Below are 55038 nucleotides of genomic sequence, written 5' to 3'. Positions count from 1 at the left end.
GGCCGAGAACATCGGCGAGCAGCGCCGTTTCTTCAACGAGGAGCTGGCGCCCGTTTTCGACAAGAAGCTGTTGCGCTGGGCGACCTCGCGGAAAGCCTCGCTGTTCGGCCTCGGCATCCCGCCGGCCCAGTACGATTCGCTGATCACCTCCGGCGACGGCTCGATGGCGAGCGTGCTCAAGGCGCGCCTGGAAAAGCTCGCCTGCGACTTTCCGCTCAAGAACAATTACTTCGCCTGGCAGGCCTTTGCCCGCCGCTATCCGCAACCCGGTGAGGCGGCGCTGCCCGCCTATCTGGAACAGAACAACTACAAGACGATCCGCGACAACATCGACCGCGTCGCCATCCACCACGCCAACCTGATCAAGTTCCTGGCCGCCAAGGACGCCGGCACCGTCGACCGCTTCGTCCTGCTCGACGCGCAGGACTGGATGACCGACGACCTGCTCAACGCGCTGTGGACCGAGATCACCCGCACGGCTTCGGCCGGCGCCCGCGTCATCTTCCGCACCGCGGCCGAGCCCAGCCTGCTGCCCGGCCGCGTCTCCAGTTCGCTGCTCGACCAGTGGACGTACGAGGCCGACGCCTCGCTCGAATTCTCGGCGAAGGACCGCTCGGCGATCTACGGCGGCTTCCACCTTTATGTGAAGCGCGCCGCATGAGCACGACGGAGCTGCCTGCCGGCCATGCCGAACTGATGGACGGCGTCTATCGCTGGCAGCGCCACATCTATGATCTGACCCGCAAATACTACCTGCTCGGCCGCGACCGCCTGATCGACGGGCTGGACGTGCCGCAAGGCGGCACCGTGCTGGAGCTCGGCTGCGGCACCGGCCGCAACATCGTGCTTGCGGCCCGCCGCTATCCGGACGCCCGCTTCTTCGGTCTCGATATCTCGGCCGAGATGCTGGAAACGGCAAACGCCTCGATGGGCCGTGAAGGCCTAGCAGCAAAGGTCAGCCTGGCGCGCGGCGATGCCACCGATTTCGACGCCAAGGCTCTCTTCGGCATCGAACGCTTCGACCGGGTCTTCGTCTCCTATTCGCTGTCGATGATCCCAGGCTGGGAAAAGACGGTTTCGGCTGCCCTCGCCGCGCTCGCCCCCGGCGGCTCGCTGCATCTCGTCGATTTCGGCCAGCAGGAGGGCCTGCCGCGCTGGTTCAGAACCTTGCTGCGCGGCTGGCTGCGGAAGTTCCATGTCGAGCCGCGCGCCTCTCTGCGCGACGTGCTTGAATCGGAATCCGAGCGCACCGGCGCAACCTTCCGTTTCCGCACGCTTTATCGCGGCTATGCCTGGCTCGGCGTGATCGGATCGCTACCTGATTTCGCAACTTAAAGCCCATCAGCCGGCAGCAGACACGGGCAATAGACCGCGCGATTGCAAAATGACCCAAGGAGTGGTACATTATCACTACCATGGAAGCATGCGATGATCGTCGGATTTAGAGATGGGTGGCTGCAGGCCTTCTTCGTTGACGATACCCACTCCCGCAACATTCCGTCTGATCTGGAAAGCCGCTTGTTCCGCAAGCTCCAGATGATCGATGACGCTGCTACCGACCAGGATTTGCGAGTGCCACCCAGCAACCACTTCGAAAAGTTACGCGGCAATCTCGAAGGCTTTCATTCCATACGGGTCACCATACGGGTCAACAAGCAATGGCGATTGGTTTTCCGCTGGGATGGCGGCCGGGGTGAGGCGTCGGACATCTATCTTGACGACCACAGCTATAGGTGAGGTGAGACATGTTGATGACCGCACGCAAGCCCGCAACGGTTGGCGAAATCCTCACGGAGGAGTTCATGCACCCGCTTGGCTTGACGCAAGCCGCTCTGGCCGAGGCAATGGGTGTCCAGCGCAAGCACGTGAACGAATTGTGCAACGACCGCCGCAGCGTGACGGCAGCGACCGCACTCATTTTGGCGCGGGTGTTCGGCAACAGCCCGGATTTCTGGCTGAACGTCCAACGCCGCAACGATCTTTGGCAGGTCATGAACTCGCCCGATGAGCGGGCGCGTGTGGACCGCGCCAAACCTTTGCCGACCGCCGCATAAGCACGCTTGCGGCGACTGTCGATCACATCCCTCTAGCTAGTGCAGCGCCTTCACCAGCGCTCCCACCATCGTCTGTGGACGATAGCCGAACTTGGCCGGGGTCAGGCCAAGCCGTACCACGACCAGTTGCTCCGAGGGGATGATCGCCACCGTCTGGCCATCATGGCCCTCCATCCAGTAGGTGTCCTTGGGCAGGCCTGCAGCGACGCCCGCGCCGGGATTTCCCTCGTCGCCCGGACCTTCGATCCACAATTGGCCCTTGCCGTAGACTTTCGAGGCCGGCGCCGGCTCGCGCATCCAGTCGACGAAACCGGCAGGCAGGATCTGGTTGCCGTTCCAGGTCCCGCCCTGCATCAGGAACTGGCCGAACCTCGCCCAGTCATGCGCCGTCGCGTAGAGATAGGACGAGCCGACGAAAGTGCCTTGCTCGTCGGTCTCGAGAACGGCGCTATGCATGCCGAGCGGCTCGAACAGCGCCGTGCGCGGCCATGCCAGCGCCTTCGTCTTGTCGCCGATCGCGTCCTGCCACAGCCGCGACAACATCACAGCCGTGCCGCTCGAATAGGAAAACACTTTTCCCACCTCGCCACTCAGCGGCTTGGCCTCGGCGAAGCCTGCCATGTCCGGCTCGAGATAGAGCATGCGCGTCACGTCGGCGACCTCGCCATAATCCTCGTTGAATTCGAGCCCGCTCGACATCGCCATCATGTCGGCAAGGCTGATGGCGGCGCGCCCATCGGCCTTCCACGGCTTGAACAGGCCCTTGTTGTCGATGGCCATCTTGCCGTCCTTGACCAGCGTGCCGACGATCGCGCCATTCACCGTCTTGGTCATCGACCAGCCGAGCAGCGGCGTCTTGGCGGAAAAGCCGTCGCCATAACGCTCGGCGACGACGCGCCCGTTTTTCACCACAACGATCGCTCGCATACCCGTGCCCGCCATGGCGGCATCGTCGACGATCTTCGCGATCTCGGGGTTCTGCGAAGCATCCACCCGTTCGCCGTCGGGCCAAAGCGCGTCCGGCTGCGCCGGCGTGGAGGCCGCCGCGCGCAGCGACGTCTGCCTTGCCTTGCCGGTGTCACCATCGGGAACCGAGGCGCAGCCGACACCGTCGCGCTCGACGGCGACGCTCTTGCCGAGAACCCAGAGCAGGCCCGCCGAAACCAGCCCCCTCTCCTTGTCGACGGAGACCTTCATCAGCCTGAGCAGCGGATGGCCCGGCGCCTGCACGTCGACAGCCAGCACCTCTTTGGCGTCGCGGCCGGCGATGAAGACGTTCGAGCAGACGATCTTGGCCGAATAGCCGGAACCGACGCGGATGAGTTCCGGCGGGGCGAAATAAAGCCAGGCGAAGAGCGCGACCACCGCCAGGATCACAAGGCCAAGCAGCCACTTGATGAACTTCGCGACAGCCCGCATCATTTCCGCCCTTTGGAGTCTCCGGCTCGATTTATGTCATCGATTTGCCGCCATTGCTTCCGCAAAATCATCGGTGCTGTCGAGCGCCGTCAATGGATTATCAACCATGTTCGGCGATCAACTGATTCCATGTCGCCCAAAAGTGCGCAGCGGTTTTGGGACAACGACTTGGAAGACGGAATGAACCGGGGCGGTCCTGTGGGGCGATCGTCCGGAGGGGGACCGCGTAAGCGACCACCATCAATGAAGGACCCATCAGCGGCCGGCTGATCCCGGCTCGGGGAATATCATGCGCCGTCTTGCGGCCATCCTGATGCTTACGCTGCTGGGCGCTTGCTCGACCGTGGAGGACCTCTCACCATTGTCGCCGTCCTCGCCGGCGGTTGCCGTTCGCGCGCCCAAATTCGATGATTCCAAGCCGCATGAGTGGGACAGCGGCGCGCCGTGGACCTACGCCATCCACGGCACGGATGTTTCCAAATACCAGACCTCGGTCGACTGGCCGATCGCCAGGGCCAGCGGCATCTCCTTCGCCTTCATCAAGGCGACGGAAGGCGGCGACCGCTTCGACGACTATTTCAACGAGCACTGGGCGCGCACAAGGGCCGCCGGCGTCCCGCGTGCAGCCTATCATTTCTTCTATTTCTGCACGCCGGCCGAAACCCAGGCGCGCTGGTTCATCGCCAATGTCCCGAGAGACCCGTCGGCAATGCCGCCGGTGCTCGACATGGAATGGAACCCGAAATCGCCGACCTGCAGGCTGCGCCCCGATCCGGCCACGGTGCGCAGCGAGATGACCGTCTTCCTGCAAATGGTCGAGCGCTATTACGGCAAGAAGCCGATCATCTACACCTCGCTCGACTTCTTCGACGACAACCAGCTGGCGACCTTCCGCGGCTATCCCTATTGGCTGCGCTCGGTCGCCGGGCATCCGCGCGACAAATACGGCGGCCACCCCTTCACCTTCTGGCAGTACACCGGCACCGGTATCGTGCCCGGCATGACCGGCAAATCGGACATCAACGTCTTCAACGGCTCGGAAGCCGCCTGGAAGAAGTGGCTGCGGCAGAACACCCGTTGACATCCGATCCCACGCCTGCTTTTCGACACGGCGGGCGGCGAAACATGCAACCGCTGGTAATCTGGAGCGGCGTGCTCGTGCGAGTGCCTGGCGAGGCTCCTGAATTTTGAAATCCTCGCATGCGCCCGTCCGATCCCGTCCGGGGTCACGATGGGGTCATGCGCCGGTCTCGAAAGGAAAGCGATGCGATTGCGCGTTGAAATCCTGGCGGCGCTCTTTGTCGGCGCGCTTGCGCTGCCCGCGGCGGCGCAGGAATGCGGCGGCGATTTTGAGGCCTGGAAACAGGGCGTCGCGGCAGAAGCCAAGGCAGCCGGCGTCGGCGCCGTCGGGCTCGACGCGCTGGAGGACGCCGCCATCGACCAGCGGGCATTGGCCCGCGACCGCGCCCAGGGCGTCTTCACCCAGACTTTCACCGAATTCTCCAACCGCATGATTTCGGCCTACCGCCTGAAGCAGGGTGCGGCCAATCTGAAGAAATATGCCGATGTCTTCGACCGTGCCGACAAGGAGTTCGGCGTCCAGCCAGCGATCATCGCGGCTTTCTGGGGACTGGAGACCGACTTCGGCGCCGTGCAGGGCGACTTCCATACCCTCGATGCTCTGGTGACGCTTTCGCATGATTGCCGTCGTCCCCAGCTGTTTCGGCAGCAATTGGTGCCGCTGCTCACCTTGATCGACCGCGGCGTGCTGCCGGCCGACGTCAAGGGCGCCTGGGCCGGCGAGATCGGCCAGACGCAGATCCTGCCGACCGACTATCTGGCGCGCGGCGTCGACGGCGACGGAGACGGCAAGGTCGATCTGAGGAGCAGCGTGCCGGACGTCATCATGACCACGGCCGACAAGATCATGTCGCGCGGCTGGAAGCGCGACCAGCCCTGGGTCCAGGAAGTGCGCGTCCCCGACGAGATGCCATGGGACCAGACCGGCCGCACCAACAAGCTGCCGCTGTCGCAATGGGCGCAATGGGGTGTCACCGAACCCAACGGCAACCCGCTCATCGACAATGGCCTCAAGGCTGGCCTGGCGCTGCCGATGGGCCGCAAGGGTCCCGCCTTCCTGACCTACGACAATTTCGACGTCTATCTGGAATGGAACCAGTCCTTCACCTACGCGCTGACGGCGGCGGTGCTTGCGACCCGCCTTGCCGGCGCGCCGCAATTCGATCCGCGCACGCCCGAGCAAGGCCTGAGCGGCGACCAGATGAAGGCGCTGCAGACCAAGCTCGAGGCCAAGGGTTACGACGTCGGCACCGTCGACGGCATCCTGGGCACCAACACACGCGAGGCGATCCGCAAGGAGCAGATGCGGCTTGGCCTGCCGGTGGACGGTTGGCCGACGCCCGAGCTGTTGGCGAAGCTGTAGGACCTAGGCAGTAGGCAGTAGGCAGTAGGCGAAAATCCATTTTGGGCCACAGGTTGTAAACCCCTATTGCCTACTGCCTAATCCCTACTGCCTAATCCGCCATCGTCTCCAGGCTGGCGAAGCCCTGCGGCGCATCGCCCTCGTCGAACGGCGTCGTCACCTCGACGAATGTATCGGGGTAGAAGCCGTTGAAGCGTGTCCTGAGCGACAGCGAGTAGGCGCCGATATGGCCGATCTCGATCCAGTCGCCGGTGTCGACCGTTTCCGGCAGCCAGAACGGCCGGGACAGGATATCGACGGAATCGCAGGTTGCGCCGCAGACCTTGAACGGCACGATGGTTTTCTCGTTGCCGTTGCGGGTACGGATTGCGGGATCGGGAATGAAGCGCGCCGGCAGCGTGATCTTGCCGGTCCATGAATCCGACAGCGACGCCCAGATGCCGTCATTGATGTAGAGCCGCTTGCCTTTGCGCAACAGCACACGCACGATCAGCGACAGGCACCGCGCCACGATCACGCGTCCGGGTTCGGCTACCAAGGGCATCTGGTCGAACTGATATTCTTTCAGGTCGCCGGCCAGCCGCGACATCAATTGGCCGAGCGACGGCATCTCGATGTGCCTGCGATTGGGATCATGGCCGTATTCGGCGGGAAAACCGCCGCCGACATCGAGCCCGGCAATGTCGAAGGTCAGGCGGTTGCGCACCCAGTCCGCCGAGGCGAGCGCGCGCTCATACGTATCCGGATCCTCGATCTGGCTGCCGACATGGAAGCACAGACCGACCTTGTAGCCGGTGCGATTCAGCCGTTCCGCAAGCTCGACCGCATTGGCCGGCCCGGCGCCGAACTTCTTCGACAATTCGTAGGCCGCGTGGCCCTTGGTCTGGATGCGCACGAAGACGGTGACGGCGCCGGGATCGATATCGAGCGCCCGCACCACACGCGTCAGCTTCGCGATCTCATCCTCATGGTCGAGCGAGATCACCCGGATGCCGTATTTTTCAAGCGCCAGCTTGATGTCCGACTGCGCTTTGACCGGATGCATGTAGAGCATCTCAGCGTCGGGCGAGACGGCGCGCACGGCGGCGAACTCGCCGGGCGAGGCGACATCGAAGGCGCTGACGCCGGTTTCCACCAGCGTCTTGAGAACGATCTGCTCGCCATTGGTCTTGACCGCATAAGCGGTCTTGCCGGGAAACATGCCCATGAACTGCAGGGCATCCTCCTTCAGCACCTGCGGGCGGAAACAGTAGACCGGGTCGTCGGGACGAAGCGCCAGTGCCGCCTCACGGGCATTTTCGAATCGCTGCATGGACGAATCCTCAGGTCTGGAGCCGCGCACAATTAATCCTAGCTAGCCGCCAAAGAAAACAGTTCTGTGTCTTGGCGATCCGGAGCGGCCTGTTGCACATTTTGGCGACGCTAAACCACCGGTCAGGTTTCGGGTGGCCCTTGCCTGCGGATGAGATATCGGTTGGTGAGGTGTGACGGCCGAGGTTGCGATCGGCCAAGGGGAGGAACCGGACATGTCGATTACGGCCGGCGCCGCGCCGACGCGCGGAGCAATGACGCTCAAGGATTGGGCGCAACTTCTCCTGCTCGGCGCGATCTGGGGCGGTTCGTTCTTCTTTGCCCGCATTGCCGTGTCCGAGATCCATCCGCTGGCGCTGGTGCTGCTCCGAGTCGCCATCGCCGCGGCGGCACTTCAGCTCTATCTGGCGGCCCGCGGTCTCTCGTTCCGGCTCGCCTTCCCGCATGCCGGCCTGTTCTTCCTGCTGGCGCTCACCAACAATGTCGTGCCCTTCTCGCTGATCTTCGCCGGCCAGACGCAACTCGGCGCCGGCGTCGCTTCGGTGCTCAATGCGACGACGCCGTTCTGGACGCTGATCCTGGCCAATGCGCTCACAACCGACGAGAAGCTATCCTGGAACAAGTTCGCCGGCATCGCGCTCGGTGTCGCCGGCACCGCGGTGATGATCGGACCTGGCCTGCTTGCCGGGCTTGGCGGACCGGTGTGGGCCAAGTTCGCATTGATCGGCGCTTCGATCTCCTACGCCGTCGCCCTGATGATCGCGCGCCGCTTCAAGGGTGTGCCGTCGCCCGTCATCGCCACCGGACAGTTGACCGCATCGACCATCATCATGATCCCGATCGTGCTGATTGCCTATGGCCCGGCGGGACTTTTCTCGGTCTCGCCGCCCGTCTGGGCCGCGGTTCTGGGCCTGGCGCTGCTATCCACCGCCTTCGCGTACATCCTCTATTTCAACCTCGTCGCCTCGGCCGGCGCCACCAATGCCTCGCTGGTCACCTTGATCGTGCCGGTTAGCGCAGTGCTGCTCGGCTTCCTGTTCCTCGGCGAGCGGCTGGCGCTGTTCGAGATCGGCGGCATGACGCTGATCGGGTTCGGCCTGGTCACCATAGACGGTCGCCTGCTGGGCCGATGGTAGCGGTGTCATGCCACGGCTCCGCCACAATTTATTCACAACGCTTGAGGCGGCTTTTGCCGAAGAGTTTCAACGGCTAACGGTATATCGGAAGTCGCAAATCCCACAATCATGTCGCATTGCAGCACGTTTTCCGCTTGCCTGTGACCCAAATGACTCTAGATTCCGGCCATAGCTCTGAAGAGGAGGCTATGGCATGGGACTGACGAGGCCGATCAACGCTTTGATGATTTGTGCCGCATTCGCTTTCATCGGTGCCCTTATCATAGGTGTTCTTCCCTGACCCGCCAAAGCCGGGAAGACCAGCACCGAGATAATCCAACAGTTCGAAAAGGCCGGGTTCTACCCGGCCTTTTCCGTTGCAGCCTGCCCTATGCGGCGGCCGAACCCGCCGCCTCCGCCTCATGCGAGCGGATGCCGATCATGTGGCAGACGGCAAAGACGAGGTCGGCTCGGTTCATGGTATAGAAATGGAAGTCGCCGACGCCGCGCTCGACAAGGTCGAGCACCTGCTCGGCCGCCACGGCCGAGGCCACCAGCGCATGCGTCTGCGGGTCGTTCTCCAGCCCCTCGAAGCGTTCGGCCAGCCAGGCCGGCACCAGCGCCCCGCAGCGCGACGAGAAATTGGCGACCTGGGTGAAATTATGCACCGGCAGGATGCCCGGTACGATCGGGATGTAGATGCCGGCGCGGCGCGCCCGTTCGACATAGCGCTCGTAAAGATCGTTGTCGAAGAAGAACTGGGTGATCGCCCGCGTCGCGCCATTGTCGGCCTTGCGCTTCAGCATGTCGATGTCGGTGGCGAAATCCGGACTTTCCGGATGCTTTTCCGGATAGGCGGAGACCGAGATATCGAAATCGCCGGCGCTCTTCAGCGCCCCGACCAGCTCGGCGCCGTTGGCGTAGCCGTCGGGATGCGGACGATAGCTTGTGCCGACGCCTGCCGCCGGATCGCCGCGCAGCGCCACGAAGCGTTTGACGCCCATATCCGCGAATTCGCGGATGACCGTGTCGACCTGATCGCGCGCGGCATCGACGCAGGTCATATGCGCCGCAGGCGTCAGCGATGTCTCGTTCAAGATGCGCTTGACCGTGCGGGCCGTGCGCTCGCGGGTCGAACCGCCGGCGCCGTAGGTCACCGAGACGAATTTCGGCTTGAGCGGCTCCAGCCGGGTGACCGTGTCCCATAGCCTTGCTTCCATCTCGTCGGTCTTCGGCGGGAAGAATTCGAACGAGACCCGGACCTTGTCGCCGATGTCGGGGCGGCGGGAAAAGCGGAACTGGTTCATCAGGCTGTTTCCCCCATTGGATATGTCTTGGCAGGCAGCGAGTCGTTGGATGGATCGGCGATCAGCAGCCGGCGGTCGCGGCCGAGCCAGAGCTTGACGGTGAGCCTTGCCTCGTTGCCGCCGCGCGGCTCGAATTCCTGGCTGTCCTCGAGGTCGAGGCCGGCCTCGGCGAACCAGTCGGACATCTGCCGGTCGGAAAAGCCTAGCCGCATATGCGCATGCTGGTCGCGCAGGAATTCGAGATTATGCGGCGCGAAGTCGACGACGATCAGCCGGCCCGATGGCCGCAGCAGCCGCGCCGCTTCGGCGATGGCGCGCGCGGGATCGTCGAGATAATGCAGCACCTGGTGGATGGTGACGAGATCGAAGGCGCTGCGCTCGACCGGCGGCGAGAAGATGTCGCCCTGGCGCACCTGCGCATTGGCGATGCCCGCCTTGTCGAGATTGGCGCGCGCCACGCTCAGCATCTCGCGCGACATGTCGATGCCGACGCCGCGCCGGTAGAGCGGCGCAAAGATTTCGAGCAGCCTGCCCGTGCCGGTGCCAAGGTCGAGCATCGACTGAAACGGCCGCTTGCCGACGAGCTTGATGAGTGCCGCTTCCACAGCCCGGTCCGGCACATGCAGCGAGCGGATATGATCCCAGCTCGCGGCATTCTCGGAAAAATATTCGGCCGCCCGATCCTGCCGCTTGCGCTTGACCGCCGCCAGCCGCTCGAGATCGCGCACCACCTGCGGATCGGCCTCGCTTATCGCCGAGACCAGACGCTGGACGAAGTCGCGCGAATTATCGATGTCGGTCAGCCTGAAGAAGGCCCAGGATCCTTCCTGGTAGCGGCCGATCAAACCGGCATCGAGCAGCAGCTTCAGATGGCGCGAGACGCGCGGTTGCGACTGGCCGAGGATCTCCGTGAGGTCGGAGACGGTCAAGTCGCCGCGCGAAAGCAGCACCAGGATGCGCAGCCGGCTGGATTCGGCCGCCGCCTTCAATGTATCTACCATTGTATCGAGCGAGACATGCATGCGCGAGTTTCTCGTTGAAAGATATAAAGATATGTTTATGTCGATTTTGAAACCGTGGCAAGGGCTATGTCGCTTCCGGACAAGAAAATGGCGCAGCCGTGATCCGCGCCGGGCAGCCGGTTTCTCCGCGGGATGAACAGGATGTTTGAGACACGCCAAGGTGAAATGCTTCTTGCGGCCGACCCGGCGCAGTTGCCGCCGGACGATCATGTTGTCTTCATCGGCCGCATCGTCTCACCGTGGACCAGTCGCGAGGATTGCCCCAAGAACATGCGCGCCGCCCGGGAAACCGGGCGACCCGCGACAATCCTGATCGACCAGCCCTATCGCCCGGGGTTGCAAAACCTGGAACGTGCCAGCCACGTCGTCATCCTGTCCTGGCTCCATCACGCGCCGCGGAATCTGATTGTGCAGAAACCGCGCCATGCGGCTGAACCGAAAGGCGTTTTCTCGCTGCGCTCCCCTGCCCGGCCCAACCCCGTCGGCCTGCACGTGGCGAAGCTCATCGCGCTCGACATCGACGCCGGCCGGATCGAGATCGACGCCGTCGACGTGCTCGACGGCACGCCGGTCATCGACATCAAGCCCTACTATGCCTCGACCGACGCCTTCCCCGAAGCGACCATCGCCGGGCGCGACGAGAAATGAGCGCCCCAACCGGTCGACGCCGCGCCATCGCCAAGGCGCTGACCGCGCTGTTGCCGCTTGCTCCCTATGCCGACATGGAAAAGATCCGCGCCGACGCCGGTTCCGTGCACATGAAGAGCTTGCCGCCGACGATCGCAGTGTGGCTGGCCACCATCGCCCATGTCCGCCACGTCCACACCGATTACGAGAAGTTGCTGGCCGAAGGCTATGATCGGGATTCGGCGCGCTTCTTCGTGATCGGGCGGACCAATGAGGTGCTCACCCGCTGGCGGGCGACACGGTTGCTCGACGAAGACGAGGAGGATCAGTGAGGCCAAGCAGCGCCTTCTGCCTGGCTCTACTGCATCCACAGCCGGACGCTAGCCTGCGTTGCCGAACGTCGAGGGAGGAACGAATGAGCCAGGTCGCGGCCACGACAGTGAAGTCGTTCCCCTTTGTCTCGGAACGCCATCTCGACCCGCATGCCTATCCCGACGGTATTGCCTTCCTGGACGGGCAATATCTGCCGATGTCGCAGGCCAAGATCTCGGTGCTGGATTGGGGCTTCCTGCATTCCGACGCCACTTATGACACGGTCCACGTCTGGGACGGCCGTTTCTTCCGCCTCGACCTGCATCTCGACCGGTTCTTCGGCGGGCTGGAAAAGCTGCGCATGGCGATCCCGTTCGATCGCGACGGCGTTGTCGAAATCCTCCACAATTGCGTCGCGCTCTCCGGCCACCGCGCGGCTTATGTCGAGATGCTGTGCACGCGTGGCGCCTCGCCGAGTTTCAGCCGCGACCCGCGCCAGGCGATCAATCGGTTCATGGCTTTCGCCGTCCCATTCGGCTCGGTCGCCAATGCCGAGCAGCTGCGAAGCGGCCTCCATGTCGCGATCAGCGACAAGGTCCGCATTCCGCCGGCCTCGATCGATCCCTCGATCAAGAACTACCATTGGCTCGATCTCGTACGCGGGCTTTACGATGCCTATGACCGCGGCGCCGACACCGCGCTGATCCTCGACTTCAACGGCAATGTCGCCGAAGGCCCGGGCTTCAATGTCTTCTGCGTCAAGGACGGCAAGCTGTCGACGCCGGCCGTCGGCGTGCTGCCGGGGATCACGCGCCGCACCGTGTTTGATCTCTGTGCGGAGGCCGGCCTTTCTGCGGTGGCGACGGATGTCAGCATGGCCGCGCTGAAGACGGCGGACGAGGTCTTCATCACCTCGACCGCCGGCGGCATCATGCCGGTCACTAGGATCGACGGCGCCCCTGTCGCCGACGGCAAGGTCGGCGCAGTCACCGACCGACTGATGGCGCTTTATTGGAAGAGGCATGCCGATCCGGCCTGGACGAGCGCGGTGCGCTATCCCTGACCTGCCCGCCAAATAAATCCGGCGGCGCCTCTGGAAAAACGTCGAAAGCGCCGTACATGCAGCAAGCGGAGCATCCTCCGCTTATATCCGGAATACATCGTCCCCCAGAGCAATTCCAGGAACAGCACGCAGCGGCTTCCATTCGGAATTGCGCAAAAACAAGGACTTGGAGCGTCAGGCGGTTCCGTGAAACGCTGAAAGCGCTCGAAGGGCAAGGATCAAGATCATGACTGATAAGGTTTGGTTCATCACCGGATCGTCGAAAGGCTTTGGCCGCGTCTGGGCCGAGGCCGCGCTCGCCCGCGGCGATCGCGTCGCCGCAACCGCCCGCGATGCCGGCACGCTTGCCGATCTCGTCGAGAAATATGGCGACAAAGTCGCTGCCATGCAGCTCGATGTCACCGACAAACAGGCGGTCGACGCCGCGATCGCCGAAGCGCAGAAGCGCTTCGGCCGGCTCGATGTCGTCATCAACAATGCCGGCTACGGCCATTTCGGCGCCATCGAGGAAGTAACCGAGCAAGAAGCGCGCGACCAGATCGAGACCAATGTGTTTGGCGCGCTTTGGGTCACCCAGGCGGCACTGCCCATCATGCGGGCGCAACGCTCCGGCCACATCATCCAGATCTCCTCGATCGGCGGCGTCAACGCCTTCGCTTCGATCGGCCTTTACCACGCCTCGAAATGGGCGCTGGAGGCCTTCAGCCAGTCGCTCAGCCTCGAGGTTGCCGGGTTCGGCATTCATGTAACCCTGGTCGAGCCGGGTGGCTTCTCCACGGATTGGGCCGGGCCGTCGGCCAAGGTCTCCAAGCCGTTGGACGCCTATGAGCCGGTCCGCGCGGCGATGGCCGAGCGCCGCAGCCGCGCGGTCGCCGGCGATCCGCAAGCGACCGGACCGGCGATGCTGGCGATCGTCGACGCGGCCGAGCCGCCGCTCAGGGTCTTTTTCGGCGATGGCGGCTTGCCGATGATCAGGCAGGAATATGCCAACCGCATCGCCACCTGGGAAAAGTGGGACCATGTTTCGGTGATGGCCCAGGGCGCCAACAAGAACCGCAAGGCGGCCTGACCGCGAACGCCGCGCCGCGAAAGCGGCGCGGCCTCTTTGTTCAGGCCCGATAAATCCACTGCTCCGGGACGCGGATGGAAATCTCTTCGCCAGCCCGGACGATGCCTGGCTTCTCGACCCAGGCGACAAGGCCGCGCAGCCGTTTCGCCTCCTTTGGAAAGAGCAGCGCGGTGGCCTCCTGATCCGCTGCGCCGACATGCTCGGCGATCGACTGTCCGGCGAACCGGCACGGCTTGTTCTGGCCGTCGATCTTGAGCGTCACGCCGCCCTTGAAGAACATCAGCGAGCCGGCCGGCAGCATCGAAAGATGCGGCACGCCTTCGACCACGAGATTGGCGCCGATCCACTCCGGTTTGATTTCCTCGAGGCCCATGCGCTGGGCGACGATGGCGAGCTCGTCCGCGGCCACAAGCGACAATTGCCGCTCGTTGCGCATCTCGGTGCCGCGCGGATACCACGGCTCGCGCCCGCCCGAACGCCGCGTCGCGCCGGCATGGAAGTCGCCTTCGATGCCATCGAAGCCAAGCTGCAGCTCCTCGACCGCCCCTGTCTCGAAATGATCGTGCCGGGCGGCGTAGAGCGCCGCTGCCTTTGCCGTCAGCTTGCGGCCCGGCACGATGTCGGCGGCAGGTTCAGTCGTGGACAACAAGTCCGCCATCGGCTTCATCCTTTTCAGTCGGCCGCTTTTTGCACCTCGACCGTCCAGCCGGCAAGGGCTGTCTCCGCCGATGCTTCAAGGTCTTCGACCGAAGCGCCGTCGCGTGCCTGGATCGACATCCCATGCATGACGCCTGCAAGGTATCTGGCCGATCGCTCGACGGACAGGCCTGCCGGCAATTCGCCGGCGTCGCGCCCCTTGGCCAGGCGGGCCGCGATCGCCGCCTCGGTCGCCTTGCGATAGATCTTGAGTTCGTCCGCGATGCCCTGCGCCTGCGGCGACACTGCCAGCGCGCCGCTGATGAACAGGCAGCCGCCCGGTTTGCCGGGCCGCGTGTAGGATCGCGCCGCCCCCCTCAGCAGCAGACGGACCGCTTCCACGGTGGACACCGGTGCGCCGAGCGCGTCCAGCGCAAATCCTACCTCCCTCTCATGGTAGCGGGCCAGCGCGCGGCGAAACAGCGTCTCCTTGTCGGTGAAGGCGTTGTAGATCTGCGGCGGCGTCAAGCCCATCGCCTCGCGCAGCATGGCAAGCGAGGTCGCCTCATAGCCATGCTCCCAGAACAGGAGCATGGCCGCGTCGAGCGCGGCCTCCGGGTCGAACGCCCGCGGCCTGCCGCCGCGCGGCTTCTCAGAATTTTCCATAGTGATCGATACGAAACCTATTGACTTGCCTCTTTTGGATAACGTAACAATCAATACGTAACCTGACAAGCGGAACCATCCGCAGCAAGAAGGAGAACCAATATGCCGATCACCGTGACCGCGCCCGAAGGCGTGCTGACCAAAGCTGGAGAGCGCGAAATCCTGCCTCGCCTCAGCGCCGCGCTCATTGAAGCCTCCGGGGCCACCGGGAATTCATTCTTCACCGCAATCGTCGGCGGAACGGTTCATGTCCTGCCGGTCGATCGCATCTATGCCGGCGGCGCCAATCGCCCTGTCGTCATGGTGGAATTGAAGCTGCCGAATATCGGCCTTGCCACCAACGAGGCACGCGAGGCCTTCATCGCCGCAGCCGCCAAGATCGTCGACGAATATTGCGTGCCGGGCCACAAGCCCGAGAACACCTGGATCAACATCCTCAACGCTCCCGACGGGGGTTGGGGCATCGGCGACCGGCAATATTCGGACGAGGCGCTTGTCGCGGCGGCGATGGCCGCGGCGTAACGGCGCCGGTTTGATCACGACATTCTTACCAAAGTCGACTTTCTTTCGCCTGCCGCGCGGATTTAAACGCGTGGCAGACGAGAGGCTCGATCATGCAGGTTGGACACGCTGTAGCGGCGCTTTGGCTGTTCTGGGTGGTATCCTGGGCTTTGGCCTCCTTCTGGACTGACCCCGCGCAAAAGCGCGCCGATCTCAAGTCGGAGGCGCGCTATCGGGTCCTTTGGCTGGCCGGCACCGTGTTGATGTTCGTGCCAGCGCACGGCTATGCCGGTCGGCTGCGCCTCTGGACGCCGACGCTCACCGAAGCCTGGATCTGCGTCGCCCTGATCGCCATCGGCATCGCGTTCGCCTGGTGGGCGCGCCTGCATCTTGGGCGCCTGTGGTCGGCCAACGTCACCGCCAAGGCTGATCATCGCGTCGTCGATACCGGCCCCTATGGCTTGGTCCGCCATCCGATCTACACCGGGCTGTTGCTGTCCGTCCTCGCCACCATGGCCATCAAGGGCACGGTCTGGGGCATCGCCAGCGCCGCCCTGCTGCTCGTCGGCGTCGTCGTCAAGGCGCGGCTGGAAGAAAGCTTCCTGCGCGGCGAGCTTGGCCCGGCCTATGACGACTACGCCCGGCGCGTGCCGATGCTGGTGCCCTTCGCGCCGGCTTAATGCATGTCTCCCGAAAGTGGGAACCGGTTTCGGGACAAAGACATGCATAAAATCAAGAACTAAAGCGCCTGGAGCGAATCCGAAGGATCGCGACGCGCTTTAGAGCATCCTGAGCAACGCGCCGCCGATCGAATAGCCCGCGCCGAAGGCGCAGATCAGCCCGAAATCGCCGGCCTTCATGTCAGCATGGTTTTCCGACAGCGCTACGATCGCGCCGGCACCGGCGGTGTTGCCGAGCCGCTCCAGCACCATCGGCGCGCGGTCATGGTCGACATCGTGGCCGAAGGACAGTTTCAGGATCATCGCATTCATGCGCGCATTGGCCTGGTGCAGCCAGAAGCGCCTGATGCCCTCCGGCGTCAGCCCGTGCTCGGCCAGGAATTCGACGATGAATTTCTGGCCGGCGACGGTGACTTCCTTGAAAACCTTGTTGCCGACCTGCTTGATGAGGTTGCCTTCCAGGTTGATCATGTAGGGATCGTCCTGGGCCGTGCGCGTGTGGTAGCCGAGATTGGTGCGGATGTTGTTCGACATCTGCGTCCAGGTGCGCGTGTCGAGCACCTCGAAACGCCCCGGCCGCTTTTCGCCCTGCGCCAGTCCCTCAACGACCATGGCGACCGAGGCGTCGCCGAAGATGAAATGTGTCTGCCGGTCGCGGAAGTTGAGGTGGCCGGTGATGATTTCGGGCGTCGACACCAGGATGCGCTTGTGCGCCCCCGCTCTAACCAGATTGACGGCGACATGCAGCGCCGCAGCGGCGGAAGAGCAGCCAAGCCCCATGTCGAAGCCGGCTCCTTTGGTGCCAAGCGCCTCCTGCATCTCGATGGCGATGGCCGGATAGGGCCGCTGGTGATGCGAGGCCGAGCAGATCACCAGATCGATGTCCGATCCGCCGACCCCGGCATGAGCAAGCGCCTTCCTGGCCGAGGCGATGCCGAACTCCGCCTCCAATGACAGCGCGTCGTCCGGCCGTGCCGGAATGCGCGGCGACATGCGGGTCGGGTCGAGGATGCCCTCGCGCTCGACGACATGGCGGCTCCTCACGCCCGAGGCGTGCACGATGAAGTCGCTGTCCGATTTCTGCAGCGGCGCTTCACCGGTACTCGCGCGGCGCGCATTCTCGGTGTCGACCCAGCTGTTGAAGCTTTCGACCAGCTCTTCATTGGTGATGACGGGTTCAGGGATTTCGGCGCCGATGCCGCTGATGATGACGCGATGCATGTCCAATCCATCCGAGGCCCGGGCGTAACGGGCTTTGATGTGGGCGCGGAAATGGCCCGGCGCAACCCTTGTCGCATTTGGCCGGTTTATGCCAGCTTAAATCACGGGCTTCCCGGTAGACGATCACCAGGCGCAAAGCTTGGTGTTGGTCTGCGGATTGTTCCAGCAGGCGCCGTCGTCGCGGCTGCGCACGAACTGCCCCGGCAGCGATCGGTTGCGGCTGCCGAACCTGGCATAGCCGAAGGCGAAGCCCGGCTGGTCGATTTCAAGCGTGATCGTAGGATAGCCCGGCGCCGAGACGCGGAAGCTGCCTTCGCCGTCCAAGGCCTTGTAGTTGCACGGATAATAGCCGTCATCCGTGGTGAAGCAGCGTGCCGGCTTGGCCTCGGCGGCGATGGAAAAAGAAACCAGCGCGGTCATGCACAGACCGCATGCGACACCTGTCTTGCCTAATGTCATCGCTCACCCCTGCCCCCGTGGCCCTTCCCTGTGGGATAGCCATCGTCCAGGTGGATGAAATGCGCATGACGGCGCGAACCGGTCAAGAAGCGGGGCGAGTGACCTAGGCGCGTTTGGCGACGATGAAGATGCGCGGGAAGCGCAGCAGCACATTGCCGTTCGCCGTCTTCGGATAGGCCTTGGCGATCTTGGCGGTGTAGCTGTCGAGGAACAGCTTCTTCTCATCCGCGTCGAGCGGATCGAGGAACGGCTTAAGGCCGGTCGCCTTGACCCATTCGACGATCGCTTCGGCATCGGCCAGCGGATGGTTGTAGATGGTGTGCCAGATGTCGAGCCGGTCGGCGAGCGGCGACAGAAGGTCGTAGTAGAAGGAAACCGGCGGCAGCGGGAAGCGCGCGGCGCCCTTCAGCTTGGCCGCAAACGGCACTTCCGCAGCCGTATCGCGCATCAGCTGATGCGAGGCTTCGCCGAGATTGTCCGGCATCTGGACGGCCAGCGCGCCGCCCGGCGCGAGCAGGCCCATCAGCCGCTGGAACACCGCCGGATGTTCCGGCAGCCACTGGAAGACGGCATTGGCGAAGATGACGTCGACAGGATGCTCGGGCTGCCATCCGGCGGCATCCGCCAGCTCGAAATTGACATTCGGCAGCCGCGCCCGCGCCTTCTCGATCATGTCGGGCGAGGTGTCGAAGCCGCTGACCTGGGCATCCGGCCAGCGCTCGACCAGAAGCTCGGTGGAATTGCCGGGACCGCAGCCGATATCGACGACGCGGCGCGGAAAATCGACCGGCACCTGCACCGCCAGATCCCGCGCCGGCCGCGTGCGCTCATCCTCGAACTTCAGATATTGGGCGGCGGACCAGTCAGGCCTCGGTGCTTCGGCGGCGTTTGTGTTCATCGATAGATCTCGCGACGATTGCCGACTTCCACGACCAAAACCACAAGCCGGCTATCCTGGAATTGAGTGATGATCCTGTAATCGCCAACGCGAAAGCGCCAAGCGTCTTCCTCTGTCGCAACGAGCCGCTTGGCAAGGGTTTTCGGATTGGGATGCGACGAAACTCTTTGATGCAGGAATTCGACGATACGTCGTTGGTCTTTTGTCGACAGCCGTTCGATGTCTTTCAAGGCACGTGGCGTGAACTCGACGCGCCAGTTCGTTCAGCGGCGGGCTTGGTGTGACGTTCCTCGGCTTCACGAAGCTCAAGCTTCCGCATCACCTCTTCCAGAGGGATGCGAACACCATCGTCCTCTTTCAGGCGCTCATCTGCGATCTTTGCGTCCTGCCAGTCCTCGATCGCCTCAAGGACGGCTTCAGTCACGACCTGATCGGTCGTGCGGCCGCTGGCCTTGGCCATGACGGCCAGCAGCTTCTCGGCTTTCCCGGGCAACTTCACGGTGATCATATGGAACGCTCCATCCGATCAATTTAGGCCAAACACGAGGCGCAGGCAACGGAACCCGGTCGTCCTACCGCGTCAGCCGCTTGTGCGTCATGCGGTGCGGGGCCGCCGCTTCGGCGCCTAGGCGCCGCAGCTTGTCCTTCTCATACTCCTCGAAATTGCCTTCGAACCATTCGACATGCGCGTCGCCCTCGAAGGCAAGCATGTGGGTCGCCATACGATCAAGGAACATGCGATCGTGGCTGATGATGACGGCGCAACCGGCATAGGCCTCCAGCGCGTCTTCCAGCGCACCCAGCGTTTCGGTGTCGAGGTCGTTGGTCGGCTCGTCGAGCAGCAGAACATTGCCGCCGCCTTTCAGCATCTTGGCCAGATGCACGCGGTTGCGCTGACCGCCCGACAGGTTGCCGACCTTCTGCTGCTGGTCGCCGCCCCGGAAGTTGAAGGACGAGCAATAGGCGCGGCTGTTGATCTCGTGCTTGCCGAGCTTGATGATTTCGGCGCCGCCGGAAATTTCTTCCCATACGGTTTTGCTGCCATCGAGCGCGTCGCGGCTCTGGTCGACATAGCCGAGCTTGACCGTCTCGCCGATGCGCACGGTGCCCGCATCCGGCTTTTCCTGGCCGGTGAAGGTCTTGAACAGCGTCGTCTTGCCGGCGCCGTTCGGGCCGATGACGCCGACGATGCCGCCCGGCGGCAGTCGGAACGACAGGTTCTCAATCAAAAGCTCGTCGCCAAAACCCTTGTTGAGGCCTTCGACCTCGATGACGACGTTGCCGAGACGCTCGCTCGACGGAATGACGATCTGCGTGTCGGTCGGCTTGCGGTTCTGCGACTGCTCGACCAGTTCCTCGTAGGCCTTGATACGCGCCTTCGACTTGGTCTGGCGCGCCTTGGGCGAGGACTGGATCCACTCGCGCTCGCGCCAGATCGACTTCTGGCGGGCGTCGTCCTCGCGGCCTTCCTGGATCAGGCGCTTGGCCTTGGCGTCGAGATATTTGGTGTAGTTGCCCTCGTAGGGAATGCCGCGTCCGCGATCGAGCTCGAGGATCCAGCCGGTGACGTTGTCCAGGAAGTAGCGGTCGTGGGTGATGATCAGCACCGAGCCCGGATAGTCGCGCAGGTGCTTTTCCAGCCACGCCGTGGTCTCGGCGTCGAGATGGTTGGTCGGTTCGTCGAGCAGCAGCAGATCCGGCTGGCGCAACAGAAGCTGGCAAAGCGCGACACGGCGGCGCTCGCCGCCTGAAAGGTTCGTCACCTCGGAATCGCCTGGCGGGCACTGCAGCGCGTCCATCGCCATCTCGACCTGCTGCTCGAGGTCCCACAGGTTCAGGCGATCCATCTCGTCCTGGAGCTTGGCCGACTCGTCCGCCGTCTCGTCGGAATAGTTCATCATCAGCTCGTTGTAGCGCTCGATGATGGCCGTCTTCCTGGCGACGCCTTCCATGACGTTTTCCATCACGGTCTTGTTTGGATCGAGTTGCGGCTCCTGAGGGAGATAGCCGACGGTTGCGCCCTCGGCCAGCCAGGCTTCGCCCTGGAACTCCTTGTCGAGCCCGGCCATGATGCGCAGGATCGTCGACTTGCCCGAGCCGTTGGGGCCGAGAATGCCGATCTTGGCGTCCGGATAGAAGGACAGGTGAACGTTATCGAGCACCTTCTTGGTGCCATAGGCCTTCGACAGGCCGGACATGTGATAGATGAACTGGCGAGCCACGCGCGCTTTCCCTGGATGGAGTGTCAAGGTGAATGGGGGTTGCGCGCTATGTAGGCGATGAAACGACGAACGGCAATCGCTTTCGGCGCGCCGGCGTCCAAACGGCGCGCATTCGCCGGTTTGCGCTCCCGACTCCGCCGCAGCTTTTCGCCGCCGCCGGCCATAGCGTGAAATCAGTGGTTAACTATTCGCCTTCAAAACACTAATAGGTTGGGAAATCGCGGCCATGCCGCGGTTTCGGGGAAAGATCGGATCGACGACGTGCTGAACGGTGTCCTGCTCCTTGCCGAAGCGGTTCTGTATTTCGGCGCCATGGTCACGCTCTTCCGCTTCCGGCGCCGCATCGGCCTTGGCGTGTTCATCTGCGCGCTCGGCGTCATGCATTTCCTCGAGACCTATCTCGCCAGCGTCTTCTATGTCGCGCTGCCCTTTGGCCTGGTCTCGCCAGGCTCAGCCGTGCTGTTTTCCGGCAAGCTGGTCATGCTGCTTCTGCTCTACATGAAGGAGGATGCCGCGACAGTCCGCCAGCCGATCTACGGCCTTTTGCTCGGCAACGCCTTGATGATCGGCCTGGTGCTGATCCTGCGCCTGCACGCCGTTTCGCCGCTTCCCGACGGCAGAATGCCCGACATCGGCTTCATCGACGAGATGGGCTGGCTGATGGTTTGGGGCACTTCGTTGCTGTTCGTCGACGCCATCCTGATCATCCTGCTCTACGAGAAGCTCGGCGCCTATCTGCGCGCGAGGCCGTTCATGCGCATCCTCGCATCGGTCGCCTGCGTGCTCACCTTCGATCAGGCCGGCTTCTTCACCGCGCTGCATTTCGTCGCCGGCGCGCCGATCGAGGTCTTCTTCGGCGGCTGGTTCGCCAAGATGGGCGCGGCGCTTGCCTATAGCGGCATGCTCGTCGCCTATCTCAAATGGGTCGAGGACAGCGACATCGCCGTGCCGCGCGGCCTCTCCGACATCTTCGACGCCCTCACCTATCGCGAGCGCTATGAAGCGCTGATCAAATATGTCGGCCGCGACGGCCTCACCGGCCTGCTGCATCGCGGCAGTTTCGATGCCGACGGCGAGTCCGCGGTCGCCGCCGCCATCCGCATGGGCAAGCCGCTCAGCCTGCTCATCGTCGATGTCGACCATTTCAAGTCGATCAACGACCGCTTCGGCCATGCCGAGGGCGACAAGGTGCTGAAATCCATGGCTGTGCTGCTGGCCGAGACCGTCGGCGGCAACGATCAGGTGTTCCGGATCGGGGGCGAGGAGTTCGCCGTGCTGACGCAACAGTCGCACGCGCCCGCCAGGCTGCTCGGCGAGACCATCAGGAACGCCACCAAGACCTCGGCGCGCACCAACCGCTTCAATATCACCGTGAGTGCCGGCGTCTCCACCGTCGGCGAGACGACGCACTGCCTCGGCGACATCTTCGCGCTGGCCGACCAGCGCCTCTACAAGGCCAAGCTGAGCGGCCGCGACCGTGTTGTCGGCGAGCCCGGCAGCGAGGCGATCATCCTGCAGACGGCCCCAAGGTCAGCCTAACCAAGATCGGCCTGGACCCGGGAATTGCCGCCTACTGGAATCCGATCGCGTCGACAGTGCCCTTCGGGCAACCGGCCTTGGCTGTCGGCGCGGAGGCCATCAAGAGATCGGCGAGCTTGCTGTCGGGACCCACCGGGCCGGACAGGCCGAGCGTGATCTCGCCGATCAGGCGCCGGCCGCTCGACGGGTCGACCAGGCAGGACACGCGCACGCGGTCGCCTGCGCCAGCGCCGAAGGCTTCGTTGAAGGCGCCGCGGATCTGGTCCGAGGTCAATTGCTTGCCGATATTCTTGTTGAAGAGGTCGCGCACCGCGGAGGTGTTCACCGCCCGCATCAGGTTGAGCGCGTCGGAGAAATACTCCTGCTGGCTCTTGCCGTAGCAGGTGCCATGCTTCATCCATTCGTGGCGCTCGAGCCTGGAAGCCGTGCCCGGCATCACCTGGTCGAGCTCGGCGCGCGTCTTTGCGTCGAGATCGACCGGCGGCAGGTCTGCCCAATGCGCCGGATTGTCATTGGCCTTGTCGCTCGCCGAGACCTGGCAATAGAAATTGCCGTTCGGCTGCGGCCACAGCCCATGCAGCGTAAAGTGCGAGGCATCGAACTCGCTCGGGTTCTGCGCCTTGCATTCGGGCTTGCTCGCCTTGGTCTCGCAGAAAGCCGGCTGCCAGCTCAGCGCAAAGACATATTCGGGTTTTCCGGAGGCTGACGGGGACGGTTTGGCCTGACCGGCAGGCGCCGGGGTCGTCTGCGCGCTGCCGCCGGTGACATGGCCGCAGCTGATCTTCACCCAGCGCCGCTCGGGGTCGGCGCCCGGCACCTGGATGAGATAGTGCGTGGGCTCGTCCTTGTTGCCGGCAAGCAGCTCATAGCTTTTGCCGGCTTCGGTCGAGACATTGCCGGGATTCTTGCCGCTCTTGATCGCCTGCGTCGCCGGGCATGCGGCATCGGCCACGAACGAGCCGCTCATCCTGACATCGGCGCGCGCCATCCCGACGCCGGCCAGCGCCAACAATACCGCACCCCATATCGCAGCTATCCGCATTCCAGCACACTCCTGGTGTTTCATGCCGCCAGCTAAAAACGTGCGACATGTCAGAATTACGATTTCTTTCGCCGGGTGCAAAAAACAATTGTCATTGCCCGTCCCGATCCCAACTCACGACTACTTGATCAGCCCTGCTCCACCCGTGAGGTCAGCGTGCGTAGAAGATCGAGCGCGACCTGAAGCGTTCGCGCCTCGATGCCGTCGGAGACGCGGTTTGCCCAGACATGCTGGCGCGAGCCGATATCCCTGATTGCCGCCCAGCCGGCATCGGTGATTGCCAGCAGCTTGGCACGGCGATGCGCAGGGTTGTCGGCATAGGCAGCGAGCCCCTCGGTGGCCAGAATGTCGGCCAGCCGCTGCACGCTCTGGCGGGCAAGGCCCATGTCGCGGGCGATGTCGGCCACCGATTTCGGCTCCTTGAGCACCGCGCCCAGAACCTGCCAACGCGCCGCCGTCAGCCCGGCAGGCTCGGCCAGCCGGTCGGCCGCATCGAGAAACCCGCCATTCAGCCGGAACACGGCAAGCACCAGTTCGGTGAGCATGTCTGCGGCTTCGGTCCTTTCAGTCATTTCTGGCCGGCCTCGATGGTGGCAACGAAACTGTTGACGGCTTCCGCCACCGCTTCCGGCTTGTCAAGCATCACCCAATGGCCGGAGGCTGGAACGGTTCTGTGGCCAATTCCGCTGCGAAGCCGGAAGAGGGCAGCCGGATTGTCATTGGCTTCGGTGGCCAGAACAAACATCGGTCCGTGATAAGCGTCGAGCGTCGGCTCCGGATTCCATTCCGCCAGCGCCTTGCCGACGCCCGCCCGCGCCGCCGGATCGACCACCACCGCATCGGCAAGCACGGTTCGGCGAACCGCTTCATTGGAGCCGGCAATCGAGGTGTAGTAGGCATTGAGAACATCGCCGCCTTGCGGGCCAGACAGATCGCGAACGAAACCGTCGCGGATCTCCTTTGGCAAAGCACGCGGATCGGTCGCCGGATCGACCAGCAGAATGCCAGCGACCCGGTCGGCATGGCTCGCGGCGTAAGCAAGCGCGGCGCCATTGCCGCCGCTATGCGCGACAAGGACGAACCGTTTCAGGCCAAAGGTGTCAGCGACCGCGCCGATATCGGCGGCGCGGCCGTCATAGCTGTAATCGCCATCGTCCGCGGGCGCCGATGCGCCATGGCCGCGAAAATCGAAGGCGACCGCCTCGCGACCACCGGCGGTGAGCTGCATCACCCGGTTCCACTGCGAGGCACGGCTGCAATCGCCATGCGCAAACAGAATCGGCAGACCATCGCCTGATTTGAGGTCGTAGGCGACAAGCTGGCCCTGCGGGCCGGCAATCGTTGACGTCTTCATGATCATCTCCCTGGTTTGGCTGGATGCAGTGCCCGATGCGAGCATTGCTGCAGATGCGAGGCTCGCCTGCAGGACCCCGCGCCGCGAAAGGATCGAAATGGTTTTCATATCCGTGCTTCGATCTAATTTGACAGCATGCTGTCATATAGTCAGACCGACAGCATGCTGTCAATAGCCGCGTTGTCTGACTTCGACCTGCCCTTGACGTCGGTCGCGCCGTCGCCCAACAGTCGCCGAGGGAGCGAGACATGCCATTCGACAGCAAGACCAGGCTGGCCTCACCGACCGGGGCCGACATCAACCTCTATGTGAAACACGCGGAGGCGAAGCCACGCGCGGTGGTCCAGATCAATCATGGCCTGGCCGAGCATGCGGCGCGTTACGCGCGCTTTGCCGATTTCCTGAGCGAGCGCGGATTCCACGTCTATGCGCATGACCATCGTGGCCACGGCGCAACGAAGGCGCCCGACGCGCCGCTCGGCAAATTCGCCGATAGCGACGGCATCGCCAAGGTGATCGCCGATGTCAACGCCGTTCACGACCTGATCGCGGCCGAGCATCCGGGATTGCCGGTCATCGTCTTCGGTCACTCGCTGGGCGCCTCGGTGGCGCTGAACTTTGTCCTGCGCCATTCCAGGCGCGTCCATGCCGCCGCGATCTGGAACGGCAATTTCTCGCAAGGGCTTCTCGGTCAGCTTGCGCTCGCCATCCTAGCCTACGAGCGCTTCAGGCTTGGCTCCGACGTCCCCTCGCGCATCTTGCCCCGGCTGACGTTCCAGGCCTGGGGCAACGCCGTGCCCAACCATAAGACGCTGTTCGAATGGCTGTCGCGCGACGAGGCGGAAGTGGCGAAATACATTGCCGACCCACTCTGCGGCTGGGATGCCTCGATCTCGATGTGGCGCGATGTCGTCCAGATGGCCCAAAATGGCGGCAAGGATTCCGGCTTTGCCGGCATAAGACGCGACCTCCCCGTCTACATCGTTGGCGGCGAGAAAGACCCGGCTTCCGACTACGGCAAGGGCATCGATCATCTCGCCAAACGCATGCACGCGATGGGCTTTTCGAATCTGGTTTCAAAGATTTATCCGGAAACCCGCCATGAAAGCCTGAACGAGATCAACCGCGATGCCGTCATGAATGATTTCGCCGCCTGGGCCGACAGCGTGCTGAAATCCTGATCCGGCGTGGCCTATCGTATGGGTCGTGACACGGCCGGTGCGTGTTGCTAGAGCCTGCGTTTCGTTAGAACACGGTGATCCATGGCCGAACCTCCGCTGAAAGGCATCCGCGTTGTCGAACTTGCCCGCATCCTGGCTGGTCCCTGGGCCGGGCAATTGCTGGCCGATCTCGGCGCCGATGTCATCAAGGTCGAGAGCCCGGATGGCGGCGACGATACCCGCAAATGGGGTCCGCCCTTCGTCATGAGCCATGATGGCGAGAACCTGTCGGCCGCCTATTACCATGCCTGCAATCGCGGCAAGCGTTCCATCGCGGTCGATTTCTCCAAGCCCGACGGTGCCGAGACGCTGCGCAGGCTGGTCGCCACCGCCGACGTGCTGATCGAGAACTTCAAGCTCGGCGGCCTGAAGAAATACGGCCTCGACTACGAGAGCCTGAAGGCGATCAATCCGCGCCTCGTCTATTGCTCGATCACAGGCTTCGGCCAGGATGGACCCTATGCGCCCCGCGCCGGCTACGATTTCATCATCCAGGCCATGGCCGGCATGATGTCGATCACCGGCGAGCCCGGCCGCGAGCCGCAGAAAGCCGGCGTCGCCATCTCCGATCTCTTCACCGGCCTCTATTCCGTGGTCGCCATCCAGGCCGCACTTCGCCATGCCGAAAAGACCGGCGAGGGCCAGCACATCGACATGGCGCTCTACGACAGCCAGATCTCGGCGCTCGGCAACCAGAACCTCAACTACCTGGTTTCCGGCAAATCGCCGGTACAGATGGGCAATGCGCATATGAACATCGCCCCCTACGAAGTCCTGCCGGTGAGGGACGGCCACATCATCCTCGCGGTCGGCAATGACGGGCAGTTCAGCAAATTCTGCACTGCGGTCGGCCTCTCCGATCTGCCCGCCAATCCGGATTTCGCCACCAACCCTGCCCGCGTCGCCAACCGCGTGAAGCTGCGCGAGCGGATCGTCGAGACGCTGGCGGCGTTCGACCGCGATCCGTTGCTGGCGAAGCTGGAAGCCGCCGGCGTGCCGGCGAGCCCGATCAACACGATCGGCCAGATGTTCGCCGATCCGCAGACCATCGCGCGCGGCATGCGGCTCGACCTCGACGACGGCCACGGCAATCGCCTGCCCTCGGTGCGGGCGCCGATGGTGATGTCGGGCACGCCGCTCGTCTACGAGCGCCCTTCGCCGCGCCTTGGCGAGCACACGGACGAAATCCTTGCCGAACTGGAGAGAGCAAAATGAAGACCGGCGGACAACTGATCGTCGAGGCGCTCGAAGCGAACGGCACCGACCGCATCTTCTGCGTTCCGGGCGAATCCTATCTCGCGGTGCTGGACGCGCTGCATGACTCTTCGATCCGCACCATCGTCTGCCGCCAGGAAGGGGGTGCTGCGATGATGGCCGACTGCCAGGGTCGGCTGACCGGCAACCCCGGCATCTGTTTCGTCACCCGCGGCCCCGGCGCCACCAATGCCTCGGCCGGCATCCACATCGCCATGCAGGATTCGGTGCCGATGATTCTGTTCATCGGCCAGGTCGCCAGCCACGCCAAGGAGCGCGAGGCGTTCCAGGAGGTCGACTACAAGCGCTTCTTCGGCGACATCGCCAAATGGGTGGTCGAGATCGACGATGCCGCGCGCATCCCCGAATTCGTCACCCGCGCCTTCGCTGTCGCGACCTCCGGCCGCCCTGGCCCGGTGGTCATCTCGCTGCCGGAAGACATGCTGACCAGCGAGGTCGAGGCGCCGGAAGCGCTGCCGCACACGCCGGTCGAGACGCGTCCTGGTGAGGCCGAGCTCGACGCGCTGGAGATGTTGCTGAGCAATGCCAAGCGTCCGTTTGTCATTCTCGGCGGCACGCGCTGGAACGAGGAAGCGGTGGCGCATATGCGCACGATCGCCGAGACCTGGTCGCTACCGGTCGGCTGCTCCTTCCGGCGCCAGATGCTGTTCGACCATCTCCATCCGAACTACGCCGGCGATGTCGGCATCGGCATCAATCCGAAGCTGGCGGAGCGGATCAAGCAGGCCGATGTCGTGCTCTTGCTCGGCGGCCGCCTGGGCGAGATGCCGTCTTCCGACTATACGCTGCTGAAGAGCCCCTACCCCGACCAGGCGCTGGTTCATATCCATGCCGATGCCGGCGAGCTCGGCCGCGTCTACCGGCCGACGCTGGCCATCAATGCCTCGCCCGCCGCTTTCGTCGAGGCGTTCGCCAGGCGCAAACCCGCCGCCAAGCCTTCCTGGGCGGCCGAGACGGAAAAGGCGCACGCCGCCTATCTCGAATGGTCGACGCCGCCGCAGACCGGTCCGGGCGCTGTCCAGATGGGACCGATCATGGACTATCTCGGAAAGGTCCTGCCGGAGGATGCCATCCTCACCAACGGCGCCGGCAACTACGCCACCTGGGTGCATCGCTTCTACCGCTCCCGCCGCTTCGGCACGCAGGCGGCGCCCACATCCGGCTCGATGGGTTACGGCACGCCGGCCGCGGTCGCCGCCAAGTCGCTGTTTCCGGATCGCACCGTGGTTGCCTTCGCCGGCGACGGCTGCTTCCTGATGAACGGCCAGGAGTTCGCGACGGCTGTCCAGTATGACCTGCCGATCGTCGTGATCGTCGTCAACAACGGCATTTACGGCACGATCCGCATGCATCAGGAGCGCGAATATCCAAGCCGCGTCGTCGCCACCGACCTCAAGAACCCGGACTTTGCCGCGTTGGCCCGCGCCTATGGCGGCCATGGCGAGACAGTCGAAAAAACCGCCGACTTCGCGCCGGCCTTCGAGCGTGCGCGCGCCAGCGGCAAACCGGCGATCGTCGAGATCAAGCTCGATCCCGAAGCGATCACGCCGACCCGCACGCTGACGCAAATCCGAAATAAGAGCTGAGTGCCTACAAGAGGCTGAGTTCCTTCGCGCCCCCCTCTGTCCTGCCGACATCTCCCCCACTGGGGGGAGATTAGCAGTTCCATCGCCTCGCCGTTTTTGAAACGCCGGTGATTGGCGAAAGCCGGCGCGACATCTGATCTCCCCCTTTGTGGGGGAGATGTCCGGCAGGACAGAGGGGGGCGCTGTCCCGCCAGCCTTCAAAATTCAATTCGTCGTGCTTCAGCCTACATCGCCTTCTCGATCTGGCCGCGGATCTCGCCGTCCTTGTTCTTGGCGGTGTGGACGTTGACGTAGTATTTGCCGGCCTCGAGGTCGGTTGCCTGCGCGTCGGTCAGCGTCGCCGATCCCTTGATCGGGCTCTTCAGCTTCTTGAACGGGATCACGGGATCCGCGTTCGCGCCCATGTCCGCCGGCCCGTGGATGTGGGCGGCCACGGCAGGCCCGCTGAGGCCGGAATATTTGACGTTCCAGCTGAGCTTCTTGCTTGTGGTGTCGAAGGTGAGTGTGGCGGTTCCCTTGCCCTTGGTGGTGACGGGCGGGCTCTGCTGACTACCGTCGAGCGTCGCCTTGAACTTCATCGTCTCGGCCATGGCCGGCGATGCGAGGAGAAAGGCGGTCGAGACGGCTAAAGCCGAGAGCATCGGCACGGATAGGATGCGCATGAAGAACCTCCGTTGCTTGCAGCATCCTCCACGGCTCCCCGACGCGCGGATGCATCAATGCAACGGTTGGGTGCCCGGATGTATCCCGGCACACAATTATTTTACCGCGACCAAAGGAAAAGGGGCGGTCGCCCGCCCCTTTCCACCTTCCGCGTCGAGAGCGGAGCCTACTTGATCGCCTTGTCGGTGATCGCGGTCGTGTAGGCGCCGCTCGCCTCCTTGCTGATGATCTTCTGGTCGAGCAGCGCCTTGGCGGTTCGCTCGTAAGCGGCCGGGATCAGCTTGCCGTCGGCATTGTCGATCAGCTTGGCCACTTCCTTCATCATGAACTTCTGGTGGTTCTCGTCCTGGCCGCCGGCGTCGACGACGATGCCGGCCGCCTCGTCGGTGTTCTCCGTGGCGTATTTCCAACCCTTCATCGAGGCGCGCACGAAGCGCACCATCTTGTCCTCGAAGGCCGGATCCTTGAGCTTGCCCTCGAGCGTGTAGAGCCCGTCCTCCAACAGGTCGTTGCCCATGGCCGAGTAGTTGAAGACGGTGAGGTCTTCCGGCTTGTAGCCGGCGTCCAGCACCTGACCGTATTCGTTATAGGTCATGACCGAGATGCAGTCGGCCTGCTTCTGGATCAGCGGCTGCACGTCGAAGCTCTGTTTGAGCACGGTGACGCCGTCCGGGCCGCCATCGGTCTTGAGACCGATCTTGTTCATCCAGGCGTAGAACGGATATTCGTTGCCGAAGAACCAGACGCCGAGCGTATGGCCCTTGAAGTCGGCTTCCGTCTTGATCGGTCCATCCTTGGGGCAGACCAGTTCCATGCCCGCCTTCTTGAACGGCTGGGCGATGTTGACGAGCATCACGCCCTTGTCGCGGGCCGCGAGCGCCCCGCCCATCCAGTCGACGATGACGTCGGCGCCGCCGCCGGCAATCACCTGCTCGGGCGCGATGTCGGGACCGCCCGGCTTGATGTCGACGTCGAGACCTTCGGCGTCATAGAAGCCCTTGGCCTTGGCGACATAGTAGCCGGCGAACTGGGCCTGCGTGACCCATTTCAGCTGCAGTGTCACCTTGTCGGCGGCCATCGCCTGGAAGGCGGCCAGCGACATAGCGCCGGCCAAAGCAGAAATCAGCAGTCTTTTCATGTTATTACCCTCTGAAGTTAGCACCCAAACCCACCGCCCCTATCCACCTCGGACAGAGGGATGCCAAAACGTGACGGCTCTCTCGATGAGAGCGACCACGCCATAAAAGACCGAACCCGCAAGTGCTGCAACTGCGATTTCGGCCCACACCATGTCGATGTTCATCCGCCCGACTTCCGTCGAGATGCGGAATCCCATGCCGACCACTGGCGTACCGAAGAACTCCGCGACGATGGCGCCGATCAGCGCCAGCGTCGAGTTGATCTTCAGCGCATTGAAGATGAACGGCATTGCCGCCGGCAGCCTAAGCTTGAGCAAGGTCGGCCAATAGCCCGATGCATAAGTGCGCATCAGGTCGCGTTCCATATGCCCGGATGCGGCCAGCCCGGCGACCGTGTTCACCAGCATCGGGAAGAAGGTCATGATGATGACGACCGCGGCCTTGGACGGCCAGTCGAAGCCGAACCACATGACCATGATCGGCGCGACACCGATGATCGGCAGCGCCGAAACCATATTGCCGATCGGCAGCAGGCCGCGCCGCAGGAACGGCACGCGGTCGGCGAGGATGGCGACGACAAAGCCGGCGAGATTGCCGACGACATAGCCGATCAGCACTGCCTTGAAGATCGTCTGGCGCACGTCCGACCCCAGGATCGGCAGCGAGTTGGCGATGCGCGCGCCGATGGCGCTTGGCGGCGGCAACAGGATGAAAGGGATGCCGGCGCCGCGCGTCACCGCTTCCCAGACGATCAGGATCCAAGCGCCGAAGATCGCCGGGACGATCAAGCGCAGCACGGTCGACATCAGGCGTGAATTTGGGCGCTGTTCCGACAATACCGCGACACAGCGCCAGGCGAGCAACCATGCCGCCGCGAGCACAAGGTAGTAAGCGGGTCCAGCCGTACCTTCATGACCGCGAATGCTGCCCAGCAGCAGAAACGCAGCGCCATGGGCGCAGATAAAAAGCAACGCCGCCTCCCACAGCTTGGGGAGACGACCTGCGATCCAAACCGGAAGGGCAACCAAAGCGATCGCAAGTCCGCCCGAAAAGCTGCCGTAAGGCCAGGCGAGACCCGGTACGCCGATATTGAAGACGAACACTATGATCGGGAAGATCGCCAGCATAAACGCCAGGTTTGCCTGCCAACTGTGCTTGACAGCGCTCATGCCGGCCTCCCGCCCATGGCGCGGTCGACGAGGCGGCCGGCAATGCCGACGACCATCACCAGCAGCGCCGCGACGATCGAGCCTGCGACCAAAGCCGACCAGATATCGATGGTCTGGCTGTAATAGGCGCCGGCGAGCAGCTTCGCGCCGATGCCGGCGACCGCGCCGGTCGGCAGCTCGCCGACGATGGCGCCGACAAGGCTTGCCGCCACCGCCACCTTCATCGAGGTGAACAGGAACGGCACCGAGGCCGGCACGCGCAGTTTCCAGAAGGTCTGCGAAGCGCTGGCGTTATAGGTATGCATCAGGTCGAGATGCATGAACTCAGGCGAGCGCAGGCCCTTCACCATGCCGACGGCGACCGGGAAGAACGACAGATAGGTCGAGATCAGCGCCTTGGGGATCAGACCGGTGATGCCGATTGCCGCCAGCACCACGATGATCATCGGCGCCACCGCCAGGATCGGAATGGTCTGCGAGGCGATGATCCACGGCATCAGGCTGCGTTCGAGCGTCGCCACATGCACGATACCCACCGCAATCAGGATGCCGAGCGCCGTGCCGAAGGCAAAGCCGAGCAGCGTCGAGGACAGTGTCACCCAGGCGTTGTAGACCAGGCTGCGGTTCGAGGTGACGGACCGCAGGAAGGTGTTTTCGAAAAAGTTCACCGCCACCTGATGCGGCGCCGGCAGCGTCGGCTTCGGCTGCGACAGCGTCTTGCCGATGAACTCGACGGTGCCGGGCGTCTCGTTGGCGCGGCGGTCGAGATCGCGTTGGAACGGCGCGTTGAGGATGACAGCAAAGACGTACCAGAGCACGACCACGCCGGCGAGGATGGCGGAGACGGGGATGATCTTGGAGCGGAAGCTATCCATGGAGAGGCGCTCGCAGGACCAGCGTCAAGCGCTCCCGCATCGAGGAACGGCCATCACCCTCGCGCTTCGTCATCCTAGGGCAGAGCAAGGAGCGTAGCGACGCAGCGCAGACCCTAGGATCCATTCCGTTACTTCTGCGCTCCGCAGCGTTCCAGAATAAAGCTCCCTGCGCCCTGCGGCGGTTAGCGACCTTTCTGCATCGTTTTGACCTTTCGGCCGAGGTCACGGAATGGATCCTAAGGTCTGCGCTCCGCTTCGCGTCGCTCCGCCCTAGGAGGACGAAATCGCGGGGGGCGGCTTTCGCCACGCAGGCGACGTCGCGCCTGCTCCGCCCTAGGATGACAAAGGCGCGGGTAGACGTCCCCTCACCCGGCCGCTGCGCGGCCACCCTCTCCCCGGCGGGGAGAGGAGAAAACTCGCTCCCCTCAATCATCATAGCTGTGCCCGGCCCTCAGCCCATCCCGCACGCGCGCGGCTATCGCCAGGAATTCCGGCGTCTCGCGGATGTCGAGCGGCCGCTCCCTCGGCAGCGTCGATTCGATGATGTCGGTGACGCGGCCCGGTCGGGGCGACATCACCACGATGCGCGTCGACAGATAGACCGCCTCGGGGATCGAGTGGGTGACGAAGCAGATCGTCTTGTTGGTCCGTGCCCAGAGGTCGAGAAGCTGTTCGTTAAGATGGTCGCGCACGATCTCGTCCAGCGCGCCGAACGGTTCGTCCATCAAAAGCAGGTCGGCATCGAAGGCCAAGGCGCGCGCGATCGAGGCGCGCTGCTGCATGCCGCCGGAAAGTTGCCAGGGGTATTTCTTCTCGAAGCCGGAAAGGTTGACCAACTCCATCGTGCGCTTGATGCGCTCCGCCTGCTCGGCCTGGCTCAGGCCCATCACCTCCAGCGGCAGCGCCACGTTGCGCTCGATCGTGCGCCACGGGAACAAGGCCGCCGCCTGGAAGACGTAGCCATAGGCGCGTCTCTCGCGCGCCTGCTCCGGCGTCATGCCGTTGACGGAGATCGTCCCGGAGGTCGGCTTCTCCAGATCGGCGATGACGCGCAGCAAGGTGGTCTTGCCGCAGCCGGACGGGCCGATGAAGGAGACGAATTCGCCCTTGCCGATGGACAGGTCGACATTGGACAGCGCCTGCACCGGACCGTCATTGGTCTGGAAGGTGAGGCCGAGCTTGCTTGCCGAAACAACGGCTGGCGGCTGTTCGGTCATTGGCTGCAGCCTGCCTTTCGCAGCCGCCGCCGCGCTGTCCGCAATCCGGTTGATTTTATGATAGCGTTGCTTTCCACTCGTCCTGTCCCACCCGATCGACGCCGCCCGGAGCCTTGCCGATGTCGCCTAAACCCACCTGTCGTCTCGTTCGCCCCGAAAACACCTATCAGGGCAAGCAGGGGCTGAGCTATTTCGCCGGCATCGCCGCCGAAACCGTCGGCTCCTCCGGCATCTGCATGCATCTTCTCACCATGCCGCCCGGCGCCCGCGCCAAGGCGCACATGCATGAAAGCCACGAGACGGCCATCTACGTGCTCTCCGGCGAAGTCCACACCTGGTACGGCGACCGGCTCGAGCACCACATCGTCGTCAAGGCGGGCGACCTCTTCTACATTCCGGCGGGCGTGCCGCACCTGCCCGCCAATCTGAGCGGGGCGCCTTCTTCCGCGGTCATCGCCCGCACCGATCCCAACGAGCAGGAAAGCGTCGTCCTGCTGCCGGAACTGGATGGGCTGGTTGCCTGAGGCTGGTGGGACCGCCGTCATCGGCATCGCGCGACTTCGCCCATCACATTGCCGTCCTCGTCGGCCACGACCAGCTTCTTCGCATTCTTCGCGCTGCGCTTGATGGTGAACCTGGTCGGCTGTCCCTCTTCGCCTTCGGCCTCGCATTTTGCCGTCACCACCAGCGATCCATCGGCCTGTGCTTGGCGGTCGCTGAAGGTGCAGGCGCTGGCCGCGGTGATCAGCTCCTTGTCGGTCAGAAGCAGCATCTTGTCGGCGGCCACCTTCTGGCCGTTCCGGTTGATGCAGCCATATTTGTCGCCATAGGGCTTGCTGAGGTCTATGCCGGCGGCGAGCGCCTGGCCGGCGGTCAGCATCGCGGCCGCCGCGATCGCAAGATGAAGAGCCCGCATGGTCAGACCCCGGTGGCCGGAATGCCGGTCCGTTCCACCTTGCGCGGCGCTGAAATCTCTTTCCAGGTCGACAGCGCCCGGTTCACCGCGGCGTTCGGCTCGCGGGCGACGAACTCGCCATGGCCGGCCTTGGCCTTGACGTCCGCCTCCTCGATCGACAGCTCTCCGCGCGAGAAGACGAAGCGCGGCAGGCCGGTCACCTCGACGCCTTCGAAGACGTTGTAGTCGATCACCGACTGCTGCTTCTTGGCCGAGATCGTCTTCTTGCGCTTGGGATCCCACACCACGATGTCGGCGTCGGCGCCTTCGACGATCGCGCCCTTCTTCGGATACATGTTGAGGATCTTGGCGATATTGGTCGAGGTCACCGCGACGAACTCGTTCATCGTCAACCGCCCGGTGTTGACGCCTCGCGTCCACAAAACCGGCAAGCGGTCCTCGAGCCCGCCGGTGCCGTTCGGGATCTTGGTGAAGTCGCCGACGCCGTTGCGCTTCTGTTTGGTGGTGAAGGCGCAGTGATCGGTCGCCACCACTTGCAGCGATCCGGCCTGCAGGCCGGCCCACAGCGAATCCTGATGCAGCTTGTTGCGGAACGGCGGGCTCATCACGCGGCGCGCCGCATGGTCCCAGTCCTTGTCGAAATACTCGCTCTCGTCGAGCGTCAGATGCTGGATCAGCGGCTCGCCGAACACACGCATGCCTTTCTGGCGGGCGCGGCGGATCGCCTCGTGGCTCTGCTCGCAGGAGACGTGCACGACATAGAGCGGCACGCCCGCCATGTCGGCGATCATGATGGCGCGATTGGTCGCCTCGCCTTCCACTTCCGGCGGACGCGAATAGGCATGGCCTTCCGGGCCGTTGTTGCCGGCGGCTAAAAGCTTTTGCGACAGCGCCGCGACCACGTCGCCATTCTCGGCATGGACGAGCGGCAGCGCGCCGAGATCGGCGCAGCGCTGGAACGACGAATACATTTCGTCGTCGTCCACCATCAGCGCGCCCTTATAGGCCATGAAGTGCTTGAACGAGGTGATCCCCCGGTCGACGACTTGAGCCATCTCGTCGAACACCTGCTTGCCCCACCAGGTGATCGCCATGTGGAAGGAATAGTCGCAGGCAGCCTTCGACGTCTTGTTGTCCCACATCTGCAGGGCTTCCAGCAGCGACTGCTGCGGCGCCGGGAGGCAGAAATCGACAACCATGGTCGTGCCGCCGGACAGCGCCGCGCGCGTGCCGGATTCGAAATCGTCGGCCGAATAGGTGCCCATGAACGGCATTTCGAGATGGGTGTGCGGATCGATGCCGCCCGGCATGACATAGCAGCCCGTGGCGTCGAACTCGTGGTCGCCGTGCAGGTTCGAGCCGATGGCGACGATCTTGCCGTGCTGCATCAGCACGTCGGCCTTCCAGGTGCGGTCGGCGGTGACGACGGTGCCGTTCCTGATGACTTTGGTCATATCTGTTCCCCTGTTCTTTCGCGCTTCTTTGCGAGCGGCGTTGCGAGGTGATTGGGCTAGAGCAATTTCAGGAAAAGTGTGAAGCGGTCTTCCGTCCGAAATTGCGTTAAAACAAAGAGATAGAGCAATCGCCGTCTCCGTGAAACGGCGATTGCTCTAGTCGGTCACTCGACAATCCCCGCCGTCTCCACCACCGCATGGAACAACACGTCGGCGCCCGCCGCGGCCCATTCCCTGGTGATCTCCTCGGCCTCGTTGTGGCTGAGCCCGTCGACGCAGGGGCACATCACCATTGCCGTCGGCGCGACGCGGTTGATCCAGCAGGCGTCGTGGCCGGCGCCGGAGACGATGTTGCGGTGCGTGTAGCCCAGCCTCTCCGCGGCGTCGCGGATCGCCTTGACGCAATTCTTGTCGAAGGTGACCGGATCGAAATGGCCGACCTGCTCGATCTCGTATTTGATATCGAGCGCGTCGCAGATCGTGTCGATGCCTTCGCGGATGCGGCCATCCATGGCGTCGAGCACCTCCTTCTCGGGCGAGCGAATGTCGATGGTGAAGACCGTGCGGCCGGCAATGATGTTGCGCGAGTTCGGATAGACTTCCATATGGCCGACCGCGCCGACGGCGTCGGGCTGGTAGTCCATGGCGATCTCATGCACCAGCTCGATCACGCGCGCCATGCCGAGCCCGGCATTGCGGCGTTTCGGCATCGGCGTCGAGCCGGTATGCGCTTCCTTGCCGGTCAGCGTCACCTGCAGCCATTTCAGGCCCTGGCCGTGGGTGACGACCCCGATATCGATGCCCTCGTCCTCGAGGATCGGCCCCTGCTCGATATGCAACTCGAAGAAGGCGTGGATCTTGCGGTCGCCGACCTTCTCGGTGCCCTTCCAGCCGATGCGTTCGAGCTCCTCGCCGAACTTCTTGCCATTCTTGTCGGTGTGCTCGTAGACGTCGGCCTGGTCGAGCACGCCGGCAAACACGCCGGACGCCATCATCGCCGGGGCGAAACGCGCGCCCTCCTCGTTGGTCCAGTTGGTGACGACGATCGGATGCTTCGTCTTGATGCCGAGATCGTTGAGCGAGCGCACGACCTCCAGCCCGCCGAGCACGCCGAGCACCCCGTCATACTTGCCGCCGGTCGGCTGCGTGTCGAGATGGCTGCCGACATAGACGGGCGGCAGGCTGGGATCGGTGCCCTCGCGGCGGGCAAACATCGTGCCCATCTCGTCGACGCCCATTTCGAGCCCGGCGGCATCGCACCAGCGCTTGAACAGGTGGCGACCCTCGCCGTCCTCGTCGGTCACGGTCTGGCGATTGTTGCCGCCGGCGATGCCGGGGCCGATCTTCGCCATCTCCATGATGGAATCCCACAAGCGGTCTGAATTCACTCGCAGATTTTCGCCGGGTGCGGCCATTTGCAGTTCCCATTTTCACCAGGGGTCTTGTCGCCCCTTGAGTGGTTTGCATCCTGACCGTATGGTCAGCTTTCAGACTACACAAGCTGACCAAGCGGTCAACGAGAATCTTGGGGGAGACATGGCCGAAACCACCCGCCCCATGCGGCGACAGGAAATAAGGCGGGAGAACGAGAAAGCAATCCTGCTCGCCGCCGAAAAGGTGTTCGCGGAGGCCGGGTTCGGCGGCGCCACGATGCAGCTGATCGCCGATCTGGCGGGGCTGCCGAAGGCAAACCTCCACTATTATTTCGCCACCAAGGAGGAGCTCTACCGTTCGGTCGTCCAGAACATTTTCGAGATCTGGCTGCAGGCGGCCAATTGCTTCGACGCGGCGCGCGGCCCGGTGGACGGCATCAGTGCCTATATCGACGCCAAGATGGAAATATCGCGCCGCCACCCGGACGGTTCGAAGGTCTGGGCGTCGGAAGTGATGCACGGCGCGCCGGTGCTTCAGGACTATATGGAATCGACTTTGCGCGAATGGACCGACGGCCGCGTCGAGATCATCAGGCGCTGGATCGAGGAGGGCAAGATGGACCCGGTCGACCCGCGTCATCTGCTCTACATGCTCTGGGCCACGACCCAGCACTACGCCGATTTCGGCCACCAGATCGAGACGCTGAACGGCGGCAAGTCGCTCTCCGACCGGCAATGGCGGGAAGCCAAGGAAAACATCAAGCGGGTGATCCTGACAGGCATTGGCGCGCAGCCGGCCTAAATCGGACTGCGCTTGAAGTCGGCGCGCCGGCGCCGACCCCACCCGGCCGTGCCACGGAAACCTCCCCTCGACGGGGAAGATATCCGCACAGGCTTGTCAGTCGATCGACCTCAGCACCTCACGAACATGGTCGATCAATTCGTTGATCTGGCCCTTGGTGATGATCAGCGGCGGCGACAGCGCGATGATGTCGCCGGTGGTGCGGATCAGCGCGCCGCGTTCGAACGCTTTGACGAAGGCCGAGAAGGCCCGCTTGGTCGGGCTGCCGGCGATCGGCGCCAGCTCGATCGCGCCGATCAGGCCGATGTTGCGGATGTCGATGACATGCGGCTCGCCCTTCAGCGAATGCAGCGCGTCTTCCCAGTAGGGCGCCAGTTCCTCGCCGCGGGTCAAAAGGCCCTCTTCCTTGTAAGTGTCCAACGTGCCGAGCGCCGCGGCGCAGGCAATCGGATTGCCCGAATAGGTGTAGCCGTGGAAGAACTCGATCATGTGCTCGGGGCCGGTCATGAAGGCGTCGTGGATCTCCTTCTTGACGAACACCGCGCCCATCGGGATGACGCCCTTGGCTGTCGTCATGATGTCCGGTGTGACGCCGAAATAATCCGCCGCGAACGGCGCGCCGAGACGGCCGAAGCCGGTGATCACTTCATCGAAAATCAACAATATGCCGTGTTTCGTGCAGATTTCCCGAAGTTTCTGCAGATAGCCCTTCGGCGGCAGGATGACGCCGGTGGAACCGGCGACCGGCTCGACGATGACGGCCGCGATGGTCGAGGCGTCATGCAGGGTGACGAGACGCTCCAGTTCATTGGCGAGCTCGGCGCCATGCTCCGGCACGCCTTTCGAGAAGCCGTTCTTCTCCGGCAGGTGTGTGTGCGGCAGGTGGTCGACGCCGCCGAGCAACGTGCCGAACATCTTGCGGTTGGTGACGATGCCGCCGACCGAGATGCCGCCGAAATTGACGCCGTGATAGCCGCGCTCGCGGCCGATCAGGCGGGTGCGCGAGCCCTCGCCCCTGACTCGGTGATAGGCGATCGCCATCTTGAGCGCCGTCTCGACCGATTCCGAACCGGAGTTGGTGAAAAAGACATGGTCCATGCCCTTGGGCGCGATGTCGACCAGGCGGTTCGCCAGCTCGAACACGATCGGATGGCCCATCTGGAAGGCTGGCGCATAATCGAGCTCGGCGGCCTGGCTCTGGATCGCCTCGGTGATCTTCGGCCGGCAGTGGCCGGCGTTCACGCACCACAGGCCCGCGGTGCCGTCCAGCACCTTGCGGCCGTCGCTGGTGGTGTAGTGCATGTCCTTGGCGGACACGAACATGCGCGGCGCCTGCTTGAACTGCCGGTTTGCCGTGAACGGCATCCAGAATGCGCTGAGATCGTTCGGCGTGACTTTCAGCCGGTTGGACATGACCAGGACTTCCCCTTGTAAGCGTGTTTCGTTGCGGCCAACGCTTGGTCTTTGCTGCGTTTTCGTGCTACGCAAATTTTTGACCGGTTGGACAAACGTTAGCACCGCCCGTCGGCGGTTCAAGGATTACTAACGGAAATGCGGCACAAAAAGCGCGCTCCACAGCCCAAGGAAAAACTGGTCCAGACAATTGGTCCAGAGAGCCCGCGCGAAGACGGCCGGCAAGGATGACGGCGGCGATGGAAGGCTCGGCTCCCCGCCGCACCCGCATCCAGCAGGAAAAGCGCGAGCTGATCCTCGAAGCCGCGCTCGAAGTCTTCTCCGCCAACGGGTTTCGCGGCTCGACCATCGACCAGATCGCCGAAGCCGCCGGCATGTCGAAGCCCAACCTTCTCTATTACTTCCGCCGCAAGGAAGACATTCACGAGACGTTGATGCAGCGCCTGCTCGACACCTGGCTGGCGCCGCTGCGCGAGCTCGACGACATCGGCGACCCGCTGACGGAGCTCAGAAGCTACATCCGCAGGAAGCTCGAGATGGCGCGCGACTTCCCGCGCGAAAGCCGGCTGTTCGCCAATGAGATCCTGCAAGGCGCGCCGCGCATCAAGCCGATGCTGGAGGGCGAGCTGAAGACGCTGGTCGACGAGAAGGCCGCCGTCATCAAGGGCTGGATGCACGCCGGCAAGATCGCCCGCACCGATCCCTGGCACCTGATCTTCTCGATCTGGGCGACGACGCAGCACTATGCCGATTTCGACGTCCAGGTCCGCGCCGTGCTCGGCACCGACCGCGGCGGCGACGGCCGCTTCGAGGACGCCGCACGCTTCCTGGAGCAGCTGTTCCTGGATGGGCTGAAGCCGAAGGGTTAGACCCTTCGTCATAACGGCCCAACGGGCTGGAACAACTTGCGAGCCGCTTGCCTATCACCGCCCTTGCAGATTGGCCAAAGCCTCTCAGCTTCGTCATCCTCGGGTCTCCGCGTCCGCTTCGCCCGTGGATGACGAAACTGAGGGGCCTGCGACCTACTAACCTCACGCGCTACGCCGCTCGGTCGGAAGCCCATCCAGCAGCTTCCGCAATTTCACCACCGAGTTCTGCTCCGCCAGCGGCGTATAGACGATCAGCCGCATGTCCGAGCCGTCGTCGATCGACAGGCTCATGTGCTCGAACGTCATCGCGCCGGCGATCGGGTGCCGCAGATGCTTCAGGCCGGAAAGCCGGTGCACGACGTCGCGCTGCGGCCACCATTCGCGGAACTCGGGGCTTGAGCGCATCATCAACTCGATCAGCCGCTCGAAGTCCGGATCGCCGGTGTATTTCGCGCTGTCGGCGCGGAAGGCGGCAAGGGTTGCGCGCGCCAGCTGTTCCCAGTCCACCAGCAGATGCCGCCGGTGCGGATCGGTGAACATGCCGTGGATGATGTTGCGGGCATCGCCCTCCAGCAGGCCGTAGTCGCCGAAAATGGCGACCGCCGCGTCGTTCCATGCCAGCACGTCCCAGCGCGGGCCGACGACATAGGCGGGCTGCAGCACCAGGCTTTGCAGCATGTGCAGCAACGGCCCCTCGACCTTGCCCTGCAGGATACGCCGCCGCTCCGGCTGCTGGCGGCCGGCGAGCGTGAACAAATGCCGCTGCTCGGCACCGTCGAGCCGCAGCGCCTCGCAGAGCGCCGTCAGCACCTCGACCGAAGGCCGCACGTCCCTGCCCTGCTCAAGCCAGGTGTACCAGGTCGTGCCGACGCCGGCGATCATCGCCACTTCCTCGCGCCGCAGGCCCGGCGTGCGCCGCCGCGCGCCGCAGGCGATGCCGGCGATATCAGGCGAAAGCCTTTCGCGACGGGAACGCAGGAAGGCGCCGAGCTCGCGCCGGCGATGATCTTCGGGGGAATGGGCGATAGCATCCATGCGCCTATTATAGCAGTACCGATACCAGGATAAAGTTTGAACTGTTTGAGATACGCGCGATGTCCCATCTTTGCGTTCAGAGCAGCGCAAGGAGGCTCCGGACATGGAACTCAAGGACAAAACCATTCTCGTCACCGGCTCGACCGACGGCGTCGGCCGCGTGGTCGCCGAAAGGCTCGGCGCCACGGGCGCGCGCATGCTCGTGCATGGCCGCAACGCAGCCCGCGGCAAGGCGGCCGCGACCGCCATAGAAGCAAAAGGCGGCAAAGCCGAATTTCTCGCAGCCGACCTCGCTTCGCTTGCCGAGGTGCGCCGGCTCGCCGAAGCCGTGCGCGCCAGGACCGATCGGCTCGATATCTTGATCAACAATGCCGGCGTCGGCACCGGCGGCCAGAGCGCGGAGCGGCAGGTCAGCGCCGACGGCTACGAACTGCGCTTCGCCGTCAACTATCTCGCCGGCTTCCTGCTGACGTCCGAGCTTCTGCCTTTGCTCAAGGCAAGCGCGCCGGCGCGCATCGTCAACGTCGCCTCGGCCGGCCAGCAGGCGATCGACTTCGACGACGTGATGCTGACGCATGGCTATAGCGGCGTTCGCGCCTATTGCCAAAGCAAGCTGGCGCAGATCCTGTTCACCGTCGATCTGGCGGAACAACTCGACGGCACCGGCGTCACGGTCAATGCCTTGCACCCGGCAAGCTACATGGACACGACCATGGTCCGGCAGGCCGGCGTCACGCCGTGGAGCTCGGTCGAGACCGGCGCCGACGCCATTCTCAACCTAGCCGCGTCGCCGGCGCTCGAAGGACGCAGCGGCCGCTACTTCGACGGTCAGCGGGAATCGCGCGCCGATGCGCAGGCCTATGACGAGAAAGCCCGCCACCGATTGCGGACCTTGAGCCTCGAACTGATCGAGCGTCCATCCTCCAAATCCAAGGAACAACATTCATGAGCGAGACCATCGAACACTGTGTCATCATCGGCGGCTCATCCGGCATAGGTCTTGCCACGGCCAAACGGCTGGTTGGGCCCGGCATGAAAGTCACGATCACCGGCCGCAACGAAGCGAAGCTGAAGAGCGCCTGGAAGAGCCTCGACGGCGCCGCGGATAAGGCCGCCTTTGACGCGACGAAACCGGACGAGGTTCGGCATTTCTTCGACGGTCTCGGGCCGTTCGATCACCTGGTCCTCGCCGCGAGCGGCGGCAAGGGATTGGGGCCGTTCGAGACGCTCGACCTTGCCGATATCGGCAGCGGCGTCGAGGAAAAGATCCGGCCGCAATTGTCCTGTCTGCAGGCGGCCCTGCCGACCTTGAACAAGGCGGGATCGGTCACCTTCATCTCGGCCGTCTCGGCGCAGATTGCAGCGCCCGGCGTCGCCGGCATCGGCGCCATCAACGGCATGCTGTTGACGGTGGCACCGATCCTGGCGGTCGAGCTGAAGCCGCTGCGCGTCAACGTCGTGGCGCCAGGCGTCATCGACACGCCCTGGTGGGACTTTTTGCCGGACGAACAGCGCCAGGCGGTGTTCGCCGAATATGCCGGCAAGACACCGGTCGGTCGCATCGGCCACGCCGAGGACGTCGCCGAGGCGATCGCCTTCCTGGTCTCCAACGGCTTCATGACCGGCCAGGTGCTGACCTGCGACGGCGGTTTGCGCTTTGCGGCCTAGCCCGGACGCTCGCGGCCGCGGCAGCGCGGCCGCAACGGCAATGTGAGCGACAACGTCTGGTGATTTCCGACACACGCCGCTTCGACGAACTTGGGTTCCTCGCACCCGCAAAGCGCTACGCTATGCACACATCTTCCGCGATTGACTGATCGACCTGAGGCTTGATTGCCACTTGGTTCCCCAATCCGTCGCTGCTTCGCAGCGCCACCTTTCCCCCTCCGGAGGAAAGGAAGGGAGCCTTGCTGGACGAGCGTTGACGGCAAAAGCTTGGCGCCTTTCCTCTACCCCGTCGATCGGGGGAGAGGTGGCTCGGCGAAGCCGAGACGGAGTGGGGATCGACCAGCGCTACATAATACAATGCATGCGCCAAGCTGCTACGCACGCTATCGCTAAAGACCAACTGCTCGGAAATGTGTGCATGCCGTAGCCGCAAACGAGGCGCAAGGAAAGGCAACAGACAATCAGGGGCCTCGGCGGTGTCCAGCCGCCGCAAAGCCCCTCTCCGTCCCGGCTCCTCCGGGCCACCTCTCCCCACTACGTACCCACTGCGTGGGGCGAGGAACCCAAGCCTATTCCGCCGCCACCTTGGCCATCGGATTGTTGGGGTGCGTCGTCCAGTTGGCGTAGATCGGCGACACCGGCTTGCCGGTGCGCTGGTCCATCGCGCCCGCGGCCAGCGGCTCCATGGTGATGCAGCCTTCGACCGGGCAGACATTGACGCAGAGATTGCAGCCGACGCATTCGGCGTCGATCACCTCGAAATGCCTGGCGCCGTCGACCATGCTGGTGATCGCCTGATGCGAGGTATCCTCGCAGGCGATGTGGCAGCGGCCGCATTTGATGCAGGCATCCTGGTCGATATGCGCCTTGGCGACATAGTTGAGGTTGAGATACTGCCAGTCGGTGACGTTGGGCGTGGCGCGGCCGATGATGTCGGAGAGCGAGGCGTGGCCCTTCTCGTCCATCCAGTTCTCCAGGCCGGCGATCATCTCCTGCACGATCTTGAAGCCGTAGGTCATCGCCGCCGTGCAGACCTGCACGTTGCCGGCGCCGAGCGCCATGAATTCGGCCGCGTCGCGCCAGGTGGTGATGCCGCCGATGCCGGAGATTGGCAGACCGTGCGTCTCCGGATCGCGCGCGATCTCGGCCACCATGTTCATGGCGATCGGCTTCACCGCCGGGCCGCAATAGCCGCCATGCGAGCCCTTGCCGTCGATGGTCGGCTGCGGGGCGAAACTGTCGAGATCGACGCCGGTGATCGAGTTGATAGTGTTGATCAGCGACACGGCATCTGTCCCGCCGGCAAGTGCCGCTCGCGCGGGCTTGCGCACATCGGTGATGTTGGGCGTCAGCTTGGTGATGACCGGCATGCGGGTATTGGCCTTGCACCAGCGCACCACCATTTCGATGTATTCCGGCACCTGGCCGACAGCTGCACCCATGCCGCGCTCCGACATGCCGTGCGGGCAGCCGAAATTGAGCTCGATGCCGTCGGCTTCCGTGTCCTCGACCACCGGCAGGATCGCCTTCCAGGCATCCTCGACGCAGGGCACCATCAGTGAGACGACGATGGCGCGGTCCGGCCAGTCCTTCTTGACCTGCTTGATCTCGCGAAGGTTGACCTGCAGGTCGCGGTCGGTGATCAGCTCGATGTTGTTCAGGCCGAGCAGGCGGCGGTCGGCGCCCCAGATCGCGCCATAGCGCGGGCCGTTGACGTTGACGACCGGCGGGCCTTCTTCGCCGAGCGTCTTCCACACCACGCCGCCCCAGCCGGCCTTGAAGGCGCGCTCGACATTGTAAGCCTTGTCGGTCGGCGGCGCAGACGCCAGCCAGAACGGATTGGGCGACTTGATACCGACGAAATTGTTGCGGATGTCTGCCATGCTCATGCCCTCCCGTTCGAGGTCAGTGCCCGGTGGATGCTCTCGGCCGCGTCGCGCCCTTGCGCCACCGCCGAAACCGTCAGGTCGTCGCCGCCGAAGATGCAGTCGCCGCCGGCCCAGACTTTTGCCAGCGAGGTGCGACCTTCGGCATCGACCTTGATGCGGCCCGCTTCGAGGTCGATCGACTCCTCGCTGCCGTTGAGGTTTGCGGGAACAAAACTCTGACCGATCGCCTTGAACACCTGGTCGGCCACGAGCGTGAGCCTCTCGCCGGTGCCGGCGAGCTTGTCGCCATTCATCGCGGTGTATTCGAGCTCGATGGCCGAAACCTTGCCGTTCTCGGCAAGGACGCGCTTCGGCTGCAGCCAGTGGCGGATGGTGACGCCGTTGGCGGCGGCCAGATCCTGCTCGAAGCCGGAGGCATTCATGTGCTCCTGGCCGCGCCGGTAACAGACCGTCACTTCTTCCGCGCCGAGCAGCTTCGACTGCACCGCGGCATCGATCGCCGTCATGCCGCCGCCGATGACGACGACGCGTCGGCCGACCGGCAGGCTGGAAAGGTCGCTCGCCTGGCGCAGTTCCGAGATGAATTCCACCGCATTGGTGACCCCATCCGCGTCCTCGCCATCGGCGCGCAGCGCGTTGACGCCGCCAAGGCCGAGACCGAGGAAGACCGCATCGTAGTTGCGCATCAGGTCGGCAAGCTGGAAGTCGCGGCCGAGCGCCTTGCCGTTCTGGATGTCGATGCCGCCGATCGCGGTGACATAGTCGACCTCGGCCTGGGCGAAATCGTCGACGCTCTTATAGGCGGCAATGCCATATTCGTTGAGGCCGCCGGCCTTGGGCCGCGCCTCCAGGATGGTCACGTCATGGCCGTGGCGGGCAAGCCTATGCGCCGCCGCCAGCCCGGCCGGCCCGGCGCCGACCACGGCAATGCTCTTCCCGCTCGGCTCGGCGCGCTTGTAGAACTGCTTGTCCTCGCTCATGGCGACGTCGGTGGCGTAGCGCTGCAGCCGGCCGATTTGCACAGGCTTGCCCTCCGCCACCTCACGCACGCAGACCTCCTCGCACAGCGTCTCGGTCGGGCAGACGCGGGCGCACATGCCGCCCAGTATGTTCTGGTCGAAGATCGTCTTGGCCGAGCCCAGCGGATTGCCGGTCGCGATCTGCCGGATGAACAGCGGAATGTCGATCGATGTCGGACATGCATTCATGCACGGCGCGTCATAGCAGAAATAGCAGCGATCGGATTCGACCAGCGCCTCGTGATGATCGAGCGGCGGATGCAGATCGGAAAAATTGTCGGCATATTGCTCGGCAGACAGCCGGCCGCCGGCAATGCCTTCGATGAAATGACCAGTCGCCATTCCAGCTCCCCTTGTTGTCGTTTTGGGGAAGGCTAGCACGTTTTATTTTTTTATCAATTGGTCAATTTTCGGCCAAGCCACTGTAATGGCTGGATAAAATATGACAACCGTACTCATGTTATAGTGGCGATTTCCACGACCGGCGGCTCGCCGCCGGCGATCCTGTGGCCGTTGAGGGACCGGATCTCGTCCGCCACCAGTTGCTGCAGCCGCCATAGATTGCGGTCATGGATGCCGAATGTCTCGAGATGGCTGACGGTGTTGTAGAGATATTCGGCGCCGGAGCCGACATGGCCGCACGCGCGAGCCAGTATCTTTGCCACGCTCTCCAGCTTCTGCCCGAGAGACGTCCCCCTGCCGGTCACGCCGACCCAGAAGCCCAAAGCCCGCAGCCGACCTTGCGCCGTCCGAACCGGAACCCACCTGACCGAGGCAACGGCTTCGTGATCGTCGATCTCGCGTCGCAACAGCCTTTCGATCTGGGCTGCCTTGTCACCGTCCGGCAGGCGGTAGATCACGCCATCGCAGCGTCCGCCGCGTTCGAGCGCCATCATTAGTCCGGGTTGCTCGGCGCTGCCTCTCCAGCGCACGATGTCCAGGCAGAAGGAGCGATGCCAGCCATGGGCCGAGGCGCGCCGTTGCTCGACGGACTCGAAGGCCGGCTTCCAGATCAGCGAGCCATAGGCGAACACCCAGAGCGGACCTTCATCGGCCTCGCCGGCGAGACGCGAGGCGAGCGTGCTGAAATCGTCGTCGCTCAGCTGCGTCCAATCCCCGCTGGGGCCAGGGTCGACCTCCTCCCGGTGGCACAAGGCCACGAGTTCAGGCGTGAGCGACATGTGGCGCATGGAAAAACGCGAACCCCTCTTTGACGACAGCAAAGTCGAAAAGCGCGGGCTATGCAAGATCAGGGCGGAGCGCCTTGCCGACCGAGATTTTCGGCCCATGTCGGATTTCTGTCGCCAGGATCGTCCTAAGGTGTGTTGAGGTTCAGGTCAGGCCGCGTCGAAAACGGCGGTTTTCGAGAACCGGAGCGGAGCGTACTTAAGTACGTGAGCACCGGAAGCGCAGAAAACCGCCGTTTGCAGGCCGGCATCACCTGAACGTCAACATACCTTATGATGGATCGAACAACGATCGCTGCCTGAACCGGTGAGGAGACCGACCATGCCGAAATCCCCGCAACCTTTCTTCTGGTACGAACTGATGACCACCGACCTCGACGCCGCCGAGGCTTTTTATACCGCCGTTGTCGGCTGGCGTGCCGAGCCCTTCGACAAGGCGCCGGGCATGCCGCGCTACATCGTGATGAATTCCAGCGTGCGCGGCGTCGGCGGGCTGATGACGATGCCGGAAGAACCCGCCAAGATGGGTATGCCGCCGGCCTGGGTGGGCTACATCTACACCAAGGACGTCGACGCCTCGACGCAAGCGCTCAAGGACGCCGGCGGTGCGGTGCACCGCGCACCGGACGACATTCCGGGCGTCGGCCGCTTCGCCGTCGTCGCGGACCCGCAAGGCGCGTCCTTCATGTTCCTGCAGCCCAACCAGCCTGAGCAGCCGCCGGTACCGGCGACCACGCCCGGCCATGTCGGCTGGCATGAACTCTACACCTCGGACTGGAAAGCGGCTTTCGATTTCTATTCCAGCCAGTTCGGCTGGGAGAGCGCCGGCCAGTTCGACATGGGCGAGATGGGCGTCTACCAGACCTTCGGCGCCGGCCCCGAATCCGGCGGCGGCATCATGGACAAGCCGCCGCAGATCCCGGTTCCCGTCTGGCAGTTCTATTTCAACGTCGACGCCATCGATGCCGCCGCCAAGCGCGTCACCGACAATGGCGGCAAGGTCATCATGGGTCCGATGGACGTGCCGAGCGGCCAGTGGATCATCCAGTGCCAGGACCCGCAAGGCGCGCATTTCGCGCTGCTGGCGTCGACGCGGTAGCAGTGCCTACCTGACGTACTGGCGCCGGATCACTCCGGCGTCAGCACCGCCAGCTTCAGATCGGCCTTTTTCGCACCGCTCAGCTGGATTATCGCCGCGCCACCCGCGAGCTTGAAGCGCACGCTCTTGCGGATGCCCGGGCAGGTCTTGACGCCGCTGAAAGCGGCCGATTTCACAGAACGGCCATCCTGCACAACGTCGATCCAGGCCTCGTCGGAAAGGCTGAGCTGCAACTCGCCTTCAGGCGGCACGGTCACGTTTGCGGTTGCGCCGAAGGTGCCGGCGGCCGGTGCGCGGTCCGGCGGCACTTCAAAGCTGACCGTGTCGACGGCCTCAAGCGAGAAATCCACCGCTTGCCCGACCGTCAGGGAGGCGCCGGACTGGACGGCCGCCGCCGCCGGGAACAAGGCCTGCTCGCGCGCAACCGGCCATTTGAAGGCATCGCAGCCTCCGTCAGCGGCCGCGACGAAGCTGGTGCCTGCAAGGATTGCGAATAGGCTGATGACGACTTTTTTCATGGCAAAGCGGACCCGTATGGTTTGATGCCTCGACATACCAATACAACCATAGGGATAAATATGCAACCATTGCGCGAATAATTATTGGGAGGTGAAACCATTTTCACTCACCGATTGTTGATGGTGGGCCGTGGGAAGTGAGTGGTCCATCGCCGGGTGATAATTTATGGCCGGGCGGGGGTAAAATGGAGTTTTAGATGAAGCTTTTTGAAAGCCTTGCTCAGTACCAGCCGCAGGCGCTGGGCGTGTTGCGCATCATGACCGCGTTGCAGTTCATCGAACATGGCTCGCAGAAGCTGTTCAACTTCCCGGTCAGCGCTGAGCCGCACGCCCTCACCGGGCTGACGACCGCTGCCGGCATTCTCGAATTCGCCGGCGGCATCCTGCTGGCGCTCGGGCTCTTCACCCGCCCGGTCGCCTTTCTGCTCGCCGGCGAAATGGCGATCGCCTATTTCATGGCGCACTTCCCGCGCGACTTCTTCCCCGTCAACAACGGCGGCGACTTGGCGATCTCCTTCTGCTTCATCTTCCTCTATCTGATCTTCGCCGGCCCCGGCGCCTTCGCGCTGGACAACCGCCGCAGCTGACGACGCATGCACCGCCAGTGCATGTCGCCCAAAAGTGCTCAGCGGTTTTGGGATAACGGCATGCACGAAGCCAAGGATCTGAAGCGCATCGGCGAAGCCGTAGCGCTTCAGGCGCGCATCCGCTCGAAATTGGCGTCGAACAGCGGCGCCGCCTGGATGCGCGCGGCATGGCGCTTGCCGAGGATCTCGATCTCGAAACCGTCCTGCCTGTCGGCGATCTCCTTCGGCACGTATCCCAGGGCGACCGACTTCCTCGAATTATGCGCATAACCGCCCGACGTGACCCAGCCGCGCACGACGCCGTCATGCCAGATCGCCTCGTCGCCGATGACGTCGGCATCGGTGGCGTCGACAATGAAGCTGCGCAGCCGAAGCTTGCCGCCCTCTCTGCGCTCGGTGAGCGCCGCTGCCTTGCCGATGAAATCGGCATCCTTGCCATAGGCGACGAAACGGTCGAGCCCGGCCTCGAGCGGCCCGTAGATCGGCCGGTACTCGCGCGCCCATGAGCCGTAGTTCTTCTCCAGCCTCAGCGCATTGAGCGCGCGCGAGCCGAACAGGCCGATGCCGAATTCCTCGCCAGCCTTGACCAGCGCCTGGTAGGCGGCGCGCTGATATTCCGCCGCCACCCAGATCTCGTAGCCGAGGTCGCCGGTATAGCTGACGCGACCGACGAGGCAAGGCGCCATGCCGATATCCATCCGTGCTACCGCCATAAACGGAAAGGCCGCGTTGGAGACGTCGGCGCGGGTGACCTTGGCCAAAACCTCTCTCGCCTTCGGCCCGGCAATCGCAAGGCCCGTGAGCTTCTGCCCCAGCGCCTCGATCCGCACCGAGCCATCCTTGGGCAGATGCGCCTCGAACCAGCGCATATGATACTGCTCGGCAATGCCGGAGCCTGCGATGAACCATTCTGCGTCGTCGATATTGGCTAAGGTGAAATCGCCGATCAGCTTGCCGTCCTCCTTCAGCATCGGCGTCAGCGTCATGCGGCCGCGCTTGGGCAGCCTGCAGGCAAGCATCCGGTCGAGCCAGGCGGCCGCGCCCTCGCCGGTCACCTTGTATTTGGCGAAGTTCGAGATCTCGGACAGGCCGACGCCGTTGCGCACCGCCGCGACTTCCTTGCCGACATGCTCGAAGTCGGTCGAGCGCCGCCACGAGAACTCGTCCTTGACGCCGTCCGGCGCATACCAGAGCGGCACTTCCAGCCCATAGGACACGCCCCATTGCGCGCCCTTGGCGGCAAGCGTGTCGTAGACCGGCGTCGTCTTGAGCGGACGCCCGGCCGGCAGTTCCTCGTTCGGGAAGCGGATCGAGAAGCGGCGCGAATAATTCTCGCGCACCTTGGCGTTGGTGTAGGCCATCGTCGCCCAGTCGCCGTAGCGGGCGACATCCATGGCCCAGATGTCGGCGCCCGGATCGCCCTCGATCATCCAGTTGGAGAGCGCCAGCCCGACGCCGCCGCCCTGGCTGAAGCCGGCCATGACGCCGCAGGCGACCCAGAAGCCCGGCAGGCCGCGCACCGGCCCTACCAGCGGATTGCCGTCCGGCGCGAAGGTGAAGGGGCCGTTGATGATCTGCTTGATGCCGGTCTTCTGGAAGGCGGGGAAGTGGCGGAAGCCGACTTCCAGCGACGGCGCGATGCGGTCGATGTCCGGCTCCAAGAGCTCGTGGCCGAAATTCCAAGGCGTGGAGAACTCGGACCAAACCTTGTTGGCCTTCTCATAGGTGCCCATCAGCATGCCGCCGCGCTCCTGGCGCAGGTAAAGCTCGCCGTCGAAATCGACCGCGTGAATAATCTCGGTGCCGGTCTTCTTGTTCCAATCCGCGACCTCGGGCATGTCCTCGGTGATCAGGTACATGTGCTCCATCGCCAGCACCGGCAGTTCCAGCCCGACCATGCGGCCAACCTCGCGCGCCCACAGCCCTCCGGCATTGACGACATGCTCGGTCACCACCTCGCCCTTGTTGGTGATGACGCGCCACAACCCGTCGGGCCGGCGCACGATGTCCTCGACCTTGGTGAAGCGCTCGACCTCGGCGCCCAGTTTGCGCGCGGCCTTGGCATAGGCGTGGGTCACGCCGGACGGATCGAGGTGGCCGTCCTCCTTGTTGCGCACGGCGCCGACAAACTGGCTGGGATCGATCAGCGGCATCAATTCCGCGGCTTCCTTCGCGGAAATGACTTCGAGATCGATGCCGAGATAGCGGCCCTTCGACACGACCCCGCGCAACCAGTCGAGCCGCGCCTCGGTTGCCGCCAGAAGCACGCCACCCGTCAGGTGCACGCCCGTCGCCTGTCCCGAAAGCTCCTCGATCTCCTTATAGAGCGAGATCGTGTATTTCTGCAGCTTGGCGACGTTGGGATCGCCGTTGATGGTGTGCATGCCGCCCGCCGCATGCCAGGTCGAGCCCGACGTCAGCTCGTCGCGCTCCAGCAACACGACATCGGTCCAGCCATGGCGGGCAAGATGGAACAACACCGAGCACCCGACGACACCGCCGCCGATGACCACGACCTTTGCATGCGACTTCATGGTTCTTCTCGTTAATTCAATGAGTTGAAGAGATAAGCTGAATCAGAAAGGCAGCGCCAAGGGACTCACGGCTCGCCCTGCCCGATCGCTTCCTTGCGGCGCGCCATATAGGCTTCGAGCGCCTCGCGCACGGCAGGATCCATGGCCGGCTGGACATATTCATCCAGCGCTTTCTTCCACAGCCGCGTCGCGCGCGCCGTCGCGTCGAGCCCGCCGGCCTCCTGCCAGGCCTCGTAATTCTGCCAGTTGGAAAGCATCGGCTGGTAGAAGGCGGTGGCGTAGCGCTCCAGCGTGTGCGGCTCGCCGAAGAAATGGCCGCCGGTCGGCACCGCGCCCAGCGCCTCCACCGCCAGCTCGCCTTCGTCGACCACGATCGGCCGCAGGAACTCCATCATGTGCTGGATCATCTCGACGTCGATGATGAGCTTTTCGAACGATGCCGTCAGCCCGCCTTCCTGCCATCCGGCGGCGTGGTAGACGAGATTGCCGTGGCCGAGCACCGCGCCCCACAAAGCCATCAGCGTTTCATAAGCGCCCTGCGCGTCCGCCGCGTTCGAGGCCGAGCCCGGCGTCGTGCGATACGGCAATTTGTAGCGCCGCGCCAATTGTCCTGATGCAATGTTGGCCTTGGTGTTCTCCGGCGTGCCGAAGGCAGGCGCGCCGGACTTCATGTCGACATTGGAGGTGAAGGCGCCATACATCACCGGCGCGGCCGGACGCACCAGCTGCGTGAGCACGATGCCGAACAGCGCCTCGGCATTCTGCTGCGCCAGCGCGCCAGCCAGCGTCACCGGGCTCATCGCGCCCATCAGCGTGAACGGCGTCACCGCCACCGACTGGCCGAATTCGGCCATCGTCATCAACCCCTCGGCCATCATCTCGTCGAAGCGGCGCGGCGAGTTGACCGAAATGATGGTGGTGACGCCGGGATCGTCGCGCATCTGATCCAGCGTCAGCCCGCGCGAGATCGCCATCATCTCGATGCCGTCGAGCGCCCTGCCCCGGCCGATCGCCGAGACGTGGAAAGATTTGTCGGTCAGCGTCAGGTTGGCGAAATAGGTATCCATATGCCTTGTGTTCGCCGGCAGCTCGACCGGCGCGCAGACCTGGTTGCCCAGCATGTGGATGCAGTTGAAATGCTGCGCCAGCCGCACGAGGTCCGAATAGTCGGCGAGGTTGCCGGCGCGGCGGCCGCGCTCCATGTCATGCACATTGGGCGGCCCGGCGACGAGCGTGAAGTTGATGGTGCTGCCGCCAAGATGAATGGCGTGGTCCGGGTTTCGGGGCGTCAGCGTGTAGGCCGGGCGTGTCGACTTCAGCGCCTCCTCGACCATGCCGCGATCGACGCGCACATTCATCGAGCCGTGATCGACCGTGGCGCCGGCGCGCTCGAACAGCGACAGCGCCCGCGCGCTCATCACCTCGATGCCGAAGTTCTCCAGGATATGCATCGACGCCTGGTGGATGGCTTCGATCTGGTCGGCCGACAGCAGCGCCATCGGCGGATAGGGATTGTCCACCCGCCGCCGCGGCAGTTGTGGAATGGCCGCTGGCCCACGGTTGCTGGTGCGCTCGGCGCCGCGCTTGCGTCTTGGTTCGCTCATGCGCGCATCAGAGCGCCGGCATCACATGCGAGCTGTCAGGAATTCGCCATTTGCCGGCGTGATTTTAGCCAAGGCGGCATTTTTCAAAACCAATGAAGAGAATATCGACGCCGATAGTCGTAATATCGACACTCGGCTTTTTTCGTGCCTCCGCATCCGCGTTAAGGAACCGCGCAAGACTCCCTTTATGATTTCAGCCTATTCGTCTTCCAATGCGTAGGTCGAGTTTTAGTAAAATTGTCGCTGTCTCCGTGCTGTTGGCGCTTTCGGCCTGCGCGACAGCGCCCAGCCACATCAACAATGTCTGCGCCGTCTTCGACCAGAATGACGGCTGGTTCGACAACTGGCAGTCCGCCGCCGAACGGACCGAGCAGAAATACGGCGTTCCCGTCCCCGTGCTGATGGCGACGGTGCGCAAGGAATCCGGCTTCAAGAGCAACGCGCGCCCGCCGCGCACCAAGCTGCTGGGCTTCATCCCGTGGACCCATGTCTCCAGCGCCACCGGCTACTCGCAGGCGCTCGACGGCACCTGGTCGCAATATCAGAGCGAGACCGGCAACTGGACGGCGCGCCGCACGCGCTTTGCCGACGCCGTCGACTTCGTCGGCTGGTACCATTCCAAGACCGCCGACACCTTCGGCGTCGCCCGCAACGACACCTACAATCTCTATCTGGCCTACTATCTCGGCTGGACGGCCTATGGCCGCGGCAATCGCGGCGACGCCGGCGTTCAAGGCTACGCGCGCGCCACCGACCAGATGGCCCGCGATTACGCCGCGCAGATGCGGCAGTGCGGCAGCTAGTTCCTCAAACACGGTCATTTTGAAGGATTGCAGGCTTGTCGGGCAAGGCTATCAACGTCCGTTGGGGTAGTCAGCGCAAACGCTGGCGATGAGCTGAAGGCTCCTGAACCTCGTCATTCTAGGGCGGAGCAAGGAGCGTAGCGACGCGCGCAGACCCGAGGATC

56 protein-coding genes (1 of these 56 only partly in view) are annotated in these 55038 nt (G+C 63.9%); 25 read left to right on the top strand and 31 right to left on the bottom strand.

Translation table 11 applies throughout. The features are described from left to right. From FJ956_RS18460 to FJ956_RS18445, 4 genes are all read left to right on the top strand, one after another. Nucleotides 1-661, top strand: the 3' portion of a protein-coding gene (locus tag FJ956_RS18460) for a DUF3419 family protein (protein ID WP_140674800.1). It extends 638 nt beyond the left edge of the window; the window shows 661 of its 1299 coding nt (coding positions 639-1299); its start codon lies off the left edge, out of view; it ends in the stop codon at nt 659-661. Further along, on the top strand, nt 658-1335 hold the full coding sequence (locus FJ956_RS18455) for a class I SAM-dependent methyltransferase (protein ID WP_140674803.1): 678 nt from the start codon (nt 658-660) through the stop codon (nt 1333-1335). Before FJ956_RS18460 ends, FJ956_RS18455 begins: the two co-directional genes overlap by 4 nt. Nucleotides 1336-1428: 93 nt before the next feature. Further along, nucleotides 1429-1737 (top strand): type II toxin-antitoxin system RelE/ParE family toxin, encoded by a 309-nt coding sequence (locus FJ956_RS18450; protein WP_140674807.1) that lies wholly within the window; start codon nt 1429-1431, stop codon nt 1735-1737. A gap of 8 nt (nt 1738-1745) precedes the next feature. Continuing rightward, nucleotides 1746-2054, top strand: a complete 309-nt coding sequence (locus FJ956_RS18445; RefSeq protein WP_140674810.1) for a HigA family addiction module antitoxin — start codon at nt 1746-1748, stop codon at nt 2052-2054. 36 nt (nt 2055-2090) lie between these two features. Here FJ956_RS18445 and FJ956_RS18440 read toward each other — a convergent pair whose 3' ends face one another. Then, a complete protein-coding gene (locus FJ956_RS18440) occupies nt 2091-3473 on the bottom strand; it encodes a serine hydrolase (protein WP_140674877.1) in 1383 nt (460 codons plus the stop codon). 289 nt (nt 3474-3762) lie between these two features. On the opposite strand from FJ956_RS18440, the gene FJ956_RS18435 reads away from it, so the two are divergent. Both FJ956_RS18435 and FJ956_RS18430 read left to right on the top strand, forming a co-directional pair. Beyond that, nucleotides 3763-4554, top strand: a complete 792-nt coding sequence (locus FJ956_RS18435; protein ID WP_140674813.1) for a GH25 family lysozyme — start codon at nt 3763-3765, stop codon at nt 4552-4554. Nucleotides 4555-4737: 183 nt separating this feature from the next. Beyond that, nucleotides 4738-5916 (top strand): lytic murein transglycosylase, encoded by a 1179-nt coding sequence (locus FJ956_RS18430; RefSeq protein WP_140674816.1) that lies wholly within the window; start codon nt 4738-4740, stop codon nt 5914-5916. 91 nt (nt 5917-6007) lie between these two features. On the opposite strand, the gene FJ956_RS18425 is transcribed toward FJ956_RS18430, so the two are convergent. Then, the gene (locus FJ956_RS18425) at nt 6008-7228 is read right to left on the bottom strand and encodes an alanine racemase (RefSeq protein WP_140674819.1); all 1221 of its coding nucleotides are present in this window, start codon (nt 7226-7228) and stop codon (nt 6008-6010) included. A 214-nt stretch (nt 7229-7442) separates the two neighbouring features. Between FJ956_RS18425 and FJ956_RS18420 the strand changes: the two genes are divergently transcribed. Then, nucleotides 7443-8363 carry a DMT family transporter gene (locus tag FJ956_RS18420; RefSeq protein ID WP_140674821.1) on the top strand — a complete coding sequence of 307 codons (921 nt, stop codon included), beginning with the start codon at nt 7443-7445 and terminating at the stop codon, nt 8361-8363. A gap of 368 nt (nt 8364-8731) precedes the next feature. Here the strand turns inward: FJ956_RS18420 and metF are convergent, their stop codons facing one another. Next, the gene (metF, locus tag FJ956_RS18415) at nt 8732-9649 is read right to left on the bottom strand and encodes a methylenetetrahydrofolate reductase [NAD(P)H] (RefSeq protein ID WP_140674824.1); all 918 of its coding nucleotides are present in this window, start codon (nt 9647-9649) and stop codon (nt 8732-8734) included. Then, nucleotides 9649-10671, bottom strand: coding sequence for a metalloregulator ArsR/SmtB family transcription factor (locus FJ956_RS18410; RefSeq protein WP_140674827.1), 1023 nt, complete (start codon nt 10669-10671; stop codon nt 9649-9651). Before FJ956_RS18410 ends, metF begins: the two co-directional genes overlap by 1 nt. A 141-nt stretch (nt 10672-10812) precedes the next feature. Here FJ956_RS18410 and tsaA point away from each other — a divergent pair, with 141 nt between their 5' ends. The 4 genes from tsaA (at nt 10813) to FJ956_RS18390 (ending at nt 13742) form a co-directional block, all read left to right on the top strand. Beyond that, complete coding sequence (gene tsaA / locus FJ956_RS18405; protein WP_140674830.1) at nt 10813-11319, top strand: tRNA (N6-threonylcarbamoyladenosine(37)-N6)-methyltransferase TrmO; 507 nt, start codon at nt 10813-10815, stop codon at nt 11317-11319. Then, nucleotides 11316-11630: a DUF2293 domain-containing protein gene (locus tag FJ956_RS18400; RefSeq protein WP_140674832.1), complete on the top strand. Its 315-nt coding sequence runs from the start codon at nt 11316-11318 to the stop codon at nt 11628-11630. The genes tsaA and FJ956_RS18400 overlap by 4 nt, the downstream gene beginning before the upstream one ends. Nucleotides 11631-11713: 83 nt before the next feature. Then, nucleotides 11714-12673 (top strand): D-amino acid aminotransferase, encoded by a 960-nt coding sequence (locus FJ956_RS18395; RefSeq protein WP_140674835.1) that lies wholly within the window; start codon nt 11714-11716, stop codon nt 12671-12673. A gap of 226 nt (nt 12674-12899) precedes the next feature. Beyond that, nucleotides 12900-13742, top strand: coding sequence for an SDR family oxidoreductase (locus tag FJ956_RS18390; RefSeq protein ID WP_140674837.1), 843 nt, complete (start codon nt 12900-12902; stop codon nt 13740-13742). A 40-nt stretch (nt 13743-13782) separates the two neighbouring features. Here FJ956_RS18390 and FJ956_RS18385 read toward each other — a convergent pair whose 3' ends face one another. Together FJ956_RS18385 and FJ956_RS18380 are read right to left on the bottom strand one after the other, a co-directional pair. After that, on the bottom strand, nt 13783-14400 hold the full coding sequence (locus tag FJ956_RS18385) for an MOSC domain-containing protein (protein ID WP_140674840.1): 618 nt from the start codon (nt 14398-14400) through the stop codon (nt 13783-13785). A gap of 14 nt (nt 14401-14414) precedes the next feature. Then, a complete protein-coding gene (locus tag FJ956_RS18380) occupies nt 14415-15044 on the bottom strand; it encodes a TetR/AcrR family transcriptional regulator (RefSeq protein WP_140674843.1) in 630 nt (209 codons plus the stop codon). A 102-nt stretch (nt 15045-15146) separates the two neighbouring features. On the opposite strand from FJ956_RS18380, the gene FJ956_RS18375 reads away from it, so the two are divergent. Further along, nucleotides 15147-15566: a hypothetical protein gene (locus FJ956_RS18375; RefSeq protein ID WP_140674846.1), complete on the top strand. Its 420-nt coding sequence runs from the start codon at nt 15147-15149 to the stop codon at nt 15564-15566. 92 nt (nt 15567-15658) lie between these two features. After that, nucleotides 15659-16225 (top strand): isoprenylcysteine carboxylmethyltransferase family protein, encoded by a 567-nt coding sequence (locus tag FJ956_RS18370; protein WP_140674849.1) that lies wholly within the window; start codon nt 15659-15661, stop codon nt 16223-16225. A 99-nt stretch (nt 16226-16324) separates the two neighbouring features. Here FJ956_RS18370 and FJ956_RS18365 read toward each other — a convergent pair whose 3' ends face one another. The 6 genes from FJ956_RS18365 to ettA all read right to left on the bottom strand — a co-directional run bounded on the left by FJ956_RS18365 (nt 16325) and on the right by ettA (nt 21025). Further along, the gene (locus FJ956_RS18365) at nt 16325-17446 is read right to left on the bottom strand and encodes a beta-ketoacyl-ACP synthase III (protein ID WP_140684881.1); all 1122 of its coding nucleotides are present in this window, start codon (nt 17444-17446) and stop codon (nt 16325-16327) included. Nucleotides 17447-17569: 123 nt separating this feature from the next. After that, nucleotides 17570-17866 carry a hypothetical protein gene (locus FJ956_RS18360; protein WP_246672249.1) on the bottom strand — a complete coding sequence of 99 codons (297 nt, stop codon included), beginning with the start codon at nt 17864-17866 and terminating at the stop codon, nt 17570-17572. A 142-nt stretch (nt 17867-18008) separates the two neighbouring features. Continuing rightward, nucleotides 18009-18803, bottom strand: coding sequence for a trans-aconitate 2-methyltransferase (gene tam / locus FJ956_RS18355; RefSeq protein ID WP_140684883.1), 795 nt, complete (start codon nt 18801-18803; stop codon nt 18009-18011). Further along, a complete protein-coding gene (locus tag FJ956_RS18350) occupies nt 18800-19033 on the bottom strand; it encodes a type II toxin-antitoxin system RelE/ParE family toxin (protein ID WP_140684884.1) in 234 nt (77 codons plus the stop codon). The genes tam and FJ956_RS18350 overlap by 4 nt, the downstream gene beginning before the upstream one ends. Continuing rightward, entirely contained in the window at nt 19030-19311 is a 282-nt protein-coding gene (locus tag FJ956_RS18345) for a DUF6290 family protein (protein WP_140684885.1), read from the bottom strand. Before FJ956_RS18345 ends, FJ956_RS18350 begins: the two co-directional genes overlap by 4 nt. Nucleotides 19312-19375: 64 nt before the next feature. Beyond that, on the bottom strand, nt 19376-21025 hold the full coding sequence (gene ettA, locus FJ956_RS18340; protein WP_140684886.1) for an energy-dependent translational throttle protein EttA: 1650 nt from the start codon (nt 21023-21025) through the stop codon (nt 19376-19378). A gap of 261 nt (nt 21026-21286) precedes the next feature. Between ettA and FJ956_RS18335 the strand changes: the two genes are divergently transcribed. Next, nucleotides 21287-22564 carry a GGDEF domain-containing protein gene (locus tag FJ956_RS18335; protein WP_140684887.1) on the top strand — a complete coding sequence of 426 codons (1278 nt, stop codon included), beginning with the start codon at nt 21287-21289 and terminating at the stop codon, nt 22562-22564. A 31-nt stretch (nt 22565-22595) separates the two neighbouring features. Here the strand turns inward: FJ956_RS18335 and FJ956_RS18330 are convergent, their stop codons facing one another. The 3 genes from FJ956_RS18330 to FJ956_RS18320 form a co-directional block, all read right to left on the bottom strand. Then, nucleotides 22596-23606 (bottom strand): ribonuclease, encoded by a 1011-nt coding sequence (locus FJ956_RS18330; protein WP_140684888.1) that lies wholly within the window; start codon nt 23604-23606, stop codon nt 22596-22598. A gap of 128 nt (nt 23607-23734) precedes the next feature. Continuing rightward, complete coding sequence (locus tag FJ956_RS18325) at nt 23735-24178, bottom strand: helix-turn-helix domain-containing protein (RefSeq protein WP_140684889.1); 444 nt, start codon at nt 24176-24178, stop codon at nt 23735-23737. Then, nucleotides 24175-24960 (bottom strand): alpha/beta hydrolase, encoded by a 786-nt coding sequence (locus FJ956_RS18320; protein ID WP_181170419.1) that lies wholly within the window; start codon nt 24958-24960, stop codon nt 24175-24177. Before FJ956_RS18320 ends, FJ956_RS18325 begins: the two co-directional genes overlap by 4 nt. A 248-nt stretch (nt 24961-25208) precedes the next feature. Between FJ956_RS18320 and FJ956_RS18315 the strand changes: the two genes are divergently transcribed. The 3 genes from FJ956_RS18315 (at nt 25209) to FJ956_RS18305 (ending at nt 29041) form a co-directional block, all read left to right on the top strand. Then, nucleotides 25209-26141: an alpha/beta hydrolase gene (locus tag FJ956_RS18315; RefSeq protein ID WP_140684891.1), complete on the top strand. Its 933-nt coding sequence runs from the start codon at nt 25209-25211 to the stop codon at nt 26139-26141. An 81-nt stretch (nt 26142-26222) separates the two neighbouring features. Then, a complete protein-coding gene (locus FJ956_RS18310; protein WP_140684892.1) occupies nt 26223-27395 on the top strand; it encodes a CaiB/BaiF CoA-transferase family protein in 1173 nt (390 codons plus the stop codon). Beyond that, on the top strand, nt 27392-29041 hold the full coding sequence (locus FJ956_RS18305; RefSeq protein ID WP_140684893.1) for a thiamine pyrophosphate-binding protein: 1650 nt from the start codon (nt 27392-27394) through the stop codon (nt 29039-29041). Before FJ956_RS18310 ends, FJ956_RS18305 begins: the two co-directional genes overlap by 4 nt. Before the next feature lie 224 nt (nt 29042-29265). On the opposite strand, the gene FJ956_RS18300 is transcribed toward FJ956_RS18305, so the two are convergent. The 5 genes from FJ956_RS18300 to FJ956_RS18280 form a co-directional block, all read right to left on the bottom strand. Next, on the bottom strand, nt 29266-29703 hold the full coding sequence (locus tag FJ956_RS18300) for a CHRD domain-containing protein (protein WP_140684565.1): 438 nt from the start codon (nt 29701-29703) through the stop codon (nt 29266-29268). Between the two features lie 167 nt (nt 29704-29870). Continuing rightward, the gene (locus FJ956_RS18295; RefSeq protein ID WP_140684563.1) at nt 29871-30842 is read right to left on the bottom strand and encodes an ABC transporter substrate-binding protein; all 972 of its coding nucleotides are present in this window, start codon (nt 30840-30842) and stop codon (nt 29871-29873) included. Between the two features lie 39 nt (nt 30843-30881). Then, the gene (locus tag FJ956_RS18290) at nt 30882-32012 is read right to left on the bottom strand and encodes an ABC transporter permease (RefSeq protein WP_140684561.1); all 1131 of its coding nucleotides are present in this window, start codon (nt 32010-32012) and stop codon (nt 30882-30884) included. Further along, on the bottom strand, nt 32009-32887 hold the full coding sequence (locus FJ956_RS18285) for an ABC transporter permease (protein WP_140684559.1): 879 nt from the start codon (nt 32885-32887) through the stop codon (nt 32009-32011). Before FJ956_RS18285 ends, FJ956_RS18290 begins: the two co-directional genes overlap by 4 nt. A 425-nt stretch (nt 32888-33312) precedes the next feature. After that, the gene (locus FJ956_RS18280; RefSeq protein ID WP_140684557.1) at nt 33313-34104 is read right to left on the bottom strand and encodes an ABC transporter ATP-binding protein; all 792 of its coding nucleotides are present in this window, start codon (nt 34102-34104) and stop codon (nt 33313-33315) included. Nucleotides 34105-34217: 113 nt separating this feature from the next. Between FJ956_RS18280 and FJ956_RS18275 the strand changes: the two genes are divergently transcribed. After that, nucleotides 34218-34628 (top strand): cupin domain-containing protein, encoded by a 411-nt coding sequence (locus tag FJ956_RS18275; RefSeq protein ID WP_181170395.1) that lies wholly within the window; start codon nt 34218-34220, stop codon nt 34626-34628. A 17-nt stretch (nt 34629-34645) separates the two neighbouring features. On the opposite strand, the gene FJ956_RS18270 is transcribed toward FJ956_RS18275, so the two are convergent. The 3 genes from FJ956_RS18270 to FJ956_RS18260 all read right to left on the bottom strand — a co-directional run bounded on the left by FJ956_RS18270 (nt 34646) and on the right by FJ956_RS18260 (nt 37889). Beyond that, the gene (locus tag FJ956_RS18270) at nt 34646-35020 is read right to left on the bottom strand and encodes a hypothetical protein (protein ID WP_140684553.1); all 375 of its coding nucleotides are present in this window, start codon (nt 35018-35020) and stop codon (nt 34646-34648) included. A 2-nt stretch (nt 35021-35022) separates the two neighbouring features. Beyond that, the gene (hydA, locus tag FJ956_RS18265; RefSeq protein ID WP_140684551.1) at nt 35023-36474 is read right to left on the bottom strand and encodes a dihydropyrimidinase; all 1452 of its coding nucleotides are present in this window, start codon (nt 36472-36474) and stop codon (nt 35023-35025) included. A 164-nt stretch (nt 36475-36638) separates the two neighbouring features. Continuing rightward, a complete protein-coding gene (locus FJ956_RS18260) occupies nt 36639-37889 on the bottom strand; it encodes a Zn-dependent hydrolase (RefSeq protein ID WP_140684549.1) in 1251 nt (416 codons plus the stop codon). 121 nt (nt 37890-38010) lie between these two features. Between FJ956_RS18260 and FJ956_RS18255 the strand changes: the two genes are divergently transcribed. After that, nucleotides 38011-38649 carry a TetR/AcrR family transcriptional regulator gene (locus tag FJ956_RS18255; RefSeq protein ID WP_140684547.1) on the top strand — a complete coding sequence of 213 codons (639 nt, stop codon included), beginning with the start codon at nt 38011-38013 and terminating at the stop codon, nt 38647-38649. Between the two features lie 96 nt (nt 38650-38745). On the opposite strand, the gene FJ956_RS18250 is transcribed toward FJ956_RS18255, so the two are convergent. Next, nucleotides 38746-40062: an aspartate aminotransferase family protein gene (locus tag FJ956_RS18250; RefSeq protein ID WP_140781979.1), complete on the bottom strand. Its 1317-nt coding sequence runs from the start codon at nt 40060-40062 to the stop codon at nt 38746-38748. A gap of 239 nt (nt 40063-40301) precedes the next feature. Here FJ956_RS18250 and FJ956_RS18245 point away from each other — a divergent pair, with 239 nt between their 5' ends. Then, complete coding sequence (locus FJ956_RS18245) at nt 40302-40931, top strand: TetR family transcriptional regulator C-terminal domain-containing protein (protein WP_140684543.1); 630 nt, start codon at nt 40302-40304, stop codon at nt 40929-40931. 162 nt (nt 40932-41093) lie between these two features. Here FJ956_RS18245 and FJ956_RS18240 read toward each other — a convergent pair whose 3' ends face one another. Then, nucleotides 41094-41966: a helix-turn-helix transcriptional regulator gene (locus FJ956_RS18240; RefSeq protein ID WP_140684541.1), complete on the bottom strand. Its 873-nt coding sequence runs from the start codon at nt 41964-41966 to the stop codon at nt 41094-41096. A 103-nt stretch (nt 41967-42069) separates the two neighbouring features. Here FJ956_RS18240 and FJ956_RS18235 point away from each other — a divergent pair, with 103 nt between their 5' ends. After that, entirely contained in the window at nt 42070-42915 is an 846-nt protein-coding gene (locus tag FJ956_RS18235) for an SDR family NAD(P)-dependent oxidoreductase (RefSeq protein ID WP_140684539.1), read from the top strand. After that, complete coding sequence (locus tag FJ956_RS18230) at nt 42912-43634, top strand: SDR family oxidoreductase (RefSeq protein ID WP_140684537.1); 723 nt, start codon at nt 42912-42914, stop codon at nt 43632-43634. The genes FJ956_RS18235 and FJ956_RS18230 overlap by 4 nt, the downstream gene beginning before the upstream one ends. A 569-nt stretch (nt 43635-44203) precedes the next feature. Here FJ956_RS18230 and preA read toward each other — a convergent pair. The 3 genes from preA to FJ956_RS18215 form a co-directional block, all read right to left on the bottom strand. Further along, a complete protein-coding gene (gene preA, locus FJ956_RS18225; protein ID WP_140684536.1) occupies nt 44204-45517 on the bottom strand; it encodes an NAD-dependent dihydropyrimidine dehydrogenase subunit PreA in 1314 nt (437 codons plus the stop codon). A gap of 2 nt (nt 45518-45519) precedes the next feature. Further along, entirely contained in the window at nt 45520-46884 is a 1365-nt protein-coding gene (locus FJ956_RS18220) for an NAD(P)-dependent oxidoreductase (RefSeq protein WP_140684534.1), read from the bottom strand. 113 nt (nt 46885-46997) lie between these two features. Continuing rightward, complete coding sequence (locus FJ956_RS18215) at nt 46998-47732, bottom strand: gamma-glutamylcyclotransferase (RefSeq protein WP_140684532.1); 735 nt, start codon at nt 47730-47732, stop codon at nt 46998-47000. A gap of 319 nt (nt 47733-48051) precedes the next feature. Between FJ956_RS18215 and FJ956_RS18210 the strand changes: the two genes are divergently transcribed. Next, nucleotides 48052-48828 carry a VOC family protein gene (locus tag FJ956_RS18210; RefSeq protein ID WP_140684530.1) on the top strand — a complete coding sequence of 259 codons (777 nt, stop codon included), beginning with the start codon at nt 48052-48054 and terminating at the stop codon, nt 48826-48828. A gap of 29 nt (nt 48829-48857) precedes the next feature. On the opposite strand, the gene FJ956_RS18205 is transcribed toward FJ956_RS18210, so the two are convergent. Continuing rightward, a complete protein-coding gene (locus FJ956_RS18205; RefSeq protein ID WP_140684567.1) occupies nt 48858-49346 on the bottom strand; it encodes a hypothetical protein in 489 nt (162 codons plus the stop codon). 197 nt (nt 49347-49543) lie between these two features. Between FJ956_RS18205 and FJ956_RS18200 the strand changes: the two genes are divergently transcribed. Continuing rightward, nucleotides 49544-49933, top strand: a complete 390-nt coding sequence (locus FJ956_RS18200) for a DoxX family protein (protein WP_140684528.1) — start codon at nt 49544-49546, stop codon at nt 49931-49933. Between the two features lie 107 nt (nt 49934-50040). Here FJ956_RS18200 and FJ956_RS18195 read toward each other — a convergent pair whose 3' ends face one another. Continuing rightward, nucleotides 50041-52467, bottom strand: coding sequence for an FAD-dependent oxidoreductase (locus tag FJ956_RS18195; RefSeq protein ID WP_140684526.1), 2427 nt, complete (start codon nt 52465-52467; stop codon nt 50041-50043). Between the two features lie 65 nt (nt 52468-52532). Next, the gene (locus FJ956_RS18190) at nt 52533-54071 is read right to left on the bottom strand and encodes a trimethylamine methyltransferase family protein (RefSeq protein ID WP_140684524.1); all 1539 of its coding nucleotides are present in this window, start codon (nt 54069-54071) and stop codon (nt 52533-52535) included. Between the two features lie 212 nt (nt 54072-54283). On the opposite strand from FJ956_RS18190, the gene FJ956_RS18185 reads away from it, so the two are divergent. Then, nucleotides 54284-54874 (top strand): transglycosylase SLT domain-containing protein, encoded by a 591-nt coding sequence (locus FJ956_RS18185; RefSeq protein ID WP_140684522.1) that lies wholly within the window; start codon nt 54284-54286, stop codon nt 54872-54874. The last annotated feature ends 164 nt before the right edge of the window (nt 54875-55038 follow it).

Origin of the sequence: Mesorhizobium sp. B2-4-3 (genome assembly GCF_006442815.1) — a bacterium.
Taxonomy (GTDB): Bacteria; Pseudomonadota; Alphaproteobacteria; order Rhizobiales; family Rhizobiaceae; genus Mesorhizobium.
The sequence above is the reverse complement of the archived record's forward strand: the minus strand, read 5'-3'. Positions and strand labels throughout refer to the sequence as shown.

Excerpts from the sequence above, each read along its gene's own strand:
- FJ956_RS18235 (WP_140684539.1), top strand. The coding sequence starts at position 42,070 with ATGGAACTCAAGGACAAAACCATTCTCGTCACCGGCTCGACCGACGGC.
- FJ956_RS18330 (WP_140684888.1), bottom strand. The coding sequence starts at position 23,606 with ATGCGGATAGCTGCGATATGGGGTGCGGTATTGTTGGCGCTGGCCGGC.
- metF (WP_140674824.1), bottom strand. The coding sequence starts at position 9,649 with ATGAACCAGTTCCGCTTTTCCCGCCGCCCCGACATCGGCGACAAGGTC.
- FJ956_RS18280 (WP_140684557.1), bottom strand. The coding sequence starts at position 34,104 with ATGACCGAACAGCCGCCAGCCGTTGTTTCGGCAAGCAAGCTCGGCCTC.
- FJ956_RS18305 (WP_140684893.1), top strand. The coding sequence starts at position 27,392 with ATGAAGACCGGCGGACAACTGATCGTCGAGGCGCTCGAAGCGAACGGC.
- FJ956_RS18315 (WP_140684891.1), top strand. The coding sequence starts at position 25,209 with ATGCCATTCGACAGCAAGACCAGGCTGGCCTCACCGACCGGGGCCGAC.
- FJ956_RS18400 (WP_140674832.1), top strand. The coding sequence starts at position 11,316 with ATGAGCGCCCCAACCGGTCGACGCCGCGCCATCGCCAAGGCGCTGACC.
- FJ956_RS18250 (WP_140781979.1), bottom strand. The coding sequence starts at position 40,062 with ATGTCCAACCGGCTGAAAGTCACGCCGAACGATCTCAGCGCATTCTGG.
- FJ956_RS18210 (WP_140684530.1), top strand. The coding sequence starts at position 48,052 with ATGCCGAAATCCCCGCAACCTTTCTTCTGGTACGAACTGATGACCACC.
- tam (WP_140684883.1), bottom strand. The coding sequence starts at position 18,803 with ATGAACACAAACGCCGCCGAAGCACCGAGGCCTGACTGGTCCGCCGCC.
- FJ956_RS18445 (WP_140674810.1), top strand. The coding sequence starts at position 1,746 with ATGTTGATGACCGCACGCAAGCCCGCAACGGTTGGCGAAATCCTCACG.
- FJ956_RS18300 (WP_140684565.1), bottom strand. The coding sequence starts at position 29,703 with ATGCGCATCCTATCCGTGCCGATGCTCTCGGCTTTAGCCGTCTCGACC.
- FJ956_RS18395 (WP_140674835.1), top strand. The coding sequence starts at position 11,714 with ATGAGCCAGGTCGCGGCCACGACAGTGAAGTCGTTCCCCTTTGTCTCG.
- FJ956_RS18195 (WP_140684526.1), bottom strand. The coding sequence starts at position 52,467 with ATGAAGTCGCATGCAAAGGTCGTGGTCATCGGCGGCGGTGTCGTCGGG.
- FJ956_RS18360 (WP_246672249.1), bottom strand. The coding sequence starts at position 17,866 with ATGACCGCGCTGGTTTCTTTTTCCATCGCCGCCGAGGCCAAGCCGGCA.
- FJ956_RS18290 (WP_140684561.1), bottom strand. The coding sequence starts at position 32,012 with ATGAGCGCTGTCAAGCACAGTTGGCAGGCAAACCTGGCGTTTATGCTG.
- FJ956_RS18295 (WP_140684563.1), bottom strand. The coding sequence starts at position 30,842 with ATGAAAAGACTGCTGATTTCTGCTTTGGCCGGCGCTATGTCGCTGGCC.
- hydA (WP_140684551.1), bottom strand. The coding sequence starts at position 36,474 with ATGACCAAAGTCATCAGGAACGGCACCGTCGTCACCGCCGACCGCACC.
- FJ956_RS18455 (WP_140674803.1), top strand. The coding sequence starts at position 658 with ATGAGCACGACGGAGCTGCCTGCCGGCCATGCCGAACTGATGGACGGC.
- FJ956_RS18270 (WP_140684553.1), bottom strand. The coding sequence starts at position 35,020 with ATGCGGGCTCTTCATCTTGCGATCGCGGCGGCCGCGATGCTGACCGCC.
- tsaA (WP_140674830.1), top strand. The coding sequence starts at position 10,813 with ATGTTTGAGACACGCCAAGGTGAAATGCTTCTTGCGGCCGACCCGGCG.
- FJ956_RS18365 (WP_140684881.1), bottom strand. The coding sequence starts at position 17,446 with ATGCATCGCGTCATCATCAGCGGCATCGGCGCCGAAATCCCTGAACCC.
- FJ956_RS18220 (WP_140684534.1), bottom strand. The coding sequence starts at position 46,884 with ATGGCGACTGGTCATTTCATCGAAGGCATTGCCGGCGGCCGGCTGTCT.
- FJ956_RS18190 (WP_140684524.1), bottom strand. The coding sequence starts at position 54,071 with ATGAGCGAACCAAGACGCAAGCGCGGCGCCGAGCGCACCAGCAACCGT.
- FJ956_RS18285 (WP_140684559.1), bottom strand. The coding sequence starts at position 32,887 with ATGGATAGCTTCCGCTCCAAGATCATCCCCGTCTCCGCCATCCTCGCC.
- FJ956_RS18245 (WP_140684543.1), top strand. The coding sequence starts at position 40,302 with ATGGAAGGCTCGGCTCCCCGCCGCACCCGCATCCAGCAGGAAAAGCGC.
- FJ956_RS18390 (WP_140674837.1), top strand. The coding sequence starts at position 12,900 with ATGACTGATAAGGTTTGGTTCATCACCGGATCGTCGAAAGGCTTTGGC.
- FJ956_RS18310 (WP_140684892.1), top strand. The coding sequence starts at position 26,223 with ATGGCCGAACCTCCGCTGAAAGGCATCCGCGTTGTCGAACTTGCCCGC.
- FJ956_RS18325 (WP_140684889.1), bottom strand. The coding sequence starts at position 24,178 with ATGACTGAAAGGACCGAAGCCGCAGACATGCTCACCGAACTGGTGCTT.
- FJ956_RS18260 (WP_140684549.1), bottom strand. The coding sequence starts at position 37,889 with ATGGCCGCACCCGGCGAAAATCTGCGAGTGAATTCAGACCGCTTGTGG.
- FJ956_RS18240 (WP_140684541.1), bottom strand. The coding sequence starts at position 41,966 with ATGGATGCTATCGCCCATTCCCCCGAAGATCATCGCCGGCGCGAGCTC.
- FJ956_RS18385 (WP_140674840.1), bottom strand. The coding sequence starts at position 14,400 with ATGGCGGACTTGTTGTCCACGACTGAACCTGCCGCCGACATCGTGCCG.
- FJ956_RS18345 (WP_140684885.1), bottom strand. The coding sequence starts at position 19,311 with ATGATCACCGTGAAGTTGCCCGGGAAAGCCGAGAAGCTGCTGGCCGTC.
- FJ956_RS18380 (WP_140674843.1), bottom strand. The coding sequence starts at position 15,044 with ATGGAAAATTCTGAGAAGCCGCGCGGCGGCAGGCCGCGGGCGTTCGAC.
- FJ956_RS18205 (WP_140684567.1), bottom strand. The coding sequence starts at position 49,346 with ATGAAAAAAGTCGTCATCAGCCTATTCGCAATCCTTGCAGGCACCAGC.
- FJ956_RS18435 (WP_140674813.1), top strand. The coding sequence starts at position 3,763 with ATGCGCCGTCTTGCGGCCATCCTGATGCTTACGCTGCTGGGCGCTTGC.
- FJ956_RS18255 (WP_140684547.1), top strand. The coding sequence starts at position 38,011 with ATGGCCGAAACCACCCGCCCCATGCGGCGACAGGAAATAAGGCGGGAG.
- FJ956_RS18375 (WP_140674846.1), top strand. The coding sequence starts at position 15,147 with ATGCCGATCACCGTGACCGCGCCCGAAGGCGTGCTGACCAAAGCTGGA.
- FJ956_RS18215 (WP_140684532.1), bottom strand. The coding sequence starts at position 47,732 with ATGCGCCACATGTCGCTCACGCCTGAACTCGTGGCCTTGTGCCACCGG.
- preA (WP_140684536.1), bottom strand. The coding sequence starts at position 45,517 with ATGGCAGACATCCGCAACAATTTCGTCGGTATCAAGTCGCCCAATCCG.
- FJ956_RS18230 (WP_140684537.1), top strand. The coding sequence starts at position 42,912 with ATGAGCGAGACCATCGAACACTGTGTCATCATCGGCGGCTCATCCGGC.
- FJ956_RS18425 (WP_140674819.1), bottom strand. The coding sequence starts at position 7,228 with ATGCAGCGATTCGAAAATGCCCGTGAGGCGGCACTGGCGCTTCGTCCC.
- FJ956_RS18370 (WP_140674849.1), top strand. The coding sequence starts at position 15,659 with ATGCAGGTTGGACACGCTGTAGCGGCGCTTTGGCTGTTCTGGGTGGTA.
- FJ956_RS18420 (WP_140674821.1), top strand. The coding sequence starts at position 7,443 with ATGTCGATTACGGCCGGCGCCGCGCCGACGCGCGGAGCAATGACGCTC.
- FJ956_RS18320 (WP_181170419.1), bottom strand. The coding sequence starts at position 24,960 with ATGAAGACGTCAACGATTGCCGGCCCGCAGGGCCAGCTTGTCGCCTAC.
- FJ956_RS18440 (WP_140674877.1), bottom strand. The coding sequence starts at position 3,473 with ATGCGGGCTGTCGCGAAGTTCATCAAGTGGCTGCTTGGCCTTGTGATC.
- FJ956_RS18185 (WP_140684522.1), top strand. The coding sequence starts at position 54,284 with ATGCGTAGGTCGAGTTTTAGTAAAATTGTCGCTGTCTCCGTGCTGTTG.
- FJ956_RS18410 (WP_140674827.1), bottom strand. The coding sequence starts at position 10,671 with ATGCATGTCTCGCTCGATACAATGGTAGATACATTGAAGGCGGCGGCC.
- FJ956_RS18200 (WP_140684528.1), top strand. The coding sequence starts at position 49,544 with ATGAAGCTTTTTGAAAGCCTTGCTCAGTACCAGCCGCAGGCGCTGGGC.
- FJ956_RS18430 (WP_140674816.1), top strand. The coding sequence starts at position 4,738 with ATGCGATTGCGCGTTGAAATCCTGGCGGCGCTCTTTGTCGGCGCGCTT.
- FJ956_RS18450 (WP_140674807.1), top strand. The coding sequence starts at position 1,429 with ATGATCGTCGGATTTAGAGATGGGTGGCTGCAGGCCTTCTTCGTTGAC.